The sequence below is a fragment of the Streptomyces sp. NPDC006314 genome (assembly GCF_040613075.1).
Lineage (GTDB): Bacteria > Actinomycetota > Actinomycetes > Streptomycetales > Streptomycetaceae > Streptomyces.
Genome location: NZ_JBEXRL010000009.1, coordinates 226,731 through 284,401, shown reverse-complemented (window position 1 = coordinate 284,401; position 57,671 = coordinate 226,731). Strand labels below are relative to the sequence as shown.

The following is a 57,671-nucleotide window of genomic DNA, read 5'->3' as shown; positions in this document are numbered from 1 at the left end:
ATCATCGGCCAGTACGCGGACGCCGGCATCCGCAACATGCTCGCCGTGCGCGGCGACCCGCCCGGCGACCCCATGGGCGACTGGGTGCCGCACCCCCGGGGCCTGACCTACGCCGCCGAACTCGTCCGGCTCATCAAGGAGTCGGGCGACTTCTGCGTGGGCGTGGCCGCGTTCCCGGAGATGCACCCGCGCTCCGCGGACTGGGACGCCGACGTCGCCCACTTCGTGGACAAGTGCCGTGCGGGCGCCGACTACGCCATCACACAGATGTTCTTCCGGCCGGAGTCGTATCTGCGGCTGCGCGACCGCGTGGTGGCCGCGGGCTGCGACACCCCGGTCATCCCCGAGATCCTGCCGGTGACCAGCGTGAAGATGCTGGAACGGCTACCCAGGCTCAGCAACGCCGTCTTCCCGGACGCCCTGAAAGAGCGGATCCTCACAGCGAAGGACGATCCGGCGGCGGTACGCTCCATCGGTATCGAGTTCGCCACGGAGTTCTGCGCTCGGCTGCTGGCCGAGGGAGTGCCCGGACTGCACTTCATCACGCTCAACAGCTCCACGGCGACCCTGGAAATCTACGAGAACCTGGGCCTGCACCACCCCCCGCAGGCCTAGACCGGCCGCACCGCGATACGACACACTGCGTAGCGGTCACTGGGAGAGGGGCGTACATGGGCTGGACGGTCCTCTACATCGCGTTCGGCATCGTCGCACTGTGGTTGCTGGGCGAGGTGCTGCTGCAGTACAAGGCACGCCTGCGCTGGCGACTGCTGGCCTTCGTCGGCTTCCTCGGTGTGGTGCTCGGCGTGCTGATGCCGTCCGTCATCGTGATCGGGCTGGGCGCGATCGCCTTCGCGACCGGGCAGACCTACGTGACGCTGTCGTTCCGCCGCGGCTTCGCCGCCGGCTGGGCGGTCAAGCGCCCCGACGCCGGGACCGGCGGCGGCAGCAAGCGCCGTCGCGGCAAGGCGGAGCGCCAGGACCCGGCCCCGGAGGTCTCCGGAATCGAGGGCGCCGACGACCGCGACGACCACGGCCACGGGCGTCTCGCCTACGGCGACGACGACTACGACCGCGACGACTACGACCGCGACGACGTCTTCACCCCGGCTCGCTCCGCCGAGCCGACCGCCGCCGAGACCACCTCCGTCTACGAGCCCCAGCCCCTCCCCGAGGACACCGGTTCCTACGGCGTCTACGGCGACACCGCCACGTACGCCGGCGCCACCCAGCCCCAGGGCGCCGACCAGAGCTACGCCTACGACTACTCGGGCTACGGCGAGCAGAGCTACGGCTACGACACCAGCGGCCAGCAGGCCTACGCCAACTACTCCGACCCGTACATCGGCGCCCAGTCCTACGCCGGCACCTCGTACGACACCGGCTACGGGCAGCAGCAGTACGGCCAGCAGGGCTACGCCCAGGACCCGTACGCCACCGGCGGTCACGGCGAGACCCCGGCCGGCGGGGTGTGGGTGCCGCAGCAGCGCACCGACGAGACCTACGGCGGCGAACTCCCGCAGGAGCAGCCCTATCCGTACCAGGCGGGCAGGCAGCAGCCGCAGCCCGACGCCGGGTACGACGAGCAGTACCGCTTCTGAGTCCCGGGGCCCCGGCTCACCTGCCCACCGGAGGCCGGCTCACTGCGAGCCGCGGAAGTCCGGCCCCTCCACGATCAGCCCGGCCACCAGCGCGCCCGACATGCCGGCGTGCGGAAGACCGCCGCCCGGGTGGGACCAGCCGCCGACCCGGTACAGACCGGGCAGCCGGGTGGTGTTCGCCGGGTGCAGGAAACGCCCCTGCCCGGAGGCGAGCGCCGGCGCGGGCACGGCCCCCGAACGGGCACCCGTCTCGCCCTCGACGTGTCCGGGTGCGCGCACCTCGTGCCACAGCAGGCGCTCGCGCAGACCGGGTATGGCGCGCCCGGCGGCCTCGAGGACCAGATCCGTGTACCGCCGGACCGTGCTCTCGTCCTCCCAGGGGGCCTCGGCCGACACCACGGCGGACAGCACCACGGACTCGTGCCCGTCGTCGGGCCGGAGCGCGGGGTCATCGGGGCGCAGCACGGTCACCGTGGGCGACGGGGGCACGTCGCCGCCCGGCGAGGCCAGGAAGTCCAGCTCGGACTCGGGAGCCGCCGGATGGACGATCGTGCGGTGCGCGGTTCCGGGCTCCCGTCCGCCGCGCAGGGCGAGCAGCAGGCCGAACCGTGTGGGCGGCGAGGCGACCGGGTCGGCCCGGACGTCACCGTCGGCATCCAGCGGACGCCCCGTCAGGGCCCGCAGCCGCGCCGGGTCGACGTCGGCGACGACATGGTCCGCGTCGGCCACCGTGCCGTCCGTGAGCTCCACGCCCGCGGCCCGGCCCTCCTTCTCCACGATCCGGGTCACCTCGGCTCCGAAGACGAACTCCACCCGCCGCTGCACACACCGCTCGTACACCGCGCGCGCCAACGCGCGGATGCCGCCGCGCACATACCAGGTGCCGAAAGCGTGCTCCATGTACGGCAGCACGGCCGCGCTCGCGGGAGCGGTCCGGGGCTCGAGGCCGTACGCGAGCACCTGACTGCCCAGCAGGTCCGCCAGGCGCTCGTCGCGCAGCTCCCAGGAGCCGATCTCGGCCACGGTCCGCGCCTTCCGCGTGCGCAGCAGCCGTCTGTGCGGAACCGCCGGATACGGCTCCTTCTCGGCGAGCACCTGCCAGTTGGGCCACAGCGGCTCCTCCAGCAGCGGCCGGCGGGTGCGGTCCCAGGCCTCGCGGGCCCGCACCAGGAAGTCGCCCCAGCGCTCGCCCGCCCCCGCGCCGAGTGCCTCGTCCAGGGCCGCGACCACACCCGCGCGCGAGGCGTTCGGCAGGGACACCTCGGTGCCGTCCGCGAAGACGTGCCGCGCGGCCGGGTCGACCTGGACCAGTTCGACGCAGTCCTCCAGCGGCTCCTTGCCGGTCTTGACGAACAGATCGCGGTACACGGCGGGCAGCGTCAGCAGCCCCGGGCCGGTGTCGAAGGCGAACCCGTCCCGCTCGAACCGGCGCACCGCACCGCCGTACGTCTCCGTGCGCTCGTACACCACCACCCGGTGGCCCGCGACGGCCAGCCGGGCAGCGGCCGCCATCGCGCCCATCCCGGCGCCGATCACCGCAATCCGTGCCATGCCCGTGACTTTATCGACCGCCACCGACGATCCCGTCGGCGGGCGGCTGCGGCGCAGGTCAGGGCTCCCGTGATGCCAGGCGCCGCTCCTCCCGCCGCTGGGCCCGGCGCCGCAGGAAACGCCGGATCCGCGAGACGAGGAACAGCAGTGTCAGCAGCCCGCCCACCAGCAGGACGCCCGCGATGATCGCCGCCGCCCGCGGGTGGAACATCGCGAACGACACGAGGCCGCCCACCCCGAGATCTTCGGCGAGGCTCAGCACGAGGTTGCTGAACGGCTCCGGCGAGGTGTTGACCGCCATTCGCGTCCCGGCCTTGACGGTGTGGCTGGCCAGCGCCGTCGAACCGCCGAGCAGACCGGCCGCCGCATCCGGGAGCGAGCCGCTCTGGCCGGCGAGCAGCACACCGACCCAGGCGCCCGCCAGCGGCCGGACCACCGTGTGCACCGAGTCCCACGCCGAGTCGACGTACGGGATCTTGTCGGCCACCGCCTCGCACAGGAACAGCACGCCGGCGACGATCAGCACCTCGGGGCGCTGCAACGTCTGCGGGACGTCGTCGCTCACCCCCGTCATACCGAACAGGCCGAGCAGCAGCACCACCGCGTAGGCGTTGATGCCGCTGGCCCAGCCACTGGTGAAGACGAGAGGGAGTACGGACACGGACGCGATCGTAGCCAGTCGGCGGGCCGGAGTCGTGGGCACGCGCGCGGGCGGCTGAGTAGGCGTACCTAGACGGTCAGATGAGTACGCGCGCGGATGGGGCGCCGGCCCCGGAGACGGGAGAGTGGAGGCACGGCAGGGGGCGCGGCCCGGCACCGCCGGCACGGGGCGGCGGAACGGGGTCCGCCCACCGGCCGCTCCTTCCGCCGATCCGTCGGCGGAAGCGAGACACGGGGGCCCGGGGGAAGACCGTCACGGGGGTCCGTGTGGGGGAACCCGTACGGGGGAGTGCGGGGCGGAAGTACGGGGGAGCACGGGGGAAGGGGAAGGCGCCGGTCCGGCAGCGGACCGGCGCCTTCCCCGTGCGCGCGGTGCTCGGAGAGTCCCCGGGGTGCTCAGCCCCTGCCGCTGACCCGGCCCTGGAGCAGCCGGGACAGGGCCGCGTGGACGTCGTCCAGGGAGCGCTCCGGCTGGAACGCCTTCCAGTCCAGCGCGGCCACCAGGACCATGCCGACCAGCGCTGCCGCCGTCAGCTGCACATCGATCTCGTCGCTGAACTCGCCGGCGGCCACGCCCCCGCGCAGCACCCCCTCGACCACCGCGACGGCCTCCTGCCGGACCACCATCAGCGTGGACTGCCAGGCCCGGTTGGTGCGCCACAGCTCGGCCACATACAACTGGGTGAAGGCCGGGTAGCGGTCGATGAAGACCAGGCCCGCCCGGATCATCGCGTCCAGCGCGTCCACCTTGCTGCCGCCCGCACGCGCCGTCCGCTCGGCCGCCTCCCTCAGGGAGGCGGTGAGCAGACCCACGCCATGCCTCAGCAACTCCTCGAAGAGGACCGACTTGCTCGCGAAGTTGTAGTAGACCGTGCCCTTCGCTACCCCGGCCCGCTCGGCGATCTCGTCCACCGTGGTCGCGGAGAAGCCCTGCTCGGCGATGAGGGTGACGGCCGCCTCGTAGAGCTTCTGCCGGGTGGCCTCGCGGCGCGTGCTGCCGCCGGACCTGGCGTTGCTGCTTTCCATGGCCCCGATTCTCACAGGTACGCGCGCGTGCCGAGTCTCCGCGGGGATCACAGGCTCAGCTCGGGGTGCAGCCGGTCCAGCGTCCACACCTGGCGGCGCCGCGCCGCGAGGGCGGTCAGCGCCAGGGCACCCGCGGTGAACGCGGTGAGCACACCGCACGCCTGCCAGACCGGGCCGAGCCCGCCGCCCGTGATCAGCCGGCGCAGCGCCTCCACGATGTAGCTCATCGGCAGGAACGGGTGGATCGCGTTGAAGAAGCCCGGGCTGGTCTGCACGGGGTACGTGCCGCCCGCCGAGGTCAGCTGGAGCATCAGCAGGGCGAGGACCAGGATCCGGCCGGCCGCGCCGAAGCGGGCGTTCAGCCACTGAACGATGGCCGCGAAACAGGCCGCGACCAGGAACAGGAAGCCGATCGTGCCGGCCGCGCGCAGCATCTGCAGACCGATCGCCCAGTGCAGTACGGCCATCAGGGCTGCCACCTGCAGCACGCCCACCGCCACCACCGGCAGCCAGCCGGCGAGTGCGATCCGCCAGGGGGAGGAACCGGCGGACAGGGCACGCCGGTTGAGCGGCGGGATCAGCATGTAGGCCACCATCGCACCCACCCACAGCGACAGCGGGATGAAGTACGGGGCGAACCCGGTGCCGTAGTTCGGCGCCTTGTGCAGGTCGTGGGAGGCCAGCTGGACCGGGTCGGCCATCACGCCGGTGCGCTGGTCGCGGTCCTGCTTGTCGTAGTCGGGGATCTTCTTCGCGCCGTCGTGCAGCCCGCCGGCCAGCTTCCCGGAGCCGTCGGACAGCTTGTACAGGCCGCCGTTCAGGGTCTGGGCGCCCGACTCGGCGGTGCCGATGCCCTTGTCCAGCTTGACCGCGCCGCTGCGGGCGGTGCCGAGGCCGGTGTGCAGCTTCTCGGCCCCGTCGGCGACCTTGTGCGCGCCGGCGTTCAGCTTGTTGATCTTCTTGACGGCGTCGTCGACGTCCTCGGCGAGGTGCGGAGCGCGCTCTTCGAGGGCCTCGGCCTGCTTCCGCAGCGTGCCTAGGTTGTCCCGCATCGTCTTCAGGTCGCCGTCCTGGTCCGCGATCAGCGTGTTGAGGTCGTCGGCGACGGTGGCCACCTCGGCGGCGGCCTTCTTGGCCCGCTTCAGATCCGGGCAGGCCGGGTCGGGGATGGTCGCGGTGTCGCAGCGCGCCCTGTAGACCTCGTCGAGGACGGCGGAGGAGGCGTGGGCGGTCTTGGCGGCGCCCGGCGCGAGCTTCACCAGGACGTCGAGGTTGTCCTTGACCGCCTTGGCCGAGTCGGCGACCAGCTTGGCGGTGTCCCCGATGGTCTTCTCGTTGGTCTTCACGAACGGGCCCGCCTTGGCGTAGACGCCGTTGACCTTGTCGGCGAGCGTCTGGGTGCCGTCGGCGACCTGCCGCGAACCGTCCTGCAGATCGCCGGCCCCCGTGTCGAGCTTATTCAGGCCCTTGGCCAGCTTGCCGCTGCCGCCCTTGGCGTCCTTCAGCCCGTCGGCGAGGTCCTTGGAGCCCTTCTCCGCCTTCCCGATGCCGCTGTTCAGCTGGTCGGCGCCCTTGGCGGCGGTGGCGGTCTTGTCGTGGATGTCGGAGAAGGACACGAAGATCTTGTCCAGGAAGGTCCGGGACGCCTTCGTGGACGCGGCCGAGCGCACCTCGCTGAAGACGGTGCGGGAGATCTGCCCGACGATGTAGTTGTTCGCGTCGTTGGTGCGCACCTGGAGGGCACCGGTCTCGGGGGAGTCGCCGGAACTGGACGCGATCCGCCTGCTGAAGTCGGCCGGCATGGTCAGCGACAGGTAGTAGGTGCCGTCCTCGACGCCCTTGCGGGCCTCTTCGTCGCTCACCTCGTGCCACTCGAAGGTCCGGCTGTCGCGCAGCCCGTCGACGATGTCGTCGCCGGCGGTGACCTTCTTCCCGGCCGCCGTGGCGCCCTTGTCGTCGTTCACCAGGGCCACCGGGATGCGGTCCAGCCGGCCGTAGGGGTCCCAGAACGACCACAGGTACAGGGCGCCGTAGAGCAGGGGCAGCACGAGCAGGGCGACCAGGGCGGCGCGCGGCAGTCTCCCGCGCCCGAAGCGCCTCAGCTCAAGCGCGGCCAACCTCGGTGAGCGCATCGCCGGCATCCTCCTTCCGCCCGGTCGGTGTGGTGTCCGCCTCGGCGCCGCCGGCCTCGATGCCCGCCCGCTCGGTGTCCGCCCGCCGGGTGTCCTTCCGGCCGGCGTCCTGCCGTCCCGTCGACACGGTCACGCACCCCTCGGGAGCGGTGCGGCACACGGCCACGGTCGTCGTCCCCGCGCGCGTGAGTGACCGCAACAGGTTCCAGACCTCGGCGCGTTCGGCGTCCGAGAGCTTCATGTCGATGTCGTCCACACCGACCAACCCGGGCCGGCCCACCAGGGCCAGGGCCACGGACAGACGCAGTTCCTGGAGCCGGTCCAGGTCGCGCACGGCCGTCCGGGAGCCCTTGGGCAGCGTTTCGAGGTCGAGCCCGGCGGCGGCCAGGGCCGCGTCGACCCGCAGCCGCGCCTCGTGCACGCGCTGGGCGCGGGGCCGCAGCACCTCGCGCAGGGAGTCACCGAACCAGCGCTGCAGCAGCGCCCGTTCCCGCAGGTGCTCGCCTACGGTCAGGGCCGGCTCCAGGTCGGTCACGCCGGTCACGTTGGCCACCGCGCTGGCGCGGCGCAACGCCGCCATGTGGCGGGGAAGTTTGAACCCGCCGACGGTGGTCACCCCTTCCGTGGGCTTCATCCGTCCCGTGAGCGCGAGCAGCAGGCACGTACGGCCGGAGCCGGACGGTCCCTCGATCGCGATCAGTGAGCCGGGCTCCGCGTCGAGGGTGATGCCACGGAAGGCCCACCCCCGTGGCCCCTTGAGTCCGAGGCCTTCGGCTGTGACGTCCATGCCGTCCACAAGCCCCCCTGCCTGGCAAATTTGAACTGACTGGTCAGTGCAAAAATACGCCCGAACCTTCGCTCGAGGCAAAGGCGCAGGTCAGAACGGATTGTCAGTGCCATACCTCACGATGGGCACATACGGCACCTGTGCCGTCACCCAGACGACAGGAGGTTCGTCATGGCCAACTCGTCCGCAGCCGCCGCCCGTCGGCGCCGCGCCGCCGGCCCTGCCCCCTCACTGACCGGACCGGCGAGCGATGTGCACCCCGTGCTCCGCCGGGCCACGGCCCCGCCCGCCGCCCTCGATCTGCTCGCCCAGGCCCGTGCCGGCCTGGAGGAGGCCACCGTCCTGGAAATGCCGAACGAGCGTTACGCGACGGCCCACCTCGCCGCCCTGCGCACGGCCGCCGCCGTGCTCGCCGCCCGGGGGCGCCCCGAGACCTCCTCGCGCCGCCGGGCCCGGATCCGCAGTGCCTGGGAGGTGCTGCCCGAGATCGCTCCCGAGCTGACCGAGTGGAGCGCGCTGTTCGCCTCCGGTGCCGCCCGCCGGGCCCGGGCCGAGGCCGGCATCCAGGGGGCGGCCGGACAGCGGGACGCTGACGACCTCCTGCGCGACGTGGCGATGTTCATCCGCCTGGTGGAGCGGATGCTGGTCCCGCAGCCGGTCCTGCCCCAGCCCCGCCAGGACGGCGGCGAACCGGACGTCCCGAGAACGCAGCGCGGCCTCCCGGACGCCGGCTGACCACCGGTCCGCGCGCGATCTTCCGGACGCGCGGTGACCACCGGCCGGCGCCGGGGACCTTACGGAAGCGGGGTGACCGTCAGTCCGCGCCTGACCTCCCGGACGCCGGCTGACCACCGGTCCGCCCCCGACCCCCCGGACGCCGGCTGACCACCGGTTCGTCCGCCGTGCGAGACGGACCCGGTCGTACGCCGCCGCGGTGACCGGGTACGGCGCCGGAGGCAATAGGGTGGAGAGCGCCTGAAGCCTTCCCGCCTCCCGCATCCGGGCCGGGGAGGCATCCCGTTCACGCCGCCGGCTACAGGCGGTACCGCGCCGAGGAGTCAACTGCCGTGTCGGACCCGATGCGCCCCCGCGCCTCTCTCCGTACCGCCGTGGTCTGGGAGGTCCTCCAGGACGCCCTCGACCGCCGGGTCAAGGCCACGGGACGGGACTCGCTGGACGTCCTCGACACCGGAGGCGGCAGTGGCAACTTCGCCGTGCCCGTCGCCCGCCTCGGCCACCGCGTCACCGTGGTCGACCCCAGCCCCAACGCGCTGTTCGCGCTGGAGCGCCGTGCCGCCGAGGCCGGCGTCGCCGACCGGGTCAAGGGCGTCCAGGGCGACGCCCACGGCCTGTTCGACGTGGTCGAGCGCGGCGGCTACGACGCCGTGCTGTGCCACGGCGTCCTGGAGTACGTGGACGACCCGGCCGAGGGCGTCCGCAACGCCGTCGCCGCCCTGCGCTCCGAAGGCGTCCTGAGCCTGCTCGCCGCCGGGCTCGGCGGCGCCGTGCTCGCCCGCGCCCTCGCCGGCCACTTCAAGGAGGCCGGCCAGGCCCTCCAGGACCCCGACGGCCGCTGGGGCACCGGCGACCCGATGCCGCGCCGCTTCACCGCCGAGCAGCTCACCGCGCTGGTCGAGGGCGCCGGTCTCCAGGTCGGCGCCGTGCACGGCGTGCGGGTCTTCGCCGACCTCGTGCCCGGCGTCCTGGTGGACACCGAGCCCGGCGCCCTCGACGCGCTGCTCAAGCTCGAGGCCGCGGCGGCCGAGTTGCCCGCGTTCCACTCCGTCGCCACCCAGCTGCACGTACTCGGCGAGACGCCGGGTGCCGCCGGTGCGTGAGCGCACTGCCGGGGCCCGCCGCTGATCAGGGGCTCGGCGGCGGATGCAGTACGCCACAAGCCCTCCGATCGAGGGGTTTGCGCCGTATGATCGAGGAGCACCGCCCGGCATGACGGGTCGGCCGCCGGGGAATGGAAGCCTCAGCGAGCCGGGAAGGCCATGACGGATTCCGGTTGGTCGATTGGCGTAGAGGGGCGGGTTTCACGGGGGCGATTCCCTGCCTATCCTGAAGGGACCCCCCGGGTCGCCCCGGCGACTGCACGATGAGGAGGACTCCGTGCCGCTCTCGGAGCACGAGCAGCGCATGCTCGAGCAGATGGAGCGAGCGCTGTACGCCGAAGATCCCAAGTTCGCGTCGGCGCTCGAGGGAAGCGGGCTGCGTACGTACACCCGGCGGCGGGTCTACCAGGCGGTCGCAGGCTTCCTCGTGGGTATCGCGCTCCTCATGGCCGGGATGGTCGCGCAGTTGATCTGGGTCAGCGTGGTGGGTTTCCTCGTCATGCTGGGCTGCGCCGTACTCGCCGTCACCGGCTGGCGCAAGGCCCCGAAACCGGGTGAACAGCCCGCGGGTGCCGCTCGCCGCCAGGTACGGCCGAAGCGCTCCATGATGGACCGGATCGAGCAGCGCTGGCAGCGCCGCCGGGACGAACAGGGCCACTGACCCGGCCGCGGTTCTCCGCCCACAGCAGACGCCTTTCCGCCCATGACAGCAGATGTCCGTGAGGGGTGGCCACCAGCCGGTGGCCACCCCTCACGTGTGTTTTTCTCAGCTCTCCCGCACCGACGGCCGTGTCTCAGCTCCGCTGCCCCGACGGCCGCCGCAGCGTCGGCCGGGCCGTCGCGGCCCGGGCCGTGAGCGCCGACCAGCGGGCCGACGCCGCCCACAGCACGCGCACGGTCGAGCGCGGCAGGAACTGCGCCCGCAGCCGTGTCCTGGTGCCGGCGGTGCCGCGCAGCGCCTCGATCACCCGGCGCACATCCTCCGCCGCACCCGCCGCCGGGCGCGGCCGCGGCGCGTAGAGCACCTGCTCCACCGCGTCCGCCACCCGGTGCACGGCGGCCCCCGCCGCGGCATCCAGATGCCCGAGCCGGACGATCCGGGCGGCCGCCCTGCGCGGGGTCAGCGACTCGTCCGGCGGGATGCCGTGGTCCCAGGCGCTGTCCGTCAGCTCCTGCCAGACGGCCAGGGTGTGCGCCGCCGCGCCCTCCGCGGTCCGCGGGTGCGCGCCCAGTCGCAGCGACCGCACCCGCGTCCGCCACAGCAGCGGCGACAGCGGAACGGCCAGTAGCGCCACCGCGGCCATTCCGATCAGCACGTACCACCACGGCCCCGTACCACCGCCACCGCTACGCGGGGCCGCCGCGGCCGACGGGCTGTCGCAGGCCTGCAGCCTGCGCAGCTCGCTCGCGCAGCTCTCGCTCGGCGAGGCCGCCGCCGAGGGCGCCGAGGACGCGTTCTTGGACGGCAGAGCCTGCTCCGGCAGCGAGGTGCCGGGCGTGTCCGACCGGGTGTACGACGGCGTGGTGCCGCGGGTGGGAGTCGGCTCGAAGCGGGTCCAGCCCACGCCCTCGAAGTACAGCTCGGGCCAGGCGTGCGCGTCCTTCTGACTCACCGCGACCGTGCCGTCGGCCTGTGGGGTGCCGGGCGCGAAGCCCACCGCGACCCGGGCCGGTATGCCGAGGGTGCGGGCCATCGCCGCCATCGTGAAGGAGAAGTGGACGCAGAAGCCCTGCTTCTTCCTCAGGAAGTTGGCGATGGCGTTCGGACCGCGGCCCACCTCCACCTGGGTGTCGTACTGGAAGCCTCCGTTGACGCCGAAGTACTCCTGGAGCATGACGGCCTCCTCGTAATGGCTCGTCGCGCCCGAGGTGATCTTCTTGGCGGTGCGGGCCACCACTTTCGGCAGCGAGGACGGCACCTCGGTGTACTCGCGTCTCAGGGCCGCCGGCGGCTGTGGCGCGGAGGACAGCTGCTTCGCGGTCGGCTGCACGTCCAGGCTGGTCACCTGGTAGATCTCACCGCGTGTGGTCTGGCCGTGGTCGCCGACGAGCGACATGCCGACGGGCTCGTACCGCCAGCGGCCGTTGATCTGCACGCCGCTCGGCGGATAGGGCATCGGCAGCCAGTCCTGGGCGTACCAGTCCGCCGCCGTGACCGTCGTCCTGACCTTGCTGCGCTTGACGTCCGGGCCCAGGCCGGTGGGCGTGGGGAACACGTCCGGCACCCCGACGACGTGCCGCTGCGCCGGCTTCCAGGTGGTGCCGTCGAAGTCATCCAGGGAGACGATCCGCAGATACAGGTCCGAGATGTCGTTCGTGCTGGTCCTGAGGGTCAGCACCTGGCGGTCGTTGTCCGTGTTCAGGCTGTCGCGCAGGGACACCAGCGGGTTGACCGCCGAGATCGTGCCCCCGTGGCCGTTGCCCGCCCCCACACCGGTGCCGGCGGCGTCCAGCAGCCCACCCTGCATCGCGGGCAGCGCCAGCGGCACCACCAGGGCCACACCCAGCGCGACCGCGCCGATCCGGCGTCCGGTGCGTACGGGGGCCGCGACGCCGGGCTCCGGGGGGCCCGCGGAGCGGGGAGCGGCGCCGAAGACCCGCCCCCACTGGGCGAGCCGGTCCCGGCCCTCGGCGAGCAGCAGCATCAGATAGCCGGCCGCCGCCACCAGGAACCACAGCCAGTCGGCCCCGCCGTCGGAGAGCCCCGCGGCCACCGAGTACAGCGCGAGCAGCGGCAGCCCGGCCGGGGCCGCGCTGCGGAAGGTCACCGCGAGCGTGTCCACCAGCAGACCGATCAGCAGCACGCCGCCGACCAGCATCAGTTTGATGCCGTCGGTGAGCGGCGCCGGTATCGCGTACCGGCTGACGTCGTCCGAGCCCTGCTGGAGCAGGTCGGCGAAGTACCGGAAGGCGCCGGGACCGGGGATCAGCCCGACGATCGCCTGCTCGCGGGCGAAGACCAGCGTCAGCAGTATCAGGGTGACCAGCGCCTGGGCCGCCACCGTCGGCGGCCGGCCCAGCGGCACCCGCCGGGCCGCCACGCCCACCCCGGTCTGCACGGCCACCAGCGGGACCAGCTGCAGCAGCCAGGTCGGCTCGGCCACCAGGGGCAGCAGCGCGCACGAGGCCATCAGCGTGGCGGCGGCGGCGCACAAGGCCAGTCGTGCCCGTCCGCTCATCCCAGTGCCTCCCCGCTCACGGCGGTCAGGCCCGAACGTTCCCGGTCCGCCTGCCGCCACAGTTCGTCCAGCGAGGCGCCGCGCGGCACGCTCAGCGCCGTCCAGCCCGCCTCGCGCAGCATGCCCAGCCGCTCCGCGTGCCGGTCGCCCGGCCGCGGCACGCCGGTGATCTCCCGCGTCCAGGTGTCGGGATCCAGTACGAAGGCGACGGCACCGCCGCTGCGTCGGCTCATCTTGGCGACCGTCGCCGCCTGTTCCTCGTCCAGGTCGCCGAGGAAGGCGACCAGCAGCCCCTGGTTGCCGCCGCGCAGCACGTCATAGGCCCGGGACAGGCCCGTGCCGTCGGAGTGGTCGATCACCGCGAGGGTGTCCATCATCAGCCCGGCCGCGTCCGCGGTCTCCTGCCCGGCGCCCGCGAAGCCGTCGGCGCCCTCGCCGGGCACCGAACTCCCACTCTCCGTCAGCAGGCGGACCGAGAAGCCCCGTTCCAACATGTGCACCAGGACCGACGCGGTGCCCGAGACGGCCCACTCGAAGGCCGACTCGGGGCCCGCGCCCTCATAGGCGCCGCCCCGGGTGTCCAGCAGCACGGTGCAGCGGGAGCGCCGGGGCTGCTCCTCGCGGCGCACCATCAGCTCGCCGTAGCGCGCCGTGGAGCGCCAGTGCACCCGGCGCAGGTCGTCGCCGTAGCGGTACCCGCGCGGAATCACGTCGTCCTCGCCCGCGAGGGCCAGCGAGCGCTGCCGCCCGTCGCCGTAGCCCTTGGCCTCACCGCTGAACCGGACCGGTGCCAGCGGCTCCACGCGCGGGATGACGGTCAGCGTGTCGTACGTGGAGAAGGACCGGGTCAGTTCGCACATTCCGAAAGGGTCCGTGAGCCGCAGTTGCAGCGGGCCCAGCGGGTAGCGGCCGCGCAGGTCGGAACGGACCCGGTAGGACACCTCGCGGCGGCCGCCCGGCTCCACCCGGTCCAGCACGAACCGGGGCCGCGGCCCGAGGACGTACGGCACCCGGTCCTGGAGCATCAGCAGACCGGTGGGCAGCCGGGAGACGTTGTCCATGCGCAGGTGCACCCGGGCCTCGCTGCCGGCGGGCACGCGCGCGGGGGAGAGCCGGCGGCCGGCGGCCACCCGGTAGCGCGTGCGGTACAGCACGGTCGCGCAGATCAGCGGCAGCGCGGCCAGCAGCAGACCGACCCGCAGCAGATCGCTCTGGCCCAGCACGTACGCGCAGATCGCGGCGGCGATACCGGCCGCCAGGAAGGAGCGGCCGCGGGTGGTGAGCCCCGCCAGGGCCGTACGGACGCCGCTCGCCTCCCCGCGGTCGGCCTCCGCCTGCCCGGTCCCCCCGGCGTTCATCACAGACTCCGCGGAGGCTGCTGGGGATAGGCCGGCACGCCCCGGCCGAGCCCGCCGAAGCCGCTCTGCTGCCCGGGCGTCGCGGGCACCGGGGTGTGCTGCAGGATCTCCAGCACCACCTGTTCGGCCGTACGGCGGTTGAGCTGGGCCTGGGCGGTGGGCAGCAGGCGGTGGGCGAGGACGGCGACGGCGAGGGCCTGGACGTCGTCCGGCAGCGCGTACTCCCGGCCGGCGAGGGCCGTGGACGCCTTCGCCGCACGCAGCAGATGCAGCGTCGCGCGCGGGGAGGCGCCCAGCCTGAGGTCGGGGTGGGTGCGGGTGGCCGCGACCAGCTCGACCGCGTACCGCCGGACCGCCTCGGAGACGTGCACGCCGCGCACCGCCTCGATGAGCTTCACGATCTCGTGCGCGTGGGCCACCGGCTGCAAATCCTCCAGCGGGCTGACCCCGCCGTGGACGTCGAGCATCTGCAGCTCGGCCTCGACGCTCGGATAGCCGACGGAGACGCGGGCCATGAAGCGGTCGCGCTGGGCCTCGGGCAGCGGGTAGGTGCCCTCCATCTCGACCGGGTTCTGCGTGGCCACCACCATGAAGGGGCTGGGCAGTGCATAGGTCTGCCCGTCGATGGTGACCTGCCGCTCCTCCATGGACTCCAGCAGCGCGGACTGGGTCTTGGGCGAGGCGCGGTTGATCTCGTCGCCGATCACGATCTGCGCGAAGATGGCGCCCGGCTTGAACTCGAAGTCCCGGCGCTGCTGGTCCCAGATCGACACACCCGTGATGTCCGAGGGCAGCAGGTCGGGCGTGAACTGGATGCGCCGCACCGAGCAGTCGATGGACCGGGCCAGCGCCTTGGCGAGCATCGTCTTGCCCACCCCGGGAACGTCCTCGATCAACAGGTGCCCCTCGGCGAGCAGCACGGTCAGCGCGAGCCGTACGACCTCGGGCTTGCCCTCGATCACGCCCTCCACCGAACCGCGTACCCGCTCCACCGTGGCGGTCAGATCAGTGAGGCTCGCTCGATCGTCATAGGTCGTCACCCGGCCCTCCTCGGCCCGTTCATCCGGGCCGACGCTCTGCGATGCGAAACCGGCCCACCCCGAAACACGGGCACCACGCGGAAACAGTTCAGCGTGACGCCACACCCCGCATTCTTGCTGCCGTTACCGATTCGTGTCACTCGACTGTGGACAACTGCCCGCACGATGTCGGTCTTACGGCCATTTCGACTGCCGTTCTCGATGCCGTGCGGCGGAAATGCCTGCGCGGCGCGGGGGTGTTCGCGGCGGGCCGGCGAGCCCGGTCAGGCGGGGTCGATCTCGCGCAGCCGGCCGGTCTTGACGTCGAAGACAAAACCGCGCACGTCTTCGGTGTGCAGCAGGAACGGCGAGGTGCGCACGCGCTGCATCGACTGCCGCACGTCCTGGTCGACGTCCCGGAAGGCCTCCACGGCCCAGGCGGGGCGCTGGCCGACCTCCAGCTCCAGGTCGTGCCGGAACTCCTCGGTGATGGACTCCATCCCGCACCCGGTGTGGTGGATCAGTACGACGCTGCGGGTACCGAGCGCCCGCTGGCTGATCGTCAGCGAGCGGATCACGTCGTCGGTGACGACCCCGCCCGCGTTGCGGATGGTGTGACAGTCGCCGAGCTGCAGGCCGAGGGCCGCGTGCAGGTCGAGACGGGCGTCCATGCAGGCCACTACCGCGACGCGCAGGACGGGCCGGGCGTCCATCCCCGGGTCACTGAACGCGGCGGCGTAGCGCTCGTTGGCGTGGACGAGGCGGTCCGTGACGGCGCCGTCTCCTATGGCGCCTTCGGACCCGAGGGGAGCTGCTGCAGAAGTCGTCATACCCCAGACCGTACTGGTCATCCGCGTTCCGGTCCTGCTGTGAGAGCGGACAAAGGACGCCATCGTGGCTCGTTGTGAGCGACTCCACACGCGTGCGAATCGCCGGCGCCGCTCCGTCGGGCGACGCGCAGGCCGGTTGATTGACCGCGACACAGGGTGGACTAAAGTGACGCGAAGCGGGAGGCGCGGTTCTCCCTGCTGGTGAAACCCCCGGAGACCCCGGCACCCGTCCGGACCGTCTCCCCACGTGCGCGGCGCGTACGTACGGCTCGGCCTCCTCCCGCTCCCGGTCGGCTGACGCCTCCGGCGCCGGCAGGCCCCCCGTTCACGAGGGGCGGGGACCCGGCGGTGCGTACGGCCCGCGCCGGATCCTGAGAGGCCCCGAAAAATGAATGGGCGCGAAGCGCTTCCGCACGAGGGCGGTGGTGGGCGACGGGACGGACAGAGTCGACACGTCCCGGTGATGCTCCAGCGGTGCCTGGACCTGCTGGCACCCGCCCTGGAGCGCCCGGGAGCGGTGGTCGTCGACTGCACCCTCGGCCTCGGCGGCCACAGCGAGGCACTGCTGAGCCGGTTCCCCGAGGCGCGGCTGATCGGCCTGGACCGGGACAAGGAGGCGCTGCGCCTGTCCGGCGAGCGGCTGGAGCCGTACCGGGACCGCGCGACCCTCGTGCACGCCGTGTACGACGAGCTTCCCGAGGTGCTGCGCCGGCTCGGCATCGCGCGCGTGCAGGGCGTGCTGTTCGACCTCGGTGTCTCCTCCATGCAGCTTGACGAGGCCGGCCGCGGCTTCGCCTACGCCCAGGACGCGCCCCTGGACATGCGCATGGACCAGACGACCGGCATGAGCGCCGCCGAGGTGCTCAACACCTATCCCGCGGGCGAACTCGTGCGCATCCTGCGCGCGTACGGCGAGGAGAAGCAGGCCAAGCGGATCGTCTCCGCGATCGTCCGCGAGCGCGAGAGGGAGCCGTTCAGCAACAGCGCCCGGCTCGTGGAGCTGATCCGGGACGCCTTGCCGCAGGCCGCCAAGCGCACCGGCGGCAACCCGGCCAAGCGCACCTTCCAGGCGCTGCGCATCGAGGTCAACGGCGAGCTGTCCGTCCTGGAGCGGGCGATCCCGGCCGCCGTGAAGGCTCTCGACGTCGGCGGGCGTATCGCCGTGCTGTCGTACCACTCGCTCGAAGACCGCCTGGTCAAACACGTGTTCGCGGCCGGTGCCACGTCCACCGCGCCGCCCGGGCTGCCGGTCGTGCCCGAGCGCTACCAGCCGCGGCTCAAGCTGCTCACCCGCGGTGCCGAACTTCCCACCGAGGAAGAGGTCGCCGAGAACCGCCGGGCCGCACCGGCCCGGCTGCGCGGTGCCGAGCGCATCAGGGAGGACGCCGAGTGAGCCGGACGGGTCGGTTGGTTTCCCCAACTCGCTGGGGGAGTGGTGAGTAGGAAACCCGAACCGAAGGGGAGCGCGGCCCGGCTCGCCCGGCTCTTCCCGGCCGGCCGCGCCAAGGCGGCCCGCACTCCGTTCGTCCTGCTCGTCGTCCTGCTCCTGGGCGGCGGCCTCATCGGGCTGCTGGTGCTGAACTCGGCGCTCAGCGAAGGCTCGTTCGAACTCGCCGACCTGCAGAAGCGGACGAAGAACCTCACCGACCAGGAACAGGCCCTCCAGCGGGACATCGACGCCTACTCGTCCCCCGACGCCCTCCAGCGCCGCGCCCACGCGCTCGGCATGGTCCCCGGCGGCGACCCGGCCTTCCTCAGCCCCGACGGCACGGTCAAGGGCGTACCGGCCCCCGCGAGCCCCGAGCCCGCTTCCTTCACCGCCCCGGTCGCCCCGGAGACCACCGTTCCGGCCGCCCGCCCCTCCGCGACCTCCCCGGTCTCGCCGACGCGGTCCCCCGCCACCCCCACGCCCCTTGCCTCGGCCCCGGCTGAGACGACCACCACCCCGGCAGAGGCGGTGGCGCCGCTCTCCACCCTCCAGCCCGCCCCCGCCCCCACCCAGACCCCCGGCAGGTGACGGAAGTGTCCGACAGGGAAACGCCGCGCCGCCGCGTGCCCGGCCCCGCGAAGCCTCCCCGTCCCAGGGGCGCCGTCCGGCGGCAGCCCGGCCCCGGTGCCCGCCCGGCCCGCCGGCCGAGCGGCGCCCGGCCCATGCCCCCGCCGCCCCTCCGGCTCGGCAGCCCCCGGCCCCGGCTGCGCCTGGTCGGCCTCGCCCTGACCCTGGTGCTGCTCGCCTTCGCCGTACGGCTGCTCCAGGTCCAGGCCGTCGACGCGAGCGCCTACGCGGCACGGGCGGAGCAGAACCGCTACGTGGTGCACACCCTGGCCGCCGAGCGCGGCGGGATCACCGACCGCAACGGCGTGGCCCTCGCGATCAGCGAGGACGCGTACGACATCACGGCCGACCCGACGATGTTCAGCGCCAAGCAGCTGAAGATCGGCGACGGCCCCGAGCAGGCCGCCGCGCTGCTCGCGCCGATCCTCGGCCAGGACCAGGCCGCGCTGGTCAAGAAGCTCCGGCCGGAGAACAGGAACTCCCGCTACGCCCGGCTCGCCAACCGGCAGACCCCGCAGGTCTGGAAGCAGATCAAGGACCTCAAGACCGCGCTCGCCAAGAAGGCCGAGACGGACCACTCCACCGCCAACGTCCTCGCCGGCGTCTTCGCCGACCCCAGCAGCCAGCGCGTGTACCCCAACGGCGACCTCGCCGCCGGGATACTGGGCTGGGTCAACGCCGACGGCCGGGGCGGCGGCGGTATCGAGCAGCAGCTGGACAAGCAGCTCTCGGGCAAGGACGGCAAGGTCCGCTACGCCCAGGCCGGCGGCCGCCAGGTGCCGACGGCAGGGTCCGCGGAGACACCCGCCGTGCCCGGCTCCGACGTCGAACTCACCATCGACCGCGACATCCAGTGGGCCGCGCAGAACGCGATCACCGAGCAGGTGGGGAAGTCCAAGGCGGACCGCGGGTACGTCATCGTCCAGGACACCCGCACCGGCCAGATCCTGGCCATGGCCAACTCACCCGGCTTCGACCCGAACAACCTGGCGAAGGCCGATGGCGACGCCATGGGCAACGCGGCCCTCCAGGACGCCTACGAACCCGGCTCCACGGCGAAGGTGATGTCGATGGCGGCCGTTCTGGAGCAGAACGTGGCCACCCCCGCCACCCATGTCGTCGTACCCAACCGGCTGCACCGCGGCGACCGGCTCTTCCAGGACGACATCGACCACGCCACCTGGTATCTCACGCTCAACGGCGTGCTCGCCAAGTCCAGCAACATCGGCACCATCCTGGCCACCGGCGAACTCGGCAAGACGCAGCCCGAGGCCAACAAGGTCCTCCACTCGTACCTGCGAAGGTTCGGCATCGGCAGCTACACCGGGCTCGGCTTCCCCGGCGAGACCCGCGGCATCCTCGCGCCGCCGCAGAAGTGGTCCACCTCGCAGCAGTACACGATTCCTTTCGGCCAGGGCTTCGCCATCAACGCCATGCAGGCCGCCTCCGTGTACTCGACCATCGCCAACGGCGGCGTCCGGGTCGAGCCGACCCTGGTACGCGGTACCAAGGGCGCCGACGGACGCTTCACCCCGGCCCCGAAGCCCCGGGAGACGCGGGTCATCAGTGACAAGACCGCCAAGACCCTCGCACAGATGCTGGAGTCGGTCGTGGACGACGAGGAGGGCACCGGCATCAAGGCCCGCATCCCCGGGTACCGGGTCGCGGGTAAGACCGGCACGGCCAACCGTGTGGATCCGGCCACCGGCAGGTACCGCGGCTACACCTCGTCGTTCGCCGGCTTCGCCCCTGCGGACAACCCCCGGATCACCGTCTACTGCGCCATCCAGAACGCCACCGCCGGCAGTTACTTCGGCGGCCAGATCTGCGGCCCCATCTACAAGCAGGTGATGCAGTTCGCCCTGAAGACCCTCCAGGTCCCACCGACCGGGGCGAGGGCCGCCAACCTGCCCGTGACCTACAAGCCCTGATCAGCACCGCCCAGCACCGCGGAAAGACCACCAGGACGAACTCGTGACAACGATCACCCCGGACCCCGGGAACCACGGCGCCCCCAGCCCCTCACTTCGCTCCGGAGCGGGTGCGCCCGGTACGCTCACCGCCGTGCCACACGCTGATCAGTCCCAAACCACCCAGAAGGGCGCTTCCGTGACATATCCGGGACCGCCGCGACCGGTCCAGGTCTCCGCCACACCCCTCGCGGAACTGGCCGATCAGCTGGGTGCCGCCGCTCCGGCCGGCTCCGCCGAGGTCACGGGGATCACCCACGACTCGCGCGCCGTCCGCCCCGGCGACCTGTACGCCGCCCTGCCGGGCGCCCGCCTGCACGGCGCCGACTTCGTCACCCAGGCCGCGGGCCTCGGCGCGGTCGCCGTGCTCACCGACCCGACGGGTGCCGAGCGCGCCGCCGCGACGGGACTGCCCGTCCTGGTCGTGGACGACCCGCGCGCCCGGATGGGCGAACTGGCGGCCACGATCTACGGTCGGCCGGGCCGCGACCTGCTCCAGATCGGCATCACCGGCACGTCCGGCAAGACCACCACCGCCTACCTCGTCGAGGGCGGCCTGAAGACGGCCAGGTCCACCGGGCTGATCGGCACGGTGGAGATGCGCATCGGCGAGGAGCGCCTCAAGTCCGAGCGCACCACCCCAGAGGCCACCGACCTGCAGGCCCTGTTCGCCGTCATGCGCGAGCGGGGCGTCGAGGCGGTCGCCATGGAGGTGTCCAGCCACGCCCTGGTCCTCGGCCGGGTCGACGGCTGCGTCTTCGACATCGCCGTCTTCACCAACCTCAGCCCGGAACACATGGAGTTCCACTCCGACATGGAGGACTACTTCCGGGCCAAGGCGCAGCTGTTCACGCCGAAACGCAGCAAACTCGGCGTCGTCAACGCCGACGACGAGTACGGCCGCCGGCTGGCGAAGGAGGCGACCGTCCCGGTCGTCACCTTCTCCGCCGAGGGCCACCCCGACGCCGACTGGCGCGCCCAGGACGTCCAGGTGGGCCCCTTGGACTCGACGTTCACCGTCCTCGGCCCGAACGGCGAGCGCGTCCAGGCCAGGTCGCCGCTGGCGGGCCCGTTCAACGTGGCGAACACCCTCGCCGCCGTCGTCGCCCTCGCCGCGGCCGGTCTCGACCCGCAGGCGGCCGCCGACGGCATCGCCGCCGTCCCCGGTGTCCCCGGCCGCCTCGAGCGCGTCGACGCCGGGCAGCCCTACCTCGCGGTCGTCGACTACGCCCACAAGACCGACGCGGTCGAGTCGGTGCTCAAGGCGCTGCGCAAGGTCACCAAGGGCCGCCTGCACGTCGTCCTCGGCTGCGGCGGTGACCGCGACCAGACCAAGCGCGCCCCGATGGGGGCCGCCGCGGCCCGCCTCGCCGACACGGCCGTGCTGACCTCCGACAACCCCCGCTCCGAGGACCCCCTCGCGATCCTGGCGACCATGCTCCAGGGCGCGGCCTCCGTGCCCGCGCACGAGCGCGGCGAGGTGGTCCTCTTCGAGGACCGGGCCGCCGCGATCGCCGCCGCCGTCGGCCGTGCGCAGCCCGGTGACACCGTGCTGGTCGCGGGCAAGGGCCATGAGCAGGGCCAGGACATCGCCGGCGTGGTCCGTCCCTTCGACGACCGCCAGGTGCTTCGCGAAGCTATCCAGAAGACCCAGGGATGAACTTGTGATCGCCCTCTCCCTCGCCGAGATCGCAGCAGTCGTCGGCGGGCAGACGCACGACATACCGGATCCGTCCGTCCAGGTCACCGGCCCGGTCGTCCGGGACTCCCGCGAGGTGGTGCCCGGCAGCCTGTTCGCCGCCTTCGTCGGCGAGCGCGTGGACGGCCACGACTACGCACCCCAGGTCGTCGAGGCCGGCGCGGTCGCCGTGCTGGCCTCCCGGCCGGTCGGCGTGCCCGCCATCGTCGTCGAGGACGTCCAGACGGCCCTCGGCGCCCTCGCCCGGCACGTCGTACGACGGCTCGGCGCGACCCTCGTCGCCCTGACCGGCTCGGCCGGCAAGACCAGCACCAAGGACCTGATCGCCCAGGTGCTCCAGCACAAGGCGGCGACGGTCTTCACGCCCGGCTCGCTCAACAACGAGATCGGACTGCCGCTGACCGCCCTGTCCGCCACCGAGGAGACGAAGTTCCTCGTGCTGGAGATGGGCGCCCGCGGTATCGGGCACATCCGCTACCTCACCGGTCTGACCCCGCCGAGGATCGGCCTGGTGCTCAACGTCGGCACCGCCCACATCGGCGAGTTCGGCGGCCGCGAGCAGATCGCCCAGGCCAAGGGCGAGTTGGTGGAGGCACTGCCCTCAGCGGACGACGGCGGGGTCGCCGTCCTCAACGCCGACGACCCGCTGGTGCGGGCCATGGCCTCCCGTACCAAGGCGAAGGTGGTCCTTTTCGGAGAGTCGGCCGAAGCGGACGTACGCGCCGAGAACGTACGACTCACGGACAGCGGGCGACCCGCCTTCAGGCTTCACACACCCTCCGGTGCAAGCGATGTGACCATGCGCCTGTACGGTGAGCACCACGTGTCGAACGCGCTCGCCGCGGCCGCCGTCGCCCATGAGCTGGGCATGTCCGCGGAAGAGATCGCCACCGCACTCTCCGAGGCGGGCTCCCTCTCCCGCTGGCGCATGGAGGTCACCGAGCGCCCGGACGGCGTGACCATCGTCAACGACGCCTACAACGCCAACCCCGAGTCCATGCGGGCCGCCCTCAGGGCGCTCGCGGCCATGGGCAAGGGGCGCCGCACGTGGGCGGTGCTCGGCAAGATGGCCGAGCTGGGGGACGAGGCGCTCGCCGAGCACGACGCCGTCGGACGGCTCGCCGTCCGGCTCAACGTCAGCAAGCTCGTCGCCGTCGGGGGGATTGAGGCCTCCTGGCTGCAACTGGGCGCATATAACGAGGGTTCGTGGGGTGAGGAGTCGGTGCACGTGTCCGACGCACAGGCGGCGATCGACCTGTTGCGCAGCGAGTTGCGCCCGGGGGACGTCGTACTCGTGAAGGCGTCCCGTTCGGTGGGGCTGGAGGGCGTTGCCCAGGCGCTCGTCGAGCCCGGTGCCGAGGGCGGGGTCGATGCCCGATGATGAACCAGATCCTGTACTCGGGAGTCATCGGTCTCTTCCTGACGCTGGTCGGCACCCCGCTGCTGATCAAGCTCCTCGCGCGCAAGGGCTACGGCCAGTACATCCGTGACGACGGCCCGCGCGAGCACGCCAGCAAGCGCGGTACGCCGACCATGGGCGGTATCGCCTTCATCCTGGCCACGATCGCCGCCTACTTCCTCAGCAAGGTGATCACCGGCAAGCCGCCGACCTACTCCGGCCTGCTGGTCCTCGGCCTGATGTTCGGCATGGGCCTGGTCGGCTTCCTCGACGACTACATCAAGATCGTCAAGAGGCGTTCGCTGGGCCTGCGGGCCAAGGCGAAGATGGCCGGCCAGCTGATCGTCGGCATCGCCTTCGCGGTGCTGTCGCTGATGTTCTCCGACTCGCGCGGCAACACCCCGGCTTCCACGAAGCTGTCGTTCATCACCGACTTCGGCTGGTCGATCGGCCCGGTGCTGTTCGTCGTCTGGGCGCTGTTCATGATCCTCGCGATGTCGAACGGCGTGAACCTGACCGACGGTCTGGACGGCCTCGCCACCGGCGCCTCCGTCCTCGTCTTCGGCGCCTACACGTTCATCGGCGTCTGGCAGTTCCAGGAGTCCTGCGCCAACGCGCAGACCCTGACCAACCCGGGCGCCTGCTACGAGGTGCGCGACCCGCTCGACCTGGCCGTGGTCGCCTCCGCGCTGATGGGTGCCTGCCTGGGCTTCCTGTGGTGGAACACCTCGCCGGCGAAGATCTTCATGGGCGACACCGGCTCGCTCGCCCTCGGCGGTGTCCTCACGGGCCTGGCCATCCTCTCCCGCACGGAGCTGCTGGTGGCCATCATGGGCGGCCTCTTCGTCCTCATCACCATGTCGGTCGTCATCCAGGTCGGCTCGTTCCGGCTCACCGGCAAGCGCGTCTTCCGGATGGCACCCCTCCAGCACCACTTCGAACTCAAGGGCTGGTCCGAGGTCCTGGTGGTGGTCCGATTCTGGATCATCCAGGGCATCTGTGTGATCGTCGGACTGGGCCTCTTCTACGCGGGATGGGCAGCGGACAAGTGACCTCCTCGGTGCCAGCGGACTTCCAGGGCAAGCACGTCACGGTCGCCGGGCTCGGCGTCTCCGGCGTCCCGGCGGCCAAGGTGCTGCACGCGCGCGGGGCGATCGTCACGGTCGTCAACGACGGCGACGACGCACGCGCGCGTGAGCAGGCCGCGGAGCTGGAGGCGCTCGGCATCACCGTGCGCCTCGGCGACGGGGCGACCCTGCCCGAGGGCACCGAGCTGATCGTCACCGCGCCCGGCTGGAAGCCGGACAAGCCGCTGTTCCTCGCGGCCGGGAAAGCGGGCGTGCCGGTCTGGGGCGACGTGGAGCTGGCCTGGCGCCTGCGGGGGCCGGACGCGGCCCCCTGGCTGGCCGTGACGGGCACCAACGGCAAGACCACGACCGTCCAGATGCTGGCCTCGATCCTGACGGCGGCGGGCCTGCGCACGGCCGCCGTCGGCAACATCGGCGTCTCCCTGCTGGACGCGGTCCTCGGCGAGGAGCGGTACGACGTGCTCGCCGTGGAGCTGTCCAGCTACCAGCTCCACTGGGCGCCCTCCCTGCGCGCCCACTCCGCGGTGGTGCTGAACCTCGCCCCGGACCACCTCGACTGGCACGGCTCCATGGAGGCCTACGTCGCCGACAAGGGCCGTATCTACGAAGGCAATCGGGTCGCCTGCGTGTACAACGTGGCCGACAAGCTCACCGAGGAACTGGTGCGCGAGGCCGACGTCCAGGAGGGCTGCCGCGCCATCGGGTTCACCCTCGGCACGCCCGCGCCCTCCCAACTCGGGGTCGTGGAGGGCATCCTGGTCGACCGCGCCTTCGTGGAGAACCGGCACAAGAACGCGCAGGAGCTGGCCGAGGTCGCCGACGTCAACCCGCCGGCCCCGCACAACATCGCCAACGCCCTTGCCGCGGCGGCCCTGGCGCGCGCCTTCGGGGTGCCCGCCACGGCCGTGCGTGACGGCCTCAGGGCCTTCCGTCCCGACGCGCATCGCATCGCGCACGTCGCCGACATCGACGGGGTCGCGTACATCGACGACTCCAAGGCGACCAACACCCATGCCGCGGAAGCCTCTTTGGCGGCATATGAACCGATTGTATGGATTGCGGGCGGTCTGGCGAAGGGCGCGACCTTCGACGAGCTGGTCACCAAGTCGGCAAAGCGACTTCGCGGTGCCGTCCTGATCGGCGCCGACCGGGCGCTGATCCGCGACGCCCTCGCGCGACACGCCCCGGAGGTACCCGTGGTCGACCTCGACCGGACCGACACTGGGGCGATGCTCCAGGCGGTGACGGAGGCGAAGCGGCTGGCTCGGCCCGGCGACACGGTGCTGCTGGCTCCGGCCTGCGCCTCCATGGACATGTTCACCAACTACAACCAGCGCGGTGACGCGTTCGCGGCGGCGGTCCGCGAACTCGGAGCGGGCGCCTGACGGCGGGTCCCGGCCACATGGGGTGCTTCGGGACCCTTGGAGGAAACGGGGTGACTCGGATGTGGCTGAGGCCGGAAGGAGCCGGTGATGTCCGGTAGCCGTACAGGTCGTCCTCCGGTCCAGCGGGCCGCCAGGCGGCCCCCTGCCCCACGTCTCCCGCGTGAGAACCCCGTCCAACGGCTCTACACGCGCGCACGGAAGGCCTGGGACCGGCCGCTGACCGCCTACTACCTGATCGTCGGCGGCAGCGTGCTGATCACCGTGCTGGGCCTGGTGATGGTCTACTCGGCCTCCCAGATCACCGCGCTGCAGCTGTCGCTGCCCGGGTCGTACTTCTTCCGCAAGCAGTTCCTCGCCGCGCTCATCGGCGGCGCACTGCTGTTCGTCGCCTCCCGCATGCCGGCGAAGCTGCACCGGGCGCTGGCCTACCCGATCCTCGCCGGCGCGGTCTTCCTGATGGTCCTGGTGCAGGTGCCGGGGATAGGGATGGCGGTCAACGGCAACCAGAACTGGATCTCCCTCGGCGGCTCCTTCCAGATCCAGCCCAGTGAGTTCGGCAAGCTCGCCCTGGTGCTGTGGGGCGCGGACCTGATCGCCCGCAAGCAGGAGAAGAAGCTGCTGACCCAGTGGAAGCACATGCTGGTCCCGCTGGTGCCGGTCACCTTCATGCTGCTCGGGCTGATCATGCTCGGCGGCGACATGGGCACCGCGATCATTCTCACAGCGATCCTGTTCGGCCTGCTGTGGCTCGCGGGGGCGCCGACCCGGCTGTTCGCCGGGGTGCTGTCGGTCGCCGGTCTGATCGGTATGGTCCTCATCAAGACCAGCCCCAACCGGATGGCCCGGCTCGCCTGCATCGGCGCCACCGAGCCCAAGTCCGGGGTCGCCGACTGCTGGCAGGCCGTGCACGGCATCTACGCCCTGGCCTCCGGCGGACTCTTCGGCTCCGGCCTCGGCGCGAGTGTGGAAAAATGGGGCCAACTCCCGGAAGCCCACACCGACTTCATCTTCGCCGTCACCGGTGAGGAACTGGGCCTGGCGGGGACACTGTCGGTGCTCGCCCTGTTCGCGGCTCTAGGCTATGCGGGTATCCGCGTGGCCGGACGCACGGAGGAGCCCTTCGTGAGGTACGCCGCGGGAGGCGTGACCACCTGGATCACCGCCCAGGCGGTGATCAACATCGGTGCGGTGCTCGGCCTGCTGCCGATCGCCGGCGTCCCGCTCCCGCTGTTCTCCTACGGAGGGTCCGCCCTGCTGCCGACCATGTTCGCCATCGGGCTGCTGATCGCCTTCGCACGCGACGAGCCCGCTGCGCGGGCGGCGCTTGCGATGCGGCAACCTCGCTTTGGTAGAAAGCGGGCGGGAGGCTCCGGTGCCGAGCGGGGGCCTCGGAGATGGAACACGATGCGACGGCGTGCCTCGGTGGCGCGTTCGTCCGGAGAGCGGTGAATTTCGGTGCATGTCGTACTCGCCGGCGGGGGAACCGCGGGCCACATCGAGCCCGCGCTCGCCCTCGCGGACGCCCTGCGCAGGCAGGACCCGACCGTGGGGATCACGGCCCTGGGCACGGAGCGCGGTCTGGAGACCCGGCTCGTCCCGGAGCGCGGTTACGAGCTGGCGCTCATCCCGGCGGTGCCGCTGCCGCGCAAGCCCACCCCCGAGCTGATCACCGTCCCGGGACGGCTGCGCGGCACCATCAAGGCCGCCGAGCAGATCCTGGAGCGCACCAAGGCGGACGTCGTGGTCGGCTTCGGCGGTTACGTCGCCCTGCCCGGCTACCTGGCCGCCAAGCGCCTCGGCGTGCCCATCGTGATCCACGAGGCCAACGCCCGTCCCGGCCTGGCCAACAAGATCGGCTCGCGGTACGCGGCCCGGGTCGCCGTCTCCACCCCGGACAGCAAGCTGCGCGACGCCCGCTACATCGGCATCCCGCTGCGCCGCTCCATCGCCACCCTGGACCGGGCGGCGGTGCGCCCCGAGGCCCGCGCCGCCTTCGGGCTCGACCCCAATCTGCCCACGCTGCTGGTCACCGGCGGCTCCCAGGGCGCCCGCCGCCTCAACGAGGTGATCCAGCAGGTCGCCCCGTGGCTGCAGCAGGCCGGCATCCAGATCCTGCACGCGGTCGGCCCGAAGAACGAACTGCCGCAGGTGCATCAGATGCCGGGAATGCCTCCCTATATCCCGGTAAGTTACCTGGACCGGATGGACCTCGCGTACGCCGCGGCCGACATGATGCTCTGCCGCGCGGGCGCGATGACCGTCGCCGAACTCTCCGCCGTCGGGCTTCCGGCCGCCTATGTCCCGCTGCCGATCGGCAACGGCGAACAGCGGCTGAACGCCCAGCCGGTGGTCAAGGCCGGTGGTGGGCTCCTCGTCGACGACGCGGAACTGACGCCCGAGTGGGTGCAGCAGAACGTCCTGCCCGTGCTCGCCGACCCGCACCGGCTGTACGAGATGTCCCGCGCGGCAAGCGAGTTCGGGCGCCGGGACGCCGACAAGCTGCTCGTCGGCATGGTGTACGAGGCGATCGCCTCGCGCCGTCACCAGTAACGCATCGGCGAGTGAACCGAAGGGACGCGCCGGTGCCGAGAGGTCATGGGGGGCCCGTGCGGAGGCCCGGAAGGGCTGAGCGCGGTCGGACTCTCGACACCGGCTGAGGCGTCCCGGAGGGGAACCGAGCCAGGAAAAGGAGCGAACGTGGCCGGACCGACGACCGCCGAGCGCGGTGAACGCCAGCAGGAGTCGTCCGGCCCGCCGCTCGTCCGCAGGCTCAGAGGAGCGCGCCTTCGTGTGATTGTCATCCTGGCCATGGCCGCCGTGCTTCTCGCGGCCGGTGGCACTTGGGTGTTGTACGGCTCGAACTGGCTGCGTGTCGAGCATGTCTCGGTGTCGGGCACGCTCGTGCTCACCCCCGCGCAGGTGCGCGAGGCGTCGGCCGCGCCCGTCGGGGCGCCGATGATTTCCGTCGACACGGAGGCCATCGAAGCCCGACTTCGCCGGAAATTGCCCCGAATTGACACTGTTGACGTGGTCCGTTCCTGGCCCCATGGAATCGGCCTGAAAGTGAGTGAGCGCACTCCGGTTCTGCTTCTCCGAAAGGGCGGGGACTTCGTCGAAGTCGACGACGAAGGTGTCCGTTTCGCTACGGTTTCAAAGGCGCCGAAAGGTGTCCCGATGCTGGATTTGTCCGTCTCTCGCACGGGTTCGGGCGCGGCCGGCTTCCGGCGCTTCGGCGCCGAACGGCTGGTGCGCGAGGCCGTCCGGGTCGCCGGGGCCCTGCCGGCCGCCGTGGCGCGGGACACCCGGACCGTCCAAGTCCGCTCCTACGACGACATCTCGCTGGAGCTGGGCGCCGGCCGGACGGTCGCATGGGGGAGCGGCGAGAACGGCCGCGCCAAGGCACGGACCCTCGCAGCTCTCATGAAAGCAGCTCCCGGCGCGCGGCACTTCGACGTCAGCGTTCCCACCGCCCCTGCGTCATCGGGGAGTTGACGCACATCAGCGCAGGCCAGCACCCTGGTTGGGCACTGCTATGGCTGATCACATAGGGTGAAAAGAAAAACGGGAGGTTCGGCGTGTTCGTTGAACGGGCGCCACTTGTCGACTTAGTGTCCTGTTCAGAAGAGTCCAGGGAACAGACACACTGGTAACCCTAAACTTCAGGGTTAGGGTTCGGGTCGGCGCTACGGACCGTCCCATTCGGCATCCGTCGTCCCGGCGCGGGAAACCGCACGGTGACGACAACGTAATTCGAGGCGAGAGGCCTTCGACGTGGCAGCACCGCAGAACTACCTCGCAGTCATCAAGGTCATCGGTGTCGGCGGCGGTGGTGTCAATGCCATCAACCGGATGATCGAGGTCGGTCTCAAGGGCGTCGAGTTCATCGCCATCAACACCGACGCGCAGGCGCTGTTGATGAGCGACGCCGACGTCAAGCTCGACGTCGGCCGCGAACTCACCCGCGGACTCGGCGCCGGAGCCAACCCGGCCGTCGGCCGCAAGGCCGCCGAGGACCACCGCGAGGAGATCGAGGAGGTCCTCAAGGGGGCCGACATGGTCTTCGTGACGGCCGGTGAAGGCGGCGGCACCGGCACCGGCGGCGCGCCCGTCGTGGCCAACATCGCGCGCTCTCTGGGCGCCCTGACCATCGGCGTGGTCACGCGCCCGTTCACCTTCGAGGGACGGCGCCGCGCGAACCAGGCCGAGGACGGTATCGCCGAGCTCCGCGAAGAGGTCGACACCCTCATCGTCATCCCCAACGACCGGCTGCTGTCCATCTCGGACCGCCAGGTCTCGGTCCTGGACGCCTTCAAGTCCGCCGACCAGGTCCTGCTCTCCGGTGTCCAGGGCATCACCGACCTCATCACCACCCCCGGCCTGATCAACCTCGACTTCGCCGACGTCAAGTCGGTCATGTCCGAGGCCGGCTCGGCCCTGATGGGCATCGGCTCGGCCCGCGGCGACGACCGCGCGGTGGCCGCGGCCGAGATGGCGATCTCCTCGCCGCTGCTGGAGGCGTCCATCGACGGGGCGCGCGGCGTCCTCCTCTCCATCTCCGGCGGCTCCGACCTCGGCCTGTTCGAGATCAACGAGGCCGCCCAGCTGGTCAGCGAGGCCGCCCACCCCGAGGCCAACATCATCTTCGGTGCCGTCATCGACGACGCCCTCGGCGACGAGGTCCGGGTCACCGTGATCGCGGCCGGCTTCGACGGCGGCCAGCCGCCGGCCCGCCGGGACAACGTCCTCGGCTCCTCCTCCGCCTCCACTTCGGCCCCGGCCCGCCGCGAGGAGCCGGCCCCGGCACGGCCGGCCGAGCCCAGCCGCCCGTCCTTCGGCTCGCTCGGCAGCGTGAAGCCGAAGGAGGAGCCGGAGCCGGCACCCGAGCCGGTGGCCGAGATCCCGGCCACCCCGCCGGTCACGCCGGCCCCCCGGACCTACTCGGACAGCGCGGCCGAGGAACTGGACGTCCCGGACTTCCTCAAGTGATAGGACGGCGCGAGAGCGTGAGCGGCGCGCACTTCGCCTTCACCGACCGGTGGGGCGGGGTGAGCGCCGCTCCGTATGAGGAGCTCAACCTCGGGGGAGCGGTCGGCGACGCGCCCGAGGCGGTGCGGGGCAACCGGGAGCTGGCGGCGAAGTCGCTGGGCCTGGATGCCGGCCGGGTCGTCTGGATGAACCAGGTGCACGGCGCCGACGTGGCCGTGGTCGACGAACCGTGGGGCGAGCGTCCCGTACCGGAGGTCGACGCGATCGTCACCGCCCGCCGCGGACTCGCCCTCGCCGTCCTCACCGCGGACTGCGTTCCGGTCCTGCTGGCCGACCCCGTCGCCGGGGTCGCCGCGGCGGCCCACGCGGGCCGGCCCGGCATGGTCAAGGGGATCGTCCCCGCCGCCGTACGGGCCATGGTCGAACTCGGCGCCGAACCGGAGCGGATCGTCGCCCGCACCGGACCGGCCGTGTGCGGCCGTTGCTACGAGGTGCCGGAGCAGATGCGCGCCGAGGTGGCCGCAGTCGAGCCGGCGGCGCACGCCGAAACGGGCTGGGGCACGCCGGCGGTCGACGTGAGCGCCGGCGTGCACGCGCAGCTCGACCGGCTCGGGGTGTGCGACCGGGCGCAGTCGCCGGTGTGCACGCTGGAGTCGGACGACCACTTCTCCTACCGCCGCGACCGCACCACCGGGCGGCTCGCGAGCTATGTCTGGCTGGACTGATGGGGCATGACGGACCGTAGAACCGAACTCGCCGAGAATTTGGCGAAAGTGGAGGAGCGCATCACCGCCGCGTGCGTGGCGGCCGGACGGGGGCGGGAGGAGGTGACCCTGATCGTGGTCACCAAGACCTACCCGGCCAGCGATGTGCGGATCCTGTCGGAACTCGGTGTGCGCCATGTCGCCGAGAACCGCGACCAGGACGCGGCACCGAAGGCGGCGGCCTGCGCGGATCTGCCCCTGAAATGGCACTTTGTCGGCCAGTTGCAGACCAACAAGGTGCGCTCCGTGGTCGGTTACGCCGATGTCGTGCAGTCCGTCGACCGTTCCCGGCTCGTCACCTCCCTGTCGAAGGAAGCCGCGCGGGCCGGGCGCGAGGTGGGCTGCCTCATCCAGGTCGCGCTCGACGCGGGTGCGAGCGGCAGGGGCGAGCGCGGGGGCGTGGCCCCGGACGGAATCGAAGAGTTGGCCGCCCTCGTCGCCGAGGCGCCCGGGCTGCGGCTCGACGGCCTGATGACCGTGGCTCCGCTCACCGGGGAGTACGCGGGGCGCGAACAGGCGGCATTCGAGCGGCTCATGGATTTGTCGACTGACCTGCGCCGAGCCCATCCGGCTGCAACCATGGTGTCGGCAGGGATGAGTGCGGACCTCGAACAAGCCGTGGCCGCCGGGGCGACACATGTGCGCGTCGGCACTGCGGTACTCGGAGTCCGCCCCAGGCTCGGGTAACGTCGCCAGGAAGTCGGACCACAGCAGAAAATATGGTCAATGCCCATGAAGGCGGGCATAACGACCACGTGGATCGCGGGCACTTGGCAGTCGTCAGTCGATCCACCACAGAGCGGAGGACTCAGAGCATGGCCGGCGCGATGCGCAAGATGGCGGTCTACCTCGGCCTCGTGGAGGACGATGGGTACGACGGCCGCGGATTCGACCCCGATGACGACTTCGAGCCCGAATTGGACCCGGAGCCCGAGCGGGACCACCGACGGCACGAGTCGTCACACCAGTCGCATGGTGCACATCAGTCCCAAAGGGACGAAGAGGTGCGAATCGTGCAACCGCCCGCGCCGCGCGAACCGGTGGCCCGTTCGACTTCGCTCGCCGCGGAATCGGGGCGCCCGGCGCGGATCGCGCCCGTGGCGTCCATCACACAAGAACGTCAGTCCCTGGAGAAGAACGCACCGGTGATCATGCCCAAGGTTGTGTCGGAACGAGAGCCGTACCGGATCACCACGCTTCACCCGCGGACCTACAACGAGGCCCGTACCATCGGGGAACACTTCCGTGAGGGCACCCCGGTGATCATGAATCTGACTGAGATGGATGACACAGACGCGAAGCGACTTGTCGACTTTGCGGCCGGTTTGGTGTTTGGTCTTCACGGCAGCATCGAGCGGGTGACGCAGAAGGTGTTCCTGTTGTCTCCTGCTAACGTCGATGTCACGGCGGAGGACAAGGCCCGCATCGCAGAGGGCGGGTTCTTCAACCAGAGCTGAGAAGCACAACCGGATCGAAGTACGGAAGAGCACGGAGCAGGGGAGAGGGAAGCGCAGGCCATGAGCGTGTTCGCACTGGTGGTCCACACCGCGCTACTGGTGTTCCTCGTCGTGCTCATCTTCCGGCTGGTCATGGACTACGTGTTCCAGTTCGCCCGCTCGTGGCAACCCGGCAAGGCGATGGTGGTCGTACTGGAGGCCACCTACACTGTCACCGATCCACCGCTGAAGCTTCTGCGGCGGTTCATTCCGCCGCTGCGTCTCGGGGGCGTGGCGCTCGACCTGTCCTTCTTCGTACTGATGATCATCGTCTACATTCTCATCTCCCTCACGAGCCTCGCGAGATGAATGTGGACGATACGGTCTTGCCGACTGCCGATGACTACGTTGAGGTGAAGAGATGCCGTTGACCCCCGAGGACGTGCGGAACAAGCAGTTCACGACCGTCCGCCTCCGAGAAGGCTATGACGAGGACGAGGTCGATGCCTTCCTCGACGAGGTCGAAGCCGAACTGACCCGTCTGCTCCGCGAGAACGAGGACCTGCGCGCCAAGCTGGCCGCGGCCACGCGCGCGGCCGCGCAGAACCAGCAGAACATGCGCAAGCCCCCGGAGCAGGACCAGCAGCATCCTCAGCAGCAGGGCATGCGAGGCCCCGGCCAGCCGGTGCCCGCCGGCATATCGGGCCCGCCGCAGCAGCAGATGGGTGGCCCCATGGGTGGCCCGCCCCAGCTGCCGAGCGGTGCCCCGCAGCTGCCCGCCGGTCCCGGCGGCCAGGGCGGTCCGCAGGGTCCCGGCCCCATGGGTCAGGGTCCGATGGGTCAGGGCCCCATGGGCGGTCAGCCGCCCATGCAGCAGCAGATGGGTGGCCCGATGGGCGGCCCTATGGGCGGTCACATGGGCGGCCCCGGTCAGGGCCCCGGTGGCGACAGTGCCGCCCGTGTCCTCTCGCTGGCCCAGCAGACCGCCGACCAGGCGATCGCCGAGGCCCGCTCCGAGGCCAACAAGATCGTCGGCGAGGCCCGCAGCCGCGCCGAGGGTCTGGAGCGTGACGCCCGTGCCAAGGCCGACGCCCTGGAACGGGACGCGCAGGAGAAGCACCGCGTCGCCATGGGCTCCCTGGAGTCCGCCCGCGCCACGCTGGAGCGCAAGGTCGAGGACCTGCGCGGCTTCGAGCGCGAGTACCGCACGCGTCTGAAGTCGTACCTCGAGTCCCAGCTCCGTCAGCTGGAGACCCAGGCCGACGACTCGCTGGCCCCGCCGCGCACCCCGGCCACCGCGTCCCTGCCGCCGTCCCCGGCGCCTTCCATGGCCCCGGCCGGCGCGAGCGCCCCGTCCTACGGCGGCGGCAACCAGACGATGGGCGGAAACCCTGGTCCGTCCGGCCCGTCCTACGGTGGTCAGCAGCAGATGACCCCGGCCATGACCCAGCCCATGGCCCCGGTCCGTCCGCAGGGTCCGTCCCCGATGGGTCAGGCTCCCTCGCCGATGCGCGGGTTCCTGATCGACGAGGACGACAACTGAGCACCGGGCACGGTGAGTAGTACGCCATAGGCGTCGGCAGCGTTCAGGGCGTGGCCCCGGGTTTCGATCCGGGGCCGCGCCCTTTCCACGCGGGTTGAGACGTGGGTGCCGGGCGGGGTGATCCCCTGGGGGCGCGGGGAACCGCGCGCTTCCACTGCACCTACCCCGCACGAGAAGAAGGACCCGGCCTCCAAGACGGAGACCGGGCCCTTCACAGAAGGCCGGCGGGCTCAGGCCTTACGCAGCCGGAACGACAGCGACAGCCCCTCGTCGGTGAACGGCTCGCCATACGTGTCGTCGGCCTCACCCTGGCCGAAGTCGGTCGACAAGACCTCGTCGGCGATCAGCCCGGCGTGCTCGGTGAGGGCCGCGAGGACCGCCGGGTCGGTCGAGGTCCAGCGCAGCGCGATCCGGTCGGCCACGTCCAGGCCGCTGTTCTTGCGGGCCTCCTGGATCAGCCGGATCGCGTCACGGGCCAGGCCGGCCTGCCGCAGCTCCTCGGTGATCTCCAGGTCCAGGGCGACCGTGGCCCCGGAGTCGGAGGCCACCGACCAGCCCTCACGCGGGGTCTCGGTGATGATCACCTCGTCGGGGGCGAGGGCGACCGTCTCCCCGCCGACCTCCACGGACGCCGTGCCCTCACGCAGGGCGAGGGACAGCGCGGCGGCGTCGGCGGCGGCGACGGCCTTGGCCACGTCCTGCACCCGCTTGCCGAACCGCTTGCCGAGCGCGCGGAAGTTGGCCTTGGCCGTCGTGTCCACCAGGGAGCCGCCCACCTCGGAGAGCGACGCCAGGGAGGAGACGTTCAGCTCCTCCGTGATCTGGGTGTGCAGCTCCGTGTCCAGGGACTCGAAGCCGGTGGCGGCGATCAGGGCACGGCGCAGCGGCTGACGGGTCTTGACGCCAGACTCCGCGCGCGTGGCGCGGCCCAGCTCCACCAGCCGGCGGACCAGGACCATCTGCTGCGACAGCTCCGGGTCGATGGCGGAGAGGTCCGCCTCCGGCCAGGGGGCCAGGTGCACGGACTCCGGCGCCCCGGGGCTGACCGGGACCACCAGGTCCTGCCACACCCGTTCGGTGATGAACGGGGTGATCGGGGCCATCAGCTTGGTGACGGTCTCCAGCACCTCGTGCAGCGTGCGCAGCGCGGCCTTGTCGCCCTGCCAGAAGCGGCGGCGCGAACGACGGACGTACCAGTTCGACAGGTCGTCCACGAACGCGGACAGCAGCTTGCCGGCGCGCTGGGTGTCGTACGCCTCCAGCGCCTGCGTCACCTGGTCGGTGAGCGCGTGCAGCTCGGACAGCAGCCAGCGGTCCAGCAGCGGACGCTCGGCCGGGGCCGGATCCGCCGCACCGGGCGCCCAGTTCGACGTACGGGCGTACAGGGCCTGGAAGGCGACCGTGTTCCAGTACGTCAGCAGCGTCTTGCGGACGACCTCCTGGATGGTGCCGTGGCCGACCCGGCGGGCCGCCCACGGGGAACCGCCGGCCGCCATGAACCAGCGCACCGCGTCCGCGCCGTGCTGGTCCATGAGCGGGATCGGCTGCAGGATGTTGCCCAGGTGCTTGGACATCTTGCGGCCGTCCTCGGCCAGGATGTGCCCCAGGCAGACCACGTTCTCGTACGACGACTTGTCGAAGACGAGGGTGCCGACGGCCATGAGGGTGTAGAACCACCCCCGGGTCTGGTCGATCGCCTCGGAGATGAACTGTGCCGGGTACCGGCTCTCGAACAGCTCCTTGTTCTTGTACGGGTAGCCCCACTGTGCGAACGGCATCGAACCCGAGTCGTACCAGGCGTCGATGACCTCCGGCACGCGCGTGGCCGTCTTGCCGCAGCCGTCGTGACGGCAGGCGAAGGTGACCTCGTCGATGTACGGGCGGTGCGGGTCGAGGCCCGACTGATCGGTGCCGGTCAGCTCGGTCAGCTCCGCGCGGGAGCCGACGCAGGTGAGGTGGTCGTCCTCGCAGCGCCAGATCGGCAGCGGGGTGCCCCAGTAGCGGTTGCGGGACAGCGCCCAGTCGATGTTGTTGTTCAGCCAGTCGCCGAACCGGCCGTGCTTGACCGTCTCCGGGAACCAGTTGGTCTTCTCGTTCTCCTGGATCAGGCGGTCCTTGATCGCCGTCGTACGGATGTACCAGGAGGGCTGTGCGTAGTAGAGGAGCGCGGTGTGGCAGCGCCAGCAGTGCGGGTAGCTGTGCTCGTACGGCAGGTGCTTGAAGAGGAGGCCGCGCTGCTGAAGATCCTCGGTGAGCTTTTCGTCGGCCTTCTTGAAGAAGACGCCGCCGACCAGCCGGACGTCCTCCTCGAAGGTGCCGTCGGGGCGGACCGGGTTGACCACGGGCAGGCCGTAGGCGCGGCAGACCTTGAGGTCGTCCTCACCGAAGGCGGGGGACTGGTGGACCAGACCCGTACCGTCCTCGGTGGTGACGTACTCGGCGTTCACGACGAAGTGCGCCGGAGCCGGGAACTCCACCAGCTCGAACGGACGTTGGTAGGTCCAGCGCTCCATCTCGGCGCCGGTGAAGGTCTGGCCGGTGGTCTCCCAGCCCTCGCCGAGCGCCTTGGCGACGAGCGGCTCGGCGACGACGAGCTTCTCCTCGCCGTTGGTCGCGACGACGTAGGTGACCTCCGGGTGCGCGGCGACCGCCGTGTTGGACACCAGGGTCCAGGGGGTCGTCGTCCACACCAGGAGCGCGGCCTCGCCGGCGAGCGGACCGGAGGTGAGCGGGAAACGGACGTACACGGACGGGTCGACGACCGTCTCGTAGCCCTGCGCCAGCTCGTGGTCGGACAGGCCGGTGCCGCAGCGCGGGCACCAGGGGGCGACACGGTGGTCCTGGACCAGCAGGCCCTTGCCGAAGATCTCCTTCAGCGACCACCAGACCGACTCGACGTACTCGGGGTCCATGGTCCGGTAGGCGTCGTCCAGGTCGACCCAGTAGCCCATGCGGGTCGTCAGCTCGGCGAAGGCGTCGGTGTGCCGGGTCACCGACTCGCGGCACCTGGCGTTGAACTCGGCGATGCCGTACGCCTCGATGTCCTGCTTGCCGGAGAAGCCCAGCTCCTTCTCGACGGCGAGCTCGACGGGCAGGCCGTGGCAGTCCCAGCCGGCCTTGCGGGCCACGTGGTAGCCGCGCATGGTGCGGAAGCGGGGGAAGACGTCCTTGAAGACACGCGCCTCGATGTGGTGGGCACCGGGCATGCCGTTGGCGGTGGGCGGCCCCTCGTAGAACACCCACTCCGGGCGGCCCCCGGACTGCTCCAGGCTCTTGGCGAAGATCTTCTGCTCGCGCCAGAAGTCGAGCACGGCGTGCTCAAGAGCGGGCAGGTCGACCTGTGCGGGCACCTGGCGGTACGTCGGCGCTGTCATCTGCGAGCATCCTCCAACGGACTTGCTGCCTTCCGTCGGAGGGACGAGAGCCTTCGTTCCTGTCTACGCCGTGTGCGGCGCGCTCCCGCGGTACCACCCTCCTTGGCCCCCCGTCGCGCCGCACGCGCCGGTGAGCCCCCTCATTGGGGTCGCGAAGCCGGTTCTACTCGCCTCCGCCTGTCGGCCTCGGCTTTCTTCCGGCGGCTCCGGGGTGATCTTCACGTCGCGCTCACCCCCGGGCTCACACCGTCCCCGGGTCGCTCTCGGCTGCGTACGCCGCTACTCGTCCCCATCCACGCTTTTCGCTCCGCCCAGTGTACGGCGCCGCGCGGACAGCGGCGGACCGGTTTTCCGTGCGGTGGGTGCGGCGGCCACGTGACCGGCCGGGATGACCCGAATGGCGAGGGTGCGGGCGCACGGGTCCGGGCACGCCCGGCTCGGCGGATTACCCGGCGGGGAGCTGGGCACAACGGATGCAGGTCCGCTGCGCGGGGGTGCGGGCGGGCGAATCGGGCGGTGCGCCCCGTTGCCGCGGGGCTCAAGTCGATTTATCGTCCCAGCACGATTCGCGAGCAAGATCACAATATGTGAAGGGGCCGCGGCCATGGTGGCGAAGAAGACCGCCGTACAGCAGCCGGCGACCGGCCGGTCCAGGGGCGCGGCCGCCTCCGGAGGGACGGCCGCCTCCGGTGGCGAGGCCAAGGGAGCGGACGGGAAGAAGAGCACGCGCGCGGGTGCCACCTCGACCGGGCGGGCGGGGCCGGTGAAGGCGGCAATCAAGACGGCAGCCGAAAGGGCGGCGTTGAACGAGACGGCCGTCGACAGGACCGTGGCGGAGACGGCTGCCAGGAAGACCGCCGCCAGGAAGACCGCCGCCAGGAAGGCGCCGACGGAGAAGGCGCCGGCCAAGAAGACGATGGTGAAGAAGACGGTGGTGAAGAAGACGGCCGCTGAGGCGGCGACAAAGGTGAAGGCGGCGAACGCGGCCGCGAAGGAACCCGCCACGAAGGCACCCGCCGCGAAGCGGAAGGCTGCCGCCGAGAAGCCGGCCAAGAAGGCGGCGACGAAGGCGGTGGCGAAGCGGACGGCGGCCGGCGAGCCGGCCGCGGAGAAGGCAGCGGCCGGAAAGGCCGTCGCCAGGAGGGTCGCCGAGGAGAGGTCGGCGGCGAAGGGGGCGGTGAGGGGGGCGGTGAGGGGGGAGGCGACGGCGGAGAAGGCACCGGCCGGGAAGGCCGTCGCCAGGAAGGTCGCCGAGGAGAGGTCGGCGGCGAAGGGGGCGGTGACGGAGGAGGCGACGGCGCAGAAGGCCGTCGGCGAGCAGGCGGGCGGCGAGGGGGCCTCCACGGAGGCGGCCGCGAAGAGCACGGCCAAGAAGGCGGGCGCGGCGCGGGCCGCGAAGCAGACGGGAGCCACGACAGTGGTTGCGAAGAAGACTCCTGGCACGGCCACGGCGGAGACCGGCGTTCCCAAGGCACGGGTCGGCGCGGCGGAGCCAGGCGAGCTGGCGGTGCGTCCCGGCGAGGACCCCTGGACCCCGGAAGAGGTCGCGGAGGCCCGCGCGGAGCTGCAGTCCGAGACGGAGCGGCTGCGGGAGGAGATCAGCTCGTCGGAGGCGTCACTCGTCGGCCTCATGCGGGACTCCGGGGACGGCGCGGGCGACGACCAGGCCGACACCGGCACCAAGAACATCACACGCGAGCACGAGATGGCGCTGGCCGCCAACGCGCGCGAGATGCTGATCCAGACCGAACGGGCCCTGGAACGGCTGGACGCGGGCACCTATGGCCTGTGCGAGAACTGCGGGAACCCCATCGGCAAGGCCCGGATGCAGGCCTTCCCGCGAGCCACCCTGTGCGTGGAGTGCAAGCAGAAGCAGGAACGCCGCTCCTGAGCATGAGGGCCCCTCGGGGTGTGCCGTAGTCTCGTCCTCAGTCAGGCACCTAGGTTGAGGGACTCACGTGGCAGAGGCGGAGCGGATCATCGGTACGCCGGACACCCCGGACGACGACGGCGAGCAGGTGGCGGTGGCCGGCGCGCCCGCCGGGGCCGGGGCGTCCGGGGCCGGGACGTCCGGCGCGGGCGCGCAGCAGACGCCGGCGCAGCAGCGGGCCGGACGCGGGCGCCGGATCGCCGTGCTGTTCGCGGTGGCCGCGTTCGCGTACGCCCTCGACCTGATCAGCAAGATGCTCGTGGTCGCGAAGCTGGAGCACCACGCGCCCGTCCGGGTCGTCGGGGACTGGCTGGAGCTGCACGCCATCCGCAACCCGGGTGCGGCCTTCGGCTTCGGCGCGGCCTTCACGATCATCTTCACGCTCATCGCGGCCGCTGTGATCTTGGTGATCATCCGGTTGGCCCGCAAGCTCTACAGTTTCCCCTGGGCGATCGCGCTCGGACTCCTGCTCGGCGGCGCGCTCGGCAACCTCACCGACCGCATCTTCCGGGCCCCCGGGATCTTCAAGGGCGAGGTCGTGGACTTCATCGCGCCCAAGGGCTTCGCGGTGTTCAACCTCGCCGACTCGGCGATCGTGTGCGGCGGCATCCTGATCGTCCTGCTGTCCTTCCGCGGTCTGGACCCGGACGGCACGGTCCACAAGGACTGAGGTCAGGGCTTTATCCACAGGCTCGTTCGGTGCCCTGCGCCCCGTCCGGCATACTCGACGGGTGAGCACGATTCCCGAGATCCGTACCCTGCCCGTGCCCGACGGCCTGGAGGGCGAGCGCGTCGACGCCGCCATCTCCCGCATGTTCGGCTTCTCCCGCACGAAGGCCGCGGAGCTGGCCGCCGCCGGCAAGGTCCAGGTCGACGGCGCGGTGGTCGGCAAGTCCGAGCGGGTGCACGGCGGCGCCTGGCTCGAGGTCGAGATGCCGCAGGCGCCCGCGCCGGTCCAGGTGGTCGCCGAGCCGGTCGAGGGGATGGAGATCGTGCACGACGACGACGACGTGGTCGTCATCGTCAAACCGGTCGGCGTGGCCGCGCACCCCTCGCCGGGCTGGTCCGGCCCCACCGTCATCGGCGGTCTCGCGGCCGCCGGCTACCGGATCTCCACCTCCGGTGCCGCCGAGCGCCAGGGCATCGTGCACCGCCTCGACGTCGGCACCTCCGGCCTGATGGTGGTCGCCAAGTCCGAGTACGCGTACACGTCGCTCAAGCGCCAGTTCAAGGAGCGCACGGTCGACAAGCGCTACCACACCCTGGTCCAGGGCCACCCGGACCCGACGAGCGGCACGATCGACGCCCCGATCGGCCGCCACCCGAACCACGACTACAAGTGGGCGGTCACAGCCGAGGGCAAACCCTCGGTGACCCACTACGACCTCGTCGAGGCCTTCCGCGCCGCTTCCCTGCTGGACGTGAAGCTGGAGACCGGCCGCACCCACCAGATCCGTGTCCACATGGCCGCCCACCGCCATCCGTGCGTCGGCGACCTCACCTACGGCGCGGACCCGACCCTCGCCAAGCGGCTGCGCCTGACCCGCCAGTGGCTGCACGCCGTGCGGCTCGGCTTCGAGCACCCCGGGGACGGGCAGTGGGTGGAGTTCGCGAGCGACTACCCCGAGGACCTGCAGAAGGCCCTCGAGCAGGTCCGCGAGGAGACGTACGCGTGAGCACGCCGTACACCGTCCGGGTCGCGGAGGACCCCGCCGACCGGGAGGCCTGCTTCGCGGTCCGCAAGCAGGTGTTCGTCGTCGAGCAGGGCGTCGCCGAGGACATCGAGTACGACGCCTACGACACCGTCGCCGTGCATGTGCTCGCGGTCCGCGAGGACGGCCTGCCGCTCGGCACCGGACGGCTGCTGTACGGCGAGGCGGCGGCCGCGAAGACCGGCGGGGACCCGGCGGTGGGCTCCCTCGGGCGGCTCGCGGTCTCCCCGGAGGCGCGCGGGCTCGGGGTCGGCGCGGCCCTGGTGCGGGCGATCGAGGACGCGGCACGCGCCCGCGGCCTGACGGCCGTGGATCTGCACGCGCAGACCCACGCCCTGGGCTTCTACGAGCGTCTCGGCTACGCGGCGTACGGCCCGGAGTTCCCGGACGCGGGCATACCGCACCGGGCGATGCGCCGGGCCCTGTAGCAGCACGCGGTCCCGCCGGGCGGATGGCAGGCTTGAGGCCTGCCGTGTGATCGTCTACCCCCGGAGTGCCGTCCGTGGATCAGTTGGCTCTGCTGTTCGTCCTGCTGCTCGGGGCCCTGGTGAGCGTGCCGGTCGGCGACCGGTTCGGGGTGCCGGCACCGGTGCTGATGACGCTGTTCGGCGGCGTCCTGGCGGTGGCCGACTTCGTGCCCAACGTGGACATCCCGCCCGACCTGATCCTGCCCGCGCTGCTGCCGCCGCTGCTCTACGCCGCCGTACGCCGGACCTCCTGGCGGCAGTTCGCGGCCAACGTCCGCCCGATCTTCCTGCTGGCCGTCGCCCTGGTGTTCGTGACGACGGTATGCGTGGCGTTCGTCGCCAACGCGATCGTGCCCGGACTGCCGATGGCCGCCGCCATCGCCCTCGGCGCCCTGATCGCGCCGCCCGACCCGGTCGCCGCGACAAGCGTCGCCGGACAGCTCGGACTGCCGCGCCGCCTGGTGTCGATCCTGGAGGGCGAGGGGCTCTTCAACGACGTCACCGCCATCGTGCTGTACCACGTGGCGATCGCAGCCGCCGTGAGCGGCACGTTCTCGCCCTGGCGGGCCGGCCTGGACCTCGTGCTGTCCGCGGTCGTCGCGGTGGTCGTGGGTCTGGCGCTGGGCTGGGGCGCGAACCGGCTGATGGACCTGCTGGGCGACCCGACCCTCCAGATCGGCATGACCCTGCTGGTGCCGTACGCCTCCTACGTGCTCGCGGAGAAACTGCAGGGCTCCGGGGTGCTCGCCGTGCTCACCACGGCCCTCTTCCTGGCCGAGTACGCCACCGACGCCGACGACGTGATGACCCGGCTCGCCGGGCACACCTTCTGGGACATCATCGACACCCTCGTCACGGGCGTCGCCTTCGGGCTGATCGGCCTGGAGCTGCACAACGCCATCCGCACGGCCCAGGGGCGGTGGGGCGAGATGCTCGGCTGGGCTGCCGCCGTCGTGGGCGTGGTGGTCGTCGTACGGCTGCTGTGGCTGCTGCCCGCCACCTGGCTGACCAAGCGGCTGCACGCCCGCCGGGATTACGACGAGGAGATCCCGGTGAGCTGGCGGGAGACCGTCGTGATGTGGTGGTCAGGAATGCGCGGGGTGGCCTCCGTGGCGCTGGCGCTGGCCGTTCCGCTGAAGACCGGCGACGGCGCACCGTTCCCCGACCGGGACGAGATCATCTTCATCGCCTTCGGGGTGATCGTCGCCACGTTGGTACTGCAGGGGCTGACGCTGCCGTGGCTGGTCAAGCGGCTGGGGGTGCAGTCCGACTCCGAGCGGGAGAAGGAGTTCGAGAAGGAGCTGGCGGTACGGGCCGCGAAGGCGGCGAAGCGCCGGCTGCGGGAGATCGAGCAGGTGGAGGAGCTGCCCGAGGAACTCTCCGAGCAGATGCTGCGGCGGGCCTTCGACATCGGGATCCGGATCAGTCCGGACATGGGGGAGGAGGAACGGCGCGAGGCACAGCATCAGCGGGCCAAGCGGCTGAAGCGGGTGCGGCGCATCCAGGGCGAGATGCTGAGCGCCGCCCGGCACGAGGTGCTGGCGGCGCGGAGCGAGCCGGGGGCGGATCCGGAGATCGTGGACCGGGTGCTTCGGCATCTCGATGTGCGCAGTCTGCGGTGATCTCACACCCGCCCTCAGCCGTGGCGGCCGTCACCCCCGGCCGGTGCGGGGGAATTCGTAGGCCTTGCGGAGCGAGGAGCGGTCGGGGGACGGGACCCGGTACGGCGGCAGCACCGCGTCCGAGGTGTTGACCCGCGGGAGCGCGTAGGGGTGCTCCGCCGACAGCCAGCTGATCATCTGCTCGCGGACCGTGACCCGTACCGTCCAGATGTCGTCGGCGTCCTTCGCGGTCACCAGGGCACGCACCTGGATGGTGTTCGGGGTCGTGTCCGTCACCTGCAGGCCGCAGGCGCGCCCGTCCCAGGCCGGGCACTCGCGCAGGATGTCGCGCAGCTTCTCGCGCATCGCCTCGATGGGCGCGCTGTGGTCGAGATGCCAGAAGACGATGCCGGTCATCTGCGGGGTGGCACGGGACCAGTTCTCGAAGGGTTTGGAGGTGAAGTACGACACCGGCATGGTGATCCGGCGCTCGTCCCAGGTCCGTACCGTCAGGAACGTCAGGGTGATCTCCTCGACCGTGCCCCACTCGCCGTCCACGACGACCGTGTCGCCTATGCGGACCATGTCACCGAAGGCGATCTGCAACCCCGCGAACAAGTTCGACAGTGTCGACTGGGCGGCCACACCGGCCACGATGCCCAGGATGCCGGCGGAGGCCAGCAGCGAGGCACCGGCCGCGCGCATCGCCGGGAAGGTGAGCAGCATCGAGGCGATCGCCACGACGATGACGATCGCGGACACCACCCGCATGATCAGCTCGACCTGCGTACGCACCCGGCGGACCCGGGCCGCGTCCCGGTGGGCGCGGGCGTAGCGGCTGTAGGAGGTCTCGACGATCGCCGCGGCGATCCGGATCGCCAGCCAGGCGGCGGAGCCGATCAGCACCAGGGTCAGCGTCCGGCCGATGCCGGCCTCGTGCCGGTCCAGCAACTGCGCCTGGTCGTACGAGCCTCTGAGCAGGGCGGCGCACAGGACGAGCTGGTAGGGGATGCGGCCGCGCCGTAGCAGCTCCCACAGCGGGGTGTCGGGGTTGCCTTCATCGGCCTTGCGCAGCAGCCGGTCGGTGGCCCATCCGATGGCCACCGTGAGCAGCACCGAGCCGCCGAGAACGATCAGGGGGCGGAGTATGTTCTCCATGCCTCCGCGCCTAACCCGGCTTCCGGACCGATGAACATGTGTGTTCTTGGCTCGTCTGGGTATGGCCGCGGTGCGGCTGTGCCTCTCCCTCCTGGCACCATGGCCTCATGAACATCATGCTCTTTCACTCGACCTACGGGCTCGTGCCCGCGGTGCGCGAGGCCGCGGACCGGCTGCGCGCGGCGGGCCACGAGGTGTGGACGCCGGACCTCTTCGAGGGGCGCACGTTCGGCACCGTCGAGGAGGGCATGGCGTACAAGGAGGAGCTGGGCAAGGAGGAACTGCTCAAGCGGGCCGTGCTGGCGGCGGCGCCCTACTCGGACCGGGGGCTCGTGTACGCCGGGTTCTCGCTCGGCGCCTCCATCGCCCAGACCCTCGCCCTCGGCGACGACAAGGCGCGCGGGCTGCTGCTCCTGCACGGCACCTCGGACATCGCGCCGAGCGCGCAGGTGGACGGGTTGCCGGTGCAGCTGCATGTGGCCGAGCCGGACCCCTTCGAGACGGACGACTGGCTGAGCGCCTGGTACCTGCAGATGGGCCGGACGGGCGCCGACGTGGAGATCTACCGGTACGCCGGGGCCGGGCACCTCTACACCGACCCCGCACTGCCGGACTACGACGCGGAGGCCGCCGAGGCCACCTGGCGGGTGGCGCTCGGCTTCCTCGACAGCCTGTAGCGAGCGGTTACACCGGGTCGTAGGCCCGCTCGATCTTCTGCGTGCCGCTGCGGGTGCGGTACGAGCGCACCCACTCCGCGGTGGCGTGCGCGTCGGCGCGGTCGGACAGGACGTAGTAGTCCATCTGCGCGCGGTCGGCGGTGATGTCGAGCACGCCGTAGCCGTGCCGGTCGGTGTCCACCCAGTGGACATGCCGGTTGGCGGCCTTGATGACCGGCGCGGCGACCGCCGAGACCGCGCCCTCGGGGACCTTCACGATGTCGTCGAGGTTGTCGGACGTCACCGAGGTGATCACGAACTCGGTGGCCGCCGAGGCGGAGAGCGGGTACGTCCCGGCGTCGACCGGCACGTCGTTGGCCCACGCCATGTGGATGTCACCGGTCAGGAAGACGGTGTTGCCGATCGCGTGGGAGCGCAGGTGGTCCAGCAGCTCGCGGCGGTCGTCGGTGTAGCCGTCCCACTGGTCGGTGTTGGCGGCGATGCCCTCCTGCGGCAGCCCGAGCAGTTTGGCGAGCGGCTTGAACAGGTCGGCGGAGAGGGAGCCGAAGGAGAACGGCGAGATCATCACCGAGTTGCCGACCAGCCGCCACCTGGTGTCGGAGGCCTGCAGACCGGCCTTCAGCCAGTCGAGTTGGGCACGGCCGGTGAGCGTGCGGTCCGGGTCGTCCACCGAGCCGCTGGCCGTGGCGGCCTGCTGGGAGCGGAAGGAGCGCAGGTCCAGCAGGGACAGGTCGACGAGCTTGCCGAAGCGCAGCCGCCGGTAGGTGGTGCCGGCGATCGCCGGGCGGACCGGCATCCACTCGAAGTAGGCCTGCTTCGCGGCGGACTGACGGGACGTCCAGCTGCCCTCGGTGCCCTCGGTGTGGTTGACCGCGCCACCCGACCAGGCGTTGTCGGCGAACTCGTGGTCGTCCCAGATCGCGATGACCGGTGCCTTCAGGTGCAGCGCCTGCAGGTCGGGGTCAGTCTTGTACTTGGCGTGCCGGATGCGGTAGTCGGCGAGCGTGAGGATCTCGTTCGCGGGTGCGTGCGGGCGTACGACCTTGCCCCGGGCCGCGTACTCGCCGGACTTGTACTCGTAGATGTAGTCGCCGAGATGCAGCCATGCGTCGAGGTCGCCGCGCGCCGCGAGGTGACGGTAGGCGGAGAAGTAACCCGCCTCCCAGTTGGCGCAGGAGACCACGCCGAAGCGCAGGCCGGACACGGCCGCGTCCGCCGCCGGCGCGGTGCGGGTGCGCGCCACCGGGGAGTCGGTGCCGCCGGCCGAGAAACGGAACCAGTAGTCGGTTGCCGGCTCCAGGCCGCGGATGTCGGCCTTCACGGTGTGGTCGGAGGAGGCCGTCGCGGTGGTGGAGCCCTTGGCGACGATGGTGGTGAACGTCTTGTCCCTGGCGACGACCCAGCTCACCTCGGTGTCCGGGCCGAGCCCGGAGCCGGGTACCGCCTCCGGGGTGGGGGTCACCCGGGTCCACAGCAGGATGCCGTCGGACAGCGGGTCACCGGAGGCGACGCCGTGCAGGAAGGCGGGGGCGTCGGTGGCCGCGTGGGCCGGGAGCGCGGTGGCCAGGGGAGCTGCGACGAAGGCAGCGCCGGCGGTCGCCGCCGCGGCCTTGACGACCGTACGGCGGCTGGGCGAAGGGGAGTTGAGGGGCTGGGACGCCTCGAATGATCTGTATCGACTGGTCACGACCGATCAGGTTACTGATCGGTACGCGCGAGGGCGGGCGAACTCCGGAAGTTCGCCCGCCCTTCACGTGGAGGGCGGTTTCCGACGACTCGTCAGGTCACCCCTTGAGGGCCGCGCCCACCACCCGGTTGAAGTCGGCCACCGTCAGCAGCGGGGTGTCCTGGTTGTCGGCGGTGAGCTTCTTGCCGTCCATGACGAAGCCAGGAGTGCCGGTGACGCCGTCCTTGTTGTCGTCGAACGTCTTCGACATGGCCATCGCCCAGGCGTCGTAGGTGCCGTTCGTGACGGCGTTCCGGAACTTGGTGTTGTTCTTCAGCGCCGGGACGGAGTCGGCGACCTTGACGAGGTAGTCGTCGCTCTTGAACTTGTCGTCCGCCTCCTGCGGGTGGTACTTCGCCGAGTAGAGCGCGCTCTTGTACTCGAGGAAGGCCTCCGGGGAGATGTTCAGGGCGGCTCCGAGGGCGCTCAGCGCGTTCTTGGAACCCTCGCCGCCGTTCCTGTCGAGGAACGTGGCACCGATGAACTGGATCTTGAACTTGCCGTCGTCGAGGTCCTTCTTCACCGTCGGCCCGACGGCCCGCTCGAACTGGGCGCAGACCGGGCAGCGCGGGTCCTCGTAGATCTTGAGGGTCTTCTTGGCGGTGTCCTTGCCGATGACGACCGTGGTGCCCTTCGTCCCCGTGGTGTGGGCCGGGGCGGTGACCTTGGCGTCCTTCAGACCCTCCCAGTAGCCGGGCTTGGCGGCCTGGACGACGGCGTAGCCGATGCCGCCGGCCGCGGCCAGCACGGCCACGACCGAGGCGGCCACGATGACCTGTCGCTTGGCCTTGTCGCGCTTGGCCTGCCGCTCGCGCTCCTGGCGCAGCCGCTCCCGGGCCGCCGTCTTCTCCGTCTGACTGTTCCGCTTGCTCATATTGGTGATCTCCATGTGGGACGCGCACACGTCGTACGCGGGATACGTGTGGGGGACTGCTTGTGCTCAGGCGGATGCCGGTGAGCACGGCGGTCCACGCCGTCCCAGGGAGTGCACGAGGAGCCGGTCGCGCGCGACGGCCGGCCGCGGGGCCGGGCGCGGCAGCCGGCGGGCCGGGGACGACCGTGCGGAGACGGCGGCCACGGCCAGCAGCAGCGGCCGGAAGGTGGTCGCGGCGACCGCGCGCAGCAGCTGGGTCAGGGCCCGCTCACCCCGCCGCAGAGAGGCAGCCGCGAGGAGCCCCACGCAGACGTGCGCGGCGAGCAGCAGCCAGGCGGCGGCCGGGCTGGCGTGCGCGAGGACGGCCTCGGCGCCGCGGCCCGGGGCACCGGCCATCTGGGCCAGTGGGGCACCCACGGCACCGCCCTGGCACAGCACGTCGAAGCCGAAGGTGCGCAGCGGGCCCGCGACCGGGCCGCCCGCCCTGCCGTAACAGGCGTGCTGCCCCGTGGTGAACACCGTGTCGGCGGCCAGCTCCAGCGGGATCAGCAGGGCCGCGATCCGGCCGAAGCCGCGCTCGCGGCCCGCCAGCGCGTACGCGGTGACGAACACTGCGGCGGCGACCGCGGCGACGGTCGCCAGCGGCAGAGGAGCCCGGGACAGCAGTACGTGCGACGCGGTGCTGAGCGTCACGACGAAGGCCGTGAACAGCGCCGCGCGCACGGCTCTGAGCTGGATCCCGGATATGTCCATGGCGAGAGGAGAGTCTGTCACGTAGGCGAGTAAGGGACCCCTAAAGGGTGCCTGTGAGTGCGCGAGGGTTACAGCCCGGGAATCCGGCCGTTGCGGAACAGGTCCAGGAAGATCTGGTGGTCGGCACGCGCCCGTGCGCCATAGCCGTGCGCGAAGTCCACCAGGAGCGGTGCGAAGCCCTCCTCGTCCGCCGCGAGCGCCGCGTCGATGGCCCGCTCGGTGGAGAACGGCACCAGGGACTCGCCGGACTGGTCGTCGGCCGCCGCGTGCATGGTGGCGGTGGCCCGGCCGAGGTCGGCGACGACGGCCGCGATCTCCTCCGGGTCGTCGATGTCGCCCCAGCCCAGGTCGACCGCGTACGGCGAGACCTCGGCGACCAGCTGGCCCGCGCCGTCCAGCTCCGTCCAGCCCAGCCACGGGTCGGCGTGCGCCTGCAGGGCGCGCTGGGAGATCACCGTGCGGTGGCCCTCGTGCTGGAAGTACTCCGCGATCGCCGGGTCCGTGATGTGCCGGGAGACGGCCGGGGTCTGCGCCTGCTTGATGTAGATCACGACATCGTTCTCCAGGGCGTCGCTGTGGCCCTCCAGCAGGATGTTGTACGACGGCAGGCCCGCCGAGCCGATGCCGATGCCCCGGCGGCCGACCACGTCCTTCACGCGGTACGAGTCCGGGCGGGCCAGCGAGGAGTCCGGCAGCGTCTCCAGATAGCCGTCGAAGGCGGCCAGCACCTTGTAGCGGGTCGCCGCGTCGAGCTCGAGGGAGCCGCCGCCGGGCGCGAAACGGCGCTCGAAGTCGCGGATCTCGGTCATCGACTCCAGCAGCCCGAAGCGGGTCAGCGAGCGGGCGTCACGCAGCGCGTCCAGCAGCGGGCCCTGCGCGGTGTCCAGTGTGAAGGGCGGCACCTCGTCGCTCTTGGCGCCCGTGGCCAGCGCGCGGATGCGCTCGCGGTAGGCGGCCGCGTAGACCGTCACCAGCTCGGTGATCTGCTCGTCGCTGAGGGCCTTCGCGTACCCGATGAGCGCGATCGAGGCCGACAAGCGCTTCAGGTCCCAGGTGAAGGGCCCGACGTAGGCCTCGTCGAAGTCGTTGACGTTGAAGACCAGGCGGCCGTTGGAGTCCATGTACGTGCCGAAGTTCTCGGCGTGCAGGTCGCCGTGGATCCACACGCGTGAGGTGCGGTCGTCCAGGTACGGGCCGCCGCGCTTCTCGGCGTCGAGGTCGTGGTAGAAGAGGCACGCCGTACCGCGGTAGAACGCGAAGGCGGAGGCCGCCATCTTGCGGAACTTCACCCGGAACGCTGCCGGGTCGGCGGCCAGGAGCCGGCCGAAGGCGGTGTCGAACACGGCGAGGATCTCTTCGCCGCGCTGCTCGTCGTTGAGCTCGGGGACCGACATCGCGGGGTGCCTCCTGGTGCGGGACGGGTGGTGCATGAACGTGCATGAAGGGGTACGGCAGCGCTTCCGCCGTCTTCAACGGGCGACGCCACGCGGGAGTGCCCGGTTCCCGTATGAAGGTACGCGGATGCGGCCCGCGCGTGTCAGTGCCGGGGCATAGACTTCGACGCTGTCCCCCAGACTGTCCGCAGCCGGTCGGAAGATCGCCGACGGTCGCCCGCCCGTCACGCGACCACCGCCCCCCAGCGAGGCGCCTCGCGCCGCACCTGTTTGACTTCGGAGGCCGAAACCGTGTCGAAGCCGCCCTTCACGCACCTGCACGTCCACACCCAGTACTCGCTGCTGGACGGTGCCGCGCGGCTCAAGGACATGTTCAACGCCTGCAACGAGATGGGCATGACGCACATCGCCATGTCCGACCACGGCAACCTCCACGGGGCGTACGACTTCTTCCACTCCGCGAAGAAGGCCGGAATCACCCCGATCATCGGGATCGAGGCGTATGTCGCCCCCGAGTCCCGGCGGAACAAGCGCAAGATCCTTTGGGGCCAGCCGCACCAGAAGCGGGACGACATCTCCGGTTCGGGTGGTTACACCCACAAGACGATGTGGGCCGTGAACAAGACGGGCCTGCACAACCTCTTCCGCCTCTCCTCGGACGCCTACGCCGAGGGCTGGCTGCAGAAGTGGCCCCGGATGGACAAGGAGACCATCGCCCAGTGGTCCGAGGGCATCGTGGCCTCCACGGGCTGCCCCTCCGGCGAGGTGCAGACCCGGCTGCGCCTCGGCCACTTCGACGAGGCCCTGAAGGCCGCCGCCGAGTACCAGGACATCTTCGGCAAGGACAAGTACTTCCTGGAGCTGATGGACCACGGCATCGACATCGAGCGCCGGGTCCGTGACGGCCTGCTGGAGATCGGCAGGAAGCTCGGCATCCCGCCGCTGGTCACCAACGACTCCCACTACACGTACGCGCACGAGGCGGGCGCGCACGACGCCCTGCTGTGCATCCAGACCGGCAAGAACCTCTCCGACCCGGACCGCTTCAAGTTCGACGGCACCGGCTACTACCTGAAGTCCACGGACGAGATGTACGCCATCGACTCCTCGGACGCCTGGCAGGAGGGCTGCGCCAACACGCTCCTCGTCGCCGAGATGGTGGACACCACCGGCATGTTCCAGAAGCGCGACCTCATGCCCAAGTTCGACATCCCCGAGGGCTACACCGAGGTCACCTGGTTCCAGGAGGAGGTCCGCCGCGGCATGGAGCGCCGCTTCCCGGGCGGCGTCCCCGCGGACCGCCAGAAGCAGGCCGAGTACGAGATGGACGTCATCATCTCGATGGGCTTCCCGGGCTACTTCCTCGTGGTCGCCGACTTCATCATGTGGGCCAAGAAGCAGGGCATCGCGGTCGGCCCCGGCCGAGGCTCCGCGGCCGGCTCGATCGTCGCCTACGCCATGGGCATCACCGACCTCGACCCCATCCCGCACGGCCTGATCTTCGAGCGGTTCCTCAACCCCGAGCGCATCTCGATGCCCGATGTCGACATCGACTTCGACGAGCGCAGGCGCGTCGAGGTGATCCGGTACGTGACCGAGAAGTACGGCGCCGACAAGGTGGCCATGATCGGCACCTACGGCACCATCAAGGCCAAGAACGCGATCAAGGACTCCGCGCGCGTGCTGGGTTACCCGTACGCGATGGGCGACCGCATCACCAAGGCGATGCCCGCCGACGTCCTCGGCAAGGGCATCCCGCTGTCCGGCATCACCGACCCCGGCCACCCCCGCTACTCGGAGGCTGGCGAGGTCCGCTCGATGTACGAGAACGAACCGGACGTGAAGAAGGTCATCGACACCGCGCGCGGCGTGGAGGGCCTGGTCCGGCAGATGGGTGTGCACGCGGCCGGCGTGATCATGTCCAGCGAGACCATCACCGAGCACGTCCCGGTCTGGGTGAGGCACACCGACGGCGTGACCATCACCCAGTGGGACTACCCGAGCTGTGAGTCGCTCGGCCTGCTGAAGATGGACTTCCTGGGCCTGCGCAACCTCACGATCATGGACGACGCGGTCAAGATGGTGAAGGCCAACAAGGGCCTCGACATCGACCTGCTGTCCCTGCCGCTCGACGACCCCACGACCTTCGAGCTGCTCCAGCGCGGCGACACCCTCGGCGTCTTCCAGTTCGACGGCGGCCCCATGCGCTCGCTGCTGCGGCTGATGAAGCCCGACAACTTCGAAGACATCTCCGCCGTGTCGGCCCTGTACCGGCCGGGCCCGATGGGCATGAACTCCCACACGAACTACGCCCTCCGCAAGAACGGGCAGCAGGAGATCACGCCGATCCACCCCGAGCTGGAGGAGCCGCTCAAGGAGGTCCTGGACGTCACCTACGGCCTGATCGTCTACCAGGAGCAGGTGCAGAAGGCCGCCCAGATCATCGCGGGCTACTCGCTCGGCGAAGCCGACATCCTCCGCCGCGTGATGGGCAAGAAGAAGCCCGAGGAGCTGGAGAAGAACTTCGTCATCTTCCAGGCCGGCGCCCGCAAGAACGGCTACAGCGACGAAGCCGTCCAGGCGCTCTGGGACGTGCTGGTCCCCTTCGCCGGTTACGCGTTCAACAAGGCGCACTCCGCCGCGTACGGGCTGGTGTCGTACTGGACCGCCTATCTGAAGGCGAACCACCCCGCCGAGTACATGGCGGCCCTGCTGACCTCCGTCAAGGACGACAAGGACAAGTCGGCGGTCTACCTCAACGAGTGCCGCCGCATGGGCATCCGCGTGCTCCCGCCGAACGTCAACGAGTCCGAGGCGAACTTCGCCGCCCAGGGCGACGAGGTGATCCTCTTCGGCCTCTCCGCCGTCCGCAACGTCGGCACCAACGTGGTCGAGTCGATCATCAAGTGCCGCAAGGCGAAGGGGAAGTACGCCTCCTTCCCCGACTACCTCGACAAGGTCGAGGCGGTGGTGTGCAACAAGCGCACCACGGAATCGCTGATCAAGGCCGGCGCCTTCGACTCTATGGGCCACACCCGCAAGGGCCTCATGGCCCAGTACGAGCCGATGATCGACAACGTGGTCGCCGTCAAGCGCAAGGAGGCCGAGGGACAGTTCGACCTCTTCGGCGGCATGGGCGAGGAGACGAGCGACGAGCCCGGCTTCGGACTCGACGTGGAGTTCGCCACCGACGAGTGGGACAAGACCTATCTGCTCGCCCAGGAGCGGGAGATGCTCGGTCTGTACGTCTCCGACCACCCGCTCTTCGGCCTGGAGCACGTGCTCTCCGACAAGGCGGACGCGGGCATCGCCCAGCTCACCGGCGGCGAGCACGCGGACGGCGCGGTCGTCACCATCGGCGGCATCATCTCGGGCCTGCAGCGCAAGATGACCAAGCAGGGCAACGCCTGGGCGATCGCCACGGTGGAGGACCTCGCCGGCTCCATCGAGTGCATGTTCTTCCCGGCGACCTACCAGCTGGTGTCGACCCAACTGGTCGAGGACGCTGTCGTGTTCGTCAAGGGCCGCCTGGACAAGCGCGAGGACGTGCCCCGGCTCGTCGCCATGGAGCTGATGGTCCCGGACCTGTCCAACGCGGGCACCAACGCGCCGGTGATCCTCACCATCCCCGCCGTGAAGGTCACCCCGCCCATGGTCAGCCGGCTCGGTGAGATCCTCAGCCACCACAAGGGCGACAGCGAGGTCCGGATCAAGCTCCAGGGTCCGCGCAAGACCACCGTGCTGCGCCTGGACCGGCACCGGGTCAAGCCCGACCCGGCCCTCTTCGGCGACCTGAAGGTGCTGCTCGGCCCGTCCTGCCTGGCGGGCTGAGCGGATGACGCGGGAAGGGGCGCACCCTGGGTGGGTGCGCCCCTCCTGTGTGCCCGGGCTGTCAATGCCCTTTAGTTGTGGCCGAAGCTCTTCTGCTTCTTACGAGCAACATCCGAGGGACTGCCCGGGACGTGCGCCATCGACGACTCGTGTTCCTCCGCCGGCGGACGCTGCGCGCGTTCCGGTGCGTGCTCGGTCTGCGAGGCGCGGTTCTGAGGGCCGGCCTGCTTGCGGTTCTTGTTCTTGGCCATGGTGATCTGCCTCCTGTGGGGGATCTAGGGGCCAGGGCCGGGACCAGATTCACATAGGCTGACATCAGTCGCATGTCGGATAATTACCGTGTGTGACAGGGCAGGTGGGCGAGCGGGAGCCGGAAACGCCACGCCGATGATCGAGTTCGGGCCGTTAACCCCCGTGCGGTCGGGCAGACTCGAAGGAAGTCCGAAGCAAAACCTCCCGGGAAGAGGGTGAGTCGCGTGGACCGCTGCATCGTCCTGGTGGACGCCGGGTATCTGCTGGGTGCCGCCGCCAGCCTCCTCGCCGGTGAGCCCTCGCGATCCCGGATCACCGTCGACCACCCCGCGCTGATCCAGGCCCTGCGCGAACGCGCGGAGTCGGAGACCGAGCGCCCGCTGCTGCGCATCTACTGGTTCGACGGCGCCCCCGACCGGGTCCCCCAACCGGAGCACCGCCGGCTGCGTGTGATGCCCCGGGTCACGGTCCGTCTGGGTGCTCTCACCCGCAGCGACGGGCGCTGGGCGCAGAAGGGCGTGGACGCGGCCATGCACGCGGAGCTGACCGAGCTGGCCCGCAACCGCGCCTGCTCCGACGTCGTCCTCGTCACCGGCGACGGCGATCTGCTGCCCGGCATGATGGCCGCCAAGGAACACGGCGTCGCCGTCCACCTCTGGGCGGTCCAGGCCGCCGACGGGGACTACAACCAGTCCGAGGACCTGGTCGCCGAGGCCGACGAGCGGCGCGTACTGGACCGCGCCTGGATCACCCAGGCCATCCGGGCCAAGGAGCTGACCGGCGTCTGCGCGCCGCCGCCCGCGACCCGCCCCGAGATCGCCGCGATCCTCTCGGCGCCGCTGCCCGAGTCCGCGCTCGCCGCCTCGGCCGAGCGGCCCGCCGAGCAGGGCACCCGCCCCCCGGCCGTCACCGCGGCCGAGAACGGCGCCCAGGAACGGGTCCCCGCCCCCAAGGGGGTCCCCACCCCCAAGGACCTCGCCGCGCTGCGCGCACCGGGCATCCAGCCGGCGCCGCACCCCGCGACGGCGACGCTGCGCTGGTCCTCCGACAAGGGCTGGGTTGACCGGCCGGGCGCGGTCGCCGAGCCGCCCGAGGTCGCCTCCATGCCGACGCTGGCCCAGCTCACCACGGCCGAGCAGCGGTGGGCCGACCGTGAGGAGGACATCACCACGGTCGGTGGCGACCCGTACGAAGTGGGTCAGGTGTTCGCCCGCCGCTGGATGTCACGGCTCGGCGACCAGACCCATCTGCAGAGGCTGTCGCAGATGTACCCGCGCATCCCGCACCGCATCGACGGGGAGCTGCTGCGGTACGCGGCCCGGTTCGGGCTGCTGGCGCACAAGGACGACCAGATCGATGAACACGACCGTTACGCCATTCGGGCGGGATTCTGGCGGGAGGTCGACGTTCCGGCCGCCGCCGAACACGCGGGCACGGGGGAGTGAGCGGGCCGGCGGGGGCGGCGGTGGGTTCGCCGTCGCGGCGGGATTTCTCACCGGTCCCGTACAGAAGCGGACCCAAAGGCGAGTAAAGGCCTCCCACCCCGTACTCTCGTCCCTTGTGAATACGCGCGCGGGACAGGCACCTCGGCATGACGAGGTCGTACGCGTGCGTGGGCTGACCAAGACCTACCCGGCCGTCAAAGGGCGGCGCGGGACGCCCGGCACCCCCGAGGTGCGGGCCACCGACGGGGTCGAGCTGGATGTGCGGCGTGGCGAGGTCTTCGGGCTGCTCGGTCCGAACGGTGCCGGCAAGTCCACCCTCGTGCGGCAGCTGACCGGGCTGCTGCGACCCGACACCGGCCGCGTCGAGATCCTCGGCCACGACATCGTGAAACACCCCGAGCGGGCCGCGCGGATCCTCGCCTACCTGGGCCAGGAGTCCTCCGCCCTGGACGAACTGACCGTCTCCCTCGCCGCCGAGACCACCGGACGCCTGCGCGGCCTGGACGTTCGGCGGGCGCGGGCCGAGCGGGACGCCGTACTGGAGGAACTGGGGCTCACCCGGATCGCCGGGCAGGCGCTGAAGAAGCTGTCCGGCGGACAGCGGCGGCTCGCCTGCCTCGCCGCCGCCCTCGTCGGGGAGCGGCCGCTGCTCGTGCTGGACGAACCGACCACCGGCATGGACCCGGTGGCCCGGCGCGCCGTCTGGGCGGCCGTGGACCGGCGGCGGGCCGAGCACGGTACGTCCGTGCTGCTGGTCACCCACAACGTCATCGAGGCCGAGACCGTGCTCGACCGGGTCGCCGTGCTCGACCGGGGCCGGGTCATCGCCTGCGACACCCCGGCGGGGCTCAAGGAACGGGTCGCCGACGAGGTACGGGTCGAGCTGGTGTGGCGCGAGCGGGCGCCGCTGGAGGTGCCCGAGGTCGCCGTGCTGCGCGAGCGGGCCGTGGAGTCCGGCCGGCGCTGGACGCTGCGGCTGGTGCCCGAGGAGGCCCGCGCCGTCGTCGCCACCGTGACCGGCGGGGCCGCTTTCGCCGCCCTGGACGACTTCACGCTCGCCACGCCCAGCCTGGAGGACGTCTACCTGGCGCTGGGTGGCGCGGCCCGGCAGGGGCTGGTGAAGGCATGAGCGCGCGGGCCGCGGAATGCGTATGGATGTGCGCGGCTGCCGTAGGGAAGAGGAGCAGTTCGTCGTGAGTGTCGTACCCGCCGAGGTTCTGCCGGGCGGCGCCCGGGCCGTGCCGGAAACGGCACCGGGCGCGGCCGAACTCGGCCCGCCCGCGCGGCTGTGGCCCTCGCTGGTGGCCGTCTACCGGGCGCAGCTGTCCCGGGCCCGGGTGGCCCGCATCCCGCTGCTGTTCGTGGCGACCTTCCAGTCCGTCGGCATCACCGTGATGATGCGGGGCGTCGTCGACAGCGGCAGCGAGGCCCAGTCCGTGGTGGCCGGATCGTCCGTGCTGGTCGTCGCCTACGTGGCACTGAACCTGCTGTCCCAGTACTTCGGGCAGCTGCGGGCCAGCGGCGGCCTCGACCACTACGCCACCCTGCCGGTGCCGCCGGCCGCGGTGGTGCTGGGCGCGGCGGCGGCGTACGCCTCCTTCACGGTGCCGGGGACCCTGGTGACCGCCGTCTTCGGATGCGTGCTGTTCGGGCTGCCGCTGTCCAATCTGTGGATCCTGGTGGCCGTGATCCCGCTCGCCGGGGCCGCGCTGGCCGGGCTCGGCGCCGCCTGCGGTCTGCTCGCGCCCCGGCCGGAACTGGCCACGCTGCTCGGGCAGCTGGGCATGTCGGCGGCGCTGCTGCTGGGTGTGCTGCCGGCCGACCGGATGCCGGAGATCGTACGGCTGGCCCGTGAGCTGCTGCCCTCGACCTACGGCGTGGAGGCCTACGCCCGGACCTTCGGGGCACACCCGGACTGGGCCGTCGTCCTTGTTGACCTGGGGGTGTGCGCCGGTGTCGGAGTGGTTTCGCTGGCCGTGGCGACCTGGGCGTACCGCAGGGCCGCCGTCCGGTGACGCGGCGCACAGCGCGACCTGGCACGATATTCAGGTGACCGCACCGCTGACTCCGCCTCCTCCACCGCATGACAACTCTCCGCACCAGGGCTGGCAGGCGCCGCCGCCTGCCGGTGCGCCGGGCGCGGGGGCGTACGAACAGGACGGCCCCGGGA

The 57,671-nt window shown here is 71.3% G+C and carries 48 protein-coding genes (2 of these 48 cut by a window edge); 32 read left to right on the top strand and 16 right to left on the bottom strand.

Annotation, left to right across the window (positions count from 1 at the left end; translation table 11 throughout):
• Positions 1–615: the 3' portion of a methylenetetrahydrofolate reductase [NAD(P)H] gene (gene metF, locus ABZ079_RS19240; protein ID WP_356940618.1), read on the top strand. 309 nt of this gene lie to the left of the window's left edge; only the last 615 of its 924 coding nucleotides appear in the window; the start codon falls outside the window, past its left edge; its stop codon occupies positions 613–615.
• 56 nt (positions 616–671) lie between these two features.
• On the top strand, positions 672–1,601 hold the full coding sequence (locus tag ABZ079_RS19235; protein ID WP_356940617.1) for a hypothetical protein: 930 nt from the start codon (positions 672–674) through the stop codon (positions 1,599–1,601).
• 39 nt (positions 1,602–1,640) lie between these two features.
• On the opposite strand, the gene ABZ079_RS19230 is transcribed toward ABZ079_RS19235, so the two are convergent.
• From ABZ079_RS19230 to ABZ079_RS19210, 5 genes are all read right to left on the bottom strand, one after another.
• The gene (locus ABZ079_RS19230; RefSeq protein ID WP_356940616.1) at positions 1,641–3,152 is read right to left on the bottom strand and encodes an NAD(P)/FAD-dependent oxidoreductase; all 1,512 of its coding nucleotides are present in this window, start codon (positions 3,150–3,152) and stop codon (positions 1,641–1,643) included.
• A gap of 58 nt (positions 3,153–3,210) precedes the next feature.
• The gene (locus tag ABZ079_RS19225) at positions 3,211–3,813 is read right to left on the bottom strand and encodes a DUF4126 domain-containing protein (protein WP_356940615.1); all 603 of its coding nucleotides are present in this window, start codon (positions 3,811–3,813) and stop codon (positions 3,211–3,213) included.
• Positions 3,814–4,208: 395 nt separating this feature from the next.
• Positions 4,209–4,838: a TetR/AcrR family transcriptional regulator gene (locus tag ABZ079_RS19220; protein WP_356940614.1), complete on the bottom strand. Its 630-nt coding sequence runs from the start codon at positions 4,836–4,838 to the stop codon at positions 4,209–4,211.
• Between the two features lie 47 nt (positions 4,839–4,885).
• Entirely contained in the window at positions 4,886–6,970 is a 2,085-nt protein-coding gene (locus ABZ079_RS19215) for a YhgE/Pip domain-containing protein (protein WP_356940613.1), read from the bottom strand.
• Positions 6,942–7,757 carry an ATP-binding cassette domain-containing protein gene (locus tag ABZ079_RS19210; RefSeq protein WP_356940612.1) on the bottom strand — a complete coding sequence of 272 codons (816 nt, stop codon included), beginning with the start codon at positions 7,755–7,757 and terminating at the stop codon, positions 6,942–6,944. The genes ABZ079_RS19215 and ABZ079_RS19210 overlap by 29 nt, the downstream gene beginning before the upstream one ends.
• Before the next feature lie 171 nt (positions 7,758–7,928).
• Between ABZ079_RS19210 and ABZ079_RS19205 the strand changes: the two genes are divergently transcribed.
• From ABZ079_RS19205 to ABZ079_RS19195, 3 genes are all read left to right on the top strand, one after another.
• Positions 7,929–8,492, top strand: coding sequence for an SAV_6107 family HEPN domain-containing protein (locus ABZ079_RS19205; RefSeq protein ID WP_356940611.1), 564 nt, complete (start codon positions 7,929–7,931; stop codon positions 8,490–8,492).
• Between the two features lie 332 nt (positions 8,493–8,824).
• Positions 8,825–9,595 carry a methyltransferase gene (locus ABZ079_RS19200; protein ID WP_356940610.1) on the top strand — a complete coding sequence of 257 codons (771 nt, stop codon included), beginning with the start codon at positions 8,825–8,827 and terminating at the stop codon, positions 9,593–9,595.
• A gap of 277 nt (positions 9,596–9,872) precedes the next feature.
• Positions 9,873–10,256 carry a DUF3040 domain-containing protein gene (locus tag ABZ079_RS19195; RefSeq protein WP_356940609.1) on the top strand — a complete coding sequence of 128 codons (384 nt, stop codon included), beginning with the start codon at positions 9,873–9,875 and terminating at the stop codon, positions 10,254–10,256.
• 133 nt (positions 10,257–10,389) lie between these two features.
• On the opposite strand, the gene ABZ079_RS19190 is transcribed toward ABZ079_RS19195, so the two are convergent.
• From ABZ079_RS19190 to ABZ079_RS19175, 4 genes are all read right to left on the bottom strand, one after another.
• The gene (locus ABZ079_RS19190) at positions 10,390–12,774 is read right to left on the bottom strand and encodes a DUF3488 and transglutaminase-like domain-containing protein (RefSeq protein WP_356940608.1); all 2,385 of its coding nucleotides are present in this window, start codon (positions 12,772–12,774) and stop codon (positions 10,390–10,392) included.
• Complete coding sequence (locus ABZ079_RS19185) at positions 12,771–14,132, bottom strand: DUF58 domain-containing protein (protein WP_356940607.1); 1,362 nt, start codon at positions 14,130–14,132, stop codon at positions 12,771–12,773. Before ABZ079_RS19185 ends, ABZ079_RS19190 begins: the two co-directional genes overlap by 4 nt.
• On the bottom strand, positions 14,132–15,172 hold the full coding sequence (locus ABZ079_RS19180) for a MoxR family ATPase (RefSeq protein ID WP_356940606.1): 1,041 nt from the start codon (positions 15,170–15,172) through the stop codon (positions 14,132–14,134). The genes ABZ079_RS19185 and ABZ079_RS19180 overlap by 1 nt, the downstream gene beginning before the upstream one ends.
• Before the next feature lie 263 nt (positions 15,173–15,435).
• Entirely contained in the window at positions 15,436–15,981 is a 546-nt protein-coding gene (locus ABZ079_RS19175) for a carbonic anhydrase (RefSeq protein ID WP_356940605.1), read from the bottom strand.
• Between the two features lie 388 nt (positions 15,982–16,369).
• Between ABZ079_RS19175 and rsmH the strand changes: the two genes are divergently transcribed.
• The 16 genes from rsmH (at position 16,370) to ABZ079_RS19095 (ending at position 34,307) form a co-directional block, all read left to right on the top strand.
• Complete coding sequence (gene rsmH, locus ABZ079_RS19170) at positions 16,370–17,374, top strand: 16S rRNA (cytosine(1402)-N(4))-methyltransferase RsmH (protein ID WP_356940604.1); 1,005 nt, start codon at positions 16,370–16,372, stop codon at positions 17,372–17,374.
• Between the two features lie 42 nt (positions 17,375–17,416).
• Positions 17,417–17,998 (top strand): septum formation initiator family protein, encoded by a 582-nt coding sequence (locus ABZ079_RS19165; protein ID WP_356940603.1) that lies wholly within the window; start codon positions 17,417–17,419, stop codon positions 17,996–17,998.
• Between the two features lie 5 nt (positions 17,999–18,003).
• A complete protein-coding gene (locus tag ABZ079_RS19160; RefSeq protein WP_356940602.1) occupies positions 18,004–19,968 on the top strand; it encodes a penicillin-binding protein 2 in 1,965 nt (654 codons plus the stop codon).
• A gap of 178 nt (positions 19,969–20,146) precedes the next feature.
• Complete coding sequence (locus ABZ079_RS19155; RefSeq protein WP_356940601.1) at positions 20,147–21,667, top strand: UDP-N-acetylmuramoyl-L-alanyl-D-glutamate--2,6-diaminopimelate ligase; 1,521 nt, start codon at positions 20,147–20,149, stop codon at positions 21,665–21,667.
• A 4-nt stretch (positions 21,668–21,671) separates the two neighbouring features.
• Positions 21,672–23,087 (top strand): UDP-N-acetylmuramoyl-tripeptide--D-alanyl-D-alanine ligase, encoded by a 1,416-nt coding sequence (gene murF, locus ABZ079_RS19150; RefSeq protein ID WP_356940600.1) that lies wholly within the window; start codon positions 21,672–21,674, stop codon positions 23,085–23,087.
• A complete protein-coding gene (mraY, locus tag ABZ079_RS19145; protein ID WP_356940599.1) occupies positions 23,084–24,157 on the top strand; it encodes a phospho-N-acetylmuramoyl-pentapeptide-transferase in 1,074 nt (357 codons plus the stop codon). The genes murF and mraY overlap by 4 nt, the downstream gene beginning before the upstream one ends.
• Positions 24,139–25,578: a UDP-N-acetylmuramoyl-L-alanine--D-glutamate ligase gene (murD, locus tag ABZ079_RS19140; protein WP_356940598.1), complete on the top strand. Its 1,440-nt coding sequence runs from the start codon at positions 24,139–24,141 to the stop codon at positions 25,576–25,578. Before mraY ends, murD begins: the two co-directional genes overlap by 19 nt.
• Positions 25,579–25,665: 87 nt before the next feature.
• Positions 25,666–27,027: a putative lipid II flippase FtsW gene (gene ftsW, locus ABZ079_RS19135; RefSeq protein ID WP_356940597.1), complete on the top strand. Its 1,362-nt coding sequence runs from the start codon at positions 25,666–25,668 to the stop codon at positions 27,025–27,027.
• 6 nt (positions 27,028–27,033) lie between these two features.
• Positions 27,034–28,128, top strand: a complete 1,095-nt coding sequence (gene murG, locus ABZ079_RS19130; RefSeq protein ID WP_356940596.1) for an undecaprenyldiphospho-muramoylpentapeptide beta-N-acetylglucosaminyltransferase — start codon at positions 27,034–27,036, stop codon at positions 28,126–28,128.
• 147 nt (positions 28,129–28,275) lie between these two features.
• Positions 28,276–29,070 carry an FtsQ-type POTRA domain-containing protein gene (locus ABZ079_RS19125; RefSeq protein ID WP_356940595.1) on the top strand — a complete coding sequence of 265 codons (795 nt, stop codon included), beginning with the start codon at positions 28,276–28,278 and terminating at the stop codon, positions 29,068–29,070.
• Between the two features lie 279 nt (positions 29,071–29,349).
• Positions 29,350–30,564 carry a cell division protein FtsZ gene (gene ftsZ, locus ABZ079_RS19120; RefSeq protein WP_356940594.1) on the top strand — a complete coding sequence of 405 codons (1,215 nt, stop codon included), beginning with the start codon at positions 29,350–29,352 and terminating at the stop codon, positions 30,562–30,564.
• A complete protein-coding gene (pgeF, locus tag ABZ079_RS19115; RefSeq protein WP_356940593.1) occupies positions 30,561–31,289 on the top strand; it encodes a peptidoglycan editing factor PgeF in 729 nt (242 codons plus the stop codon). The genes ftsZ and pgeF overlap by 4 nt, the downstream gene beginning before the upstream one ends.
• Before the next feature lie 6 nt (positions 31,290–31,295).
• On the top strand, positions 31,296–32,015 hold the full coding sequence (locus ABZ079_RS19110; RefSeq protein ID WP_356940592.1) for a YggS family pyridoxal phosphate-dependent enzyme: 720 nt from the start codon (positions 31,296–31,298) through the stop codon (positions 32,013–32,015).
• A gap of 128 nt (positions 32,016–32,143) precedes the next feature.
• A complete protein-coding gene (gene sepF, locus ABZ079_RS19105) occupies positions 32,144–32,785 on the top strand; it encodes a cell division protein SepF (protein ID WP_066992671.1) in 642 nt (213 codons plus the stop codon).
• A 60-nt stretch (positions 32,786–32,845) separates the two neighbouring features.
• Entirely contained in the window at positions 32,846–33,133 is a 288-nt protein-coding gene (locus ABZ079_RS19100) for a YggT family protein (RefSeq protein WP_353600731.1), read from the top strand.
• 52 nt (positions 33,134–33,185) lie between these two features.
• On the top strand, positions 33,186–34,307 hold the full coding sequence (locus tag ABZ079_RS19095) for a DivIVA domain-containing protein (protein WP_356940591.1): 1,122 nt from the start codon (positions 33,186–33,188) through the stop codon (positions 34,305–34,307).
• Between the two features lie 230 nt (positions 34,308–34,537).
• Here ABZ079_RS19095 and ileS read toward each other — a convergent pair whose 3' ends face one another.
• Positions 34,538–37,681 carry an isoleucine--tRNA ligase gene (ileS, locus tag ABZ079_RS19090; protein ID WP_356940590.1) on the bottom strand — a complete coding sequence of 1,048 codons (3,144 nt, stop codon included), beginning with the start codon at positions 37,679–37,681 and terminating at the stop codon, positions 34,538–34,540.
• 604 nt (positions 37,682–38,285) lie between these two features.
• Between ileS and ABZ079_RS19085 the strand changes: the two genes are divergently transcribed.
• From ABZ079_RS19085 to ABZ079_RS19065, 5 genes are all read left to right on the top strand, one after another.
• Positions 38,286–39,572, top strand: coding sequence for a TraR/DksA C4-type zinc finger protein (locus ABZ079_RS19085; protein WP_356940589.1), 1,287 nt, complete (start codon positions 38,286–38,288; stop codon positions 39,570–39,572).
• A 67-nt stretch (positions 39,573–39,639) separates the two neighbouring features.
• On the top strand, positions 39,640–40,281 hold the full coding sequence (gene lspA, locus ABZ079_RS19080) for a signal peptidase II (protein WP_356940588.1): 642 nt from the start codon (positions 39,640–39,642) through the stop codon (positions 40,279–40,281).
• Positions 40,282–40,342: 61 nt separating this feature from the next.
• Positions 40,343–41,287, top strand: a complete 945-nt coding sequence (locus ABZ079_RS19075) for an RluA family pseudouridine synthase (RefSeq protein ID WP_356940587.1) — start codon at positions 40,343–40,345, stop codon at positions 41,285–41,287.
• Positions 41,284–41,751 (top strand): GNAT family N-acetyltransferase, encoded by a 468-nt coding sequence (locus ABZ079_RS19070; protein ID WP_356940586.1) that lies wholly within the window; start codon positions 41,284–41,286, stop codon positions 41,749–41,751. Before ABZ079_RS19075 ends, ABZ079_RS19070 begins: the two co-directional genes overlap by 4 nt.
• A gap of 74 nt (positions 41,752–41,825) precedes the next feature.
• Positions 41,826–43,412, top strand: a complete 1,587-nt coding sequence (locus ABZ079_RS19065; RefSeq protein ID WP_356940585.1) for a Na+/H+ antiporter — start codon at positions 41,826–41,828, stop codon at positions 43,410–43,412.
• Positions 43,413–43,442: 30 nt separating this feature from the next.
• On the opposite strand, the gene ABZ079_RS19060 is transcribed toward ABZ079_RS19065, so the two are convergent.
• Complete coding sequence (locus tag ABZ079_RS19060) at positions 43,443–44,549, bottom strand: mechanosensitive ion channel domain-containing protein (protein WP_356940584.1); 1,107 nt, start codon at positions 44,547–44,549, stop codon at positions 43,443–43,445.
• 107 nt (positions 44,550–44,656) lie between these two features.
• Between ABZ079_RS19060 and ABZ079_RS19055 the strand changes: the two genes are divergently transcribed.
• Positions 44,657–45,226 carry a dienelactone hydrolase family protein gene (locus tag ABZ079_RS19055; protein WP_356940583.1) on the top strand — a complete coding sequence of 190 codons (570 nt, stop codon included), beginning with the start codon at positions 44,657–44,659 and terminating at the stop codon, positions 45,224–45,226.
• A 7-nt stretch (positions 45,227–45,233) separates the two neighbouring features.
• Here ABZ079_RS19055 and ABZ079_RS19050 read toward each other — a convergent pair whose 3' ends face one another.
• From ABZ079_RS19050 to ABZ079_RS19035, 4 genes are all read right to left on the bottom strand, one after another.
• Positions 45,234–46,913, bottom strand: a complete 1,680-nt coding sequence (locus tag ABZ079_RS19050; protein WP_356940582.1) for an alkaline phosphatase D family protein — start codon at positions 46,911–46,913, stop codon at positions 45,234–45,236.
• A 97-nt stretch (positions 46,914–47,010) separates the two neighbouring features.
• Positions 47,011–47,826, bottom strand: coding sequence for a thioredoxin domain-containing protein (locus ABZ079_RS19045; RefSeq protein ID WP_356940581.1), 816 nt, complete (start codon positions 47,824–47,826; stop codon positions 47,011–47,013).
• Positions 47,827–47,892: 66 nt separating this feature from the next.
• Positions 47,893–48,579 (bottom strand): hypothetical protein, encoded by a 687-nt coding sequence (locus ABZ079_RS19040; protein WP_356940676.1) that lies wholly within the window; start codon positions 48,577–48,579, stop codon positions 47,893–47,895.
• Positions 48,580–48,647: 68 nt separating this feature from the next.
• Entirely contained in the window at positions 48,648–49,973 is a 1,326-nt protein-coding gene (locus ABZ079_RS19035) for a DUF2252 domain-containing protein (RefSeq protein ID WP_356940580.1), read from the bottom strand.
• Positions 49,974–50,264: 291 nt separating this feature from the next.
• Here ABZ079_RS19035 and dnaE point away from each other — a divergent pair, with 291 nt between their 5' ends.
• A complete protein-coding gene (gene dnaE / locus ABZ079_RS19030) occupies positions 50,265–53,804 on the top strand; it encodes a DNA polymerase III subunit alpha (protein WP_356940579.1) in 3,540 nt (1,179 codons plus the stop codon).
• 71 nt (positions 53,805–53,875) lie between these two features.
• Here the strand turns inward: dnaE and ABZ079_RS19025 are convergent, their stop codons facing one another.
• Complete coding sequence (locus ABZ079_RS19025; protein ID WP_356940578.1) at positions 53,876–54,055, bottom strand: hypothetical protein; 180 nt, start codon at positions 54,053–54,055, stop codon at positions 53,876–53,878.
• Positions 54,056–54,280: 225 nt separating this feature from the next.
• Between ABZ079_RS19025 and ABZ079_RS19020 the strand changes: the two genes are divergently transcribed.
• From ABZ079_RS19020 to ABZ079_RS19005, 4 genes are all read left to right on the top strand, one after another.
• On the top strand, positions 54,281–55,501 hold the full coding sequence (locus ABZ079_RS19020; protein ID WP_356940577.1) for an NYN domain-containing protein: 1,221 nt from the start codon (positions 54,281–54,283) through the stop codon (positions 55,499–55,501).
• A 115-nt stretch (positions 55,502–55,616) separates the two neighbouring features.
• A complete protein-coding gene (locus ABZ079_RS19015; protein ID WP_356940576.1) occupies positions 55,617–56,630 on the top strand; it encodes an ABC transporter ATP-binding protein in 1,014 nt (337 codons plus the stop codon).
• A 64-nt stretch (positions 56,631–56,694) separates the two neighbouring features.
• Positions 56,695–57,516, top strand: coding sequence for an ABC transporter permease (locus ABZ079_RS19010; RefSeq protein WP_356940575.1), 822 nt, complete (start codon positions 56,695–56,697; stop codon positions 57,514–57,516).
• Positions 57,517–57,550: 34 nt separating this feature from the next.
• Positions 57,551–57,671 carry the beginning of an AAA family ATPase gene (locus ABZ079_RS19005; protein WP_356940574.1) on the top strand. Its footprint extends 521 nt past the window's final position, so only the first 121 of its 642 coding nucleotides appear in the window; the start codon lies at positions 57,551–57,553; the stop codon falls past the right edge of the window.

What these genes read in the sequence shown, in the direction of transcription:
- ABZ079_RS19235 (WP_356940617.1), top strand. Translation starts at nt 672, where the DNA reads ATGGGCTGGACGGTCCTCTACATCGCGTTCGGCATCGTCGCACTGTGG.
- ABZ079_RS19230 (WP_356940616.1), bottom strand. Translation starts at nt 3,152, where the DNA reads ATGGCACGGATTGCGGTGATCGGCGCCGGGATGGGCGCGATGGCGGCC.
- ABZ079_RS19220 (WP_356940614.1), bottom strand. Translation starts at nt 4,838, where the DNA reads ATGGAAAGCAGCAACGCCAGGTCCGGCGGCAGCACGCGCCGCGAGGCC.
- ABZ079_RS19215 (WP_356940613.1), bottom strand. Translation starts at nt 6,970, where the DNA reads ATGCGCTCACCGAGGTTGGCCGCGCTTGAGCTGAGGCGCTTCGGGCGC.
- ABZ079_RS19210 (WP_356940612.1), bottom strand. Translation starts at nt 7,757, where the DNA reads ATGGACGTCACAGCCGAAGGCCTCGGACTCAAGGGGCCACGGGGGTGG.
- ABZ079_RS19205 (WP_356940611.1), top strand. Translation starts at nt 7,929, where the DNA reads ATGGCCAACTCGTCCGCAGCCGCCGCCCGTCGGCGCCGCGCCGCCGGC.
- ABZ079_RS19190 (WP_356940608.1), bottom strand. Translation starts at nt 12,774, where the DNA reads ATGAGCGGACGGGCACGACTGGCCTTGTGCGCCGCCGCCGCCACGCTG.
- ABZ079_RS19185 (WP_356940607.1), bottom strand. Translation starts at nt 14,132, where the DNA reads ATGAACGCCGGGGGGACCGGGCAGGCGGAGGCCGACCGCGGGGAGGCG.
- ABZ079_RS19175 (WP_356940605.1), bottom strand. Translation starts at nt 15,981, where the DNA reads ATGACGACTTCTGCAGCAGCTCCCCTCGGGTCCGAAGGCGCCATAGGA.
- rsmH (WP_356940604.1), top strand. Translation starts at nt 16,370, where the DNA reads ATGAATGGGCGCGAAGCGCTTCCGCACGAGGGCGGTGGTGGGCGACGG.
- mraY (WP_356940599.1), top strand. Translation starts at nt 23,084, where the DNA reads ATGATGAACCAGATCCTGTACTCGGGAGTCATCGGTCTCTTCCTGACG.
- murD (WP_356940598.1), top strand. Translation starts at nt 24,139, where the DNA reads ATGGGCAGCGGACAAGTGACCTCCTCGGTGCCAGCGGACTTCCAGGGC.
- ftsW (WP_356940597.1), top strand. Translation starts at nt 25,666, where the DNA reads ATGTCCGGTAGCCGTACAGGTCGTCCTCCGGTCCAGCGGGCCGCCAGG.
- ABZ079_RS19110 (WP_356940592.1), top strand. Translation starts at nt 31,296, where the DNA reads ATGACGGACCGTAGAACCGAACTCGCCGAGAATTTGGCGAAAGTGGAG.
- sepF (WP_066992671.1), top strand. Translation starts at nt 32,144, where the DNA reads ATGGCCGGCGCGATGCGCAAGATGGCGGTCTACCTCGGCCTCGTGGAG.
- ABZ079_RS19100 (WP_353600731.1), top strand. Translation starts at nt 32,846, where the DNA reads ATGAGCGTGTTCGCACTGGTGGTCCACACCGCGCTACTGGTGTTCCTC.
- ABZ079_RS19095 (WP_356940591.1), top strand. Translation starts at nt 33,186, where the DNA reads ATGCCGTTGACCCCCGAGGACGTGCGGAACAAGCAGTTCACGACCGTC.
- ileS (WP_356940590.1), bottom strand. Translation starts at nt 37,681, where the DNA reads ATGACAGCGCCGACGTACCGCCAGGTGCCCGCACAGGTCGACCTGCCC.
- ABZ079_RS19085 (WP_356940589.1), top strand. Translation starts at nt 38,286, where the DNA reads ATGGTGGCGAAGAAGACCGCCGTACAGCAGCCGGCGACCGGCCGGTCC.
- ABZ079_RS19060 (WP_356940584.1), bottom strand. Translation starts at nt 44,549, where the DNA reads ATGGAGAACATACTCCGCCCCCTGATCGTTCTCGGCGGCTCGGTGCTG.
- ABZ079_RS19055 (WP_356940583.1), top strand. Translation starts at nt 44,657, where the DNA reads ATGAACATCATGCTCTTTCACTCGACCTACGGGCTCGTGCCCGCGGTG.
- ABZ079_RS19045 (WP_356940581.1), bottom strand. Translation starts at nt 47,826, where the DNA reads ATGAGCAAGCGGAACAGTCAGACGGAGAAGACGGCGGCCCGGGAGCGG.
- ABZ079_RS19040 (WP_356940676.1), bottom strand. Translation starts at nt 48,579, where the DNA reads ATGGACATATCCGGGATCCAGCTCAGAGCCGTGCGCGCGGCGCTGTTC.
- ABZ079_RS19035 (WP_356940580.1), bottom strand. Translation starts at nt 49,973, where the DNA reads ATGTCGGTCCCCGAGCTCAACGACGAGCAGCGCGGCGAAGAGATCCTC.
- ABZ079_RS19025 (WP_356940578.1), bottom strand. Translation starts at nt 54,055, where the DNA reads ATGGCCAAGAACAAGAACCGCAAGCAGGCCGGCCCTCAGAACCGCGCC.